Annotated in this window: 44 protein-coding genes, 1 tRNA gene and 3 pseudogenes (2 of these 48 cut by a window edge); 22 read left to right on the top strand and 26 right to left on the bottom strand. The window is 69.1% G+C overall.

Going from position 1 to position 57,671, the window contains the following annotated elements; translation table 11 throughout:
• Nucleotides 1-1,525: the 3' portion of a PA14 domain-containing protein gene (locus tag ACZ69M_RS14515; RefSeq protein ID WP_470049813.1), read on the top strand. It extends 428 nt beyond the left edge of the window; the window shows 1,525 of its 1,953 coding nt (coding positions 429-1,953); the start codon falls outside the window, past its left edge; it ends in the stop codon at nt 1,523-1,525.
• 58 nt (nt 1,526-1,583) lie between these two features.
• Here the strand turns inward: ACZ69M_RS14515 and ACZ69M_RS14520 are convergent, their stop codons facing one another.
• The 5 genes from ACZ69M_RS14520 to ACZ69M_RS14540 all read right to left on the bottom strand — a co-directional run bounded on the left by ACZ69M_RS14520 (nt 1,584) and on the right by ACZ69M_RS14540 (nt 6,931).
• Nucleotides 1,584-2,030 carry a heat shock protein transcriptional repressor HspR gene (locus ACZ69M_RS14520; RefSeq protein ID WP_054231331.1) on the bottom strand — a complete coding sequence of 149 codons (447 nt, stop codon included), beginning with the start codon at nt 2,028-2,030 and terminating at the stop codon, nt 1,584-1,586.
• A gap of 4 nt (nt 2,031-2,034) precedes the next feature.
• On the bottom strand, nt 2,035-3,219 hold the full coding sequence (dnaJ, locus tag ACZ69M_RS14525) for a molecular chaperone DnaJ (protein WP_054231330.1): 1,185 nt from the start codon (nt 3,217-3,219) through the stop codon (nt 2,035-2,037).
• A 33-nt stretch (nt 3,220-3,252) separates the two neighbouring features.
• The gene (grpE, locus tag ACZ69M_RS14530) at nt 3,253-3,921 is read right to left on the bottom strand and encodes a nucleotide exchange factor GrpE (RefSeq protein WP_470049816.1); all 669 of its coding nucleotides are present in this window, start codon (nt 3,919-3,921) and stop codon (nt 3,253-3,255) included.
• Entirely contained in the window at nt 3,918-5,768 is a 1,851-nt protein-coding gene (dnaK, locus tag ACZ69M_RS14535; protein ID WP_067374231.1) for a molecular chaperone DnaK, read from the bottom strand. Before dnaK ends, grpE begins: the two co-directional genes overlap by 4 nt.
• A gap of 95 nt (nt 5,769-5,863) precedes the next feature.
• On the bottom strand, nt 5,864-6,931 hold the full coding sequence (locus tag ACZ69M_RS14540) for an MraY family glycosyltransferase (protein ID WP_470049818.1): 1,068 nt from the start codon (nt 6,929-6,931) through the stop codon (nt 5,864-5,866).
• Between the two features lie 282 nt (nt 6,932-7,213).
• Between ACZ69M_RS14540 and ACZ69M_RS14545 the strand changes: the two genes are divergently transcribed.
• On the top strand, nt 7,214-9,481 hold the full coding sequence (locus ACZ69M_RS14545) for a (Fe-S)-binding protein (RefSeq protein WP_470049820.1): 2,268 nt from the start codon (nt 7,214-7,216) through the stop codon (nt 9,479-9,481).
• A gap of 84 nt (nt 9,482-9,565) precedes the next feature.
• Here the strand turns inward: ACZ69M_RS14545 and ACZ69M_RS14550 are convergent, their stop codons facing one another.
• Nucleotides 9,566-9,874, bottom strand: coding sequence for a hypothetical protein (locus ACZ69M_RS14550; protein WP_470049822.1), 309 nt, complete (start codon nt 9,872-9,874; stop codon nt 9,566-9,568).
• A complete protein-coding gene (locus ACZ69M_RS14555; protein WP_470049824.1) occupies nt 9,874-10,173 on the bottom strand; it encodes a hypothetical protein in 300 nt (99 codons plus the stop codon). The genes ACZ69M_RS14550 and ACZ69M_RS14555 overlap by 1 nt, the downstream gene beginning before the upstream one ends.
• Nucleotides 10,174-10,330: 157 nt before the next feature.
• Here ACZ69M_RS14555 and ACZ69M_RS14560 point away from each other — a divergent pair, with 157 nt between their 5' ends.
• The 3 genes from ACZ69M_RS14560 to ACZ69M_RS14570 all read left to right on the top strand — a co-directional run bounded on the left by ACZ69M_RS14560 (nt 10,331) and on the right by ACZ69M_RS14570 (nt 13,454).
• Entirely contained in the window at nt 10,331-10,591 is a 261-nt protein-coding gene (locus tag ACZ69M_RS14560) for a GntR family transcriptional regulator (RefSeq protein WP_470049826.1), read from the top strand.
• A 217-nt stretch (nt 10,592-10,808) separates the two neighbouring features.
• Nucleotides 10,809-12,332 carry an FG-GAP and VCBS repeat-containing protein gene (locus ACZ69M_RS14565; RefSeq protein ID WP_470049828.1) on the top strand — a complete coding sequence of 508 codons (1,524 nt, stop codon included), beginning with the start codon at nt 10,809-10,811 and terminating at the stop codon, nt 12,330-12,332.
• Nucleotides 12,333-12,440: 108 nt separating this feature from the next.
• Complete coding sequence (locus ACZ69M_RS14570) at nt 12,441-13,454, top strand: Yip1 family protein (protein WP_470049829.1); 1,014 nt, start codon at nt 12,441-12,443, stop codon at nt 13,452-13,454.
• A gap of 97 nt (nt 13,455-13,551) precedes the next feature.
• Here the strand turns inward: ACZ69M_RS14570 and ACZ69M_RS14575 are convergent, their stop codons facing one another.
• The 3 genes from ACZ69M_RS14575 to dcd form a co-directional block, all read right to left on the bottom strand.
• Nucleotides 13,552-14,013, bottom strand: a complete 462-nt coding sequence (locus ACZ69M_RS14575; protein ID WP_470049831.1) for a DUF7144 family membrane protein — start codon at nt 14,011-14,013, stop codon at nt 13,552-13,554.
• Nucleotides 14,014-14,175: 162 nt separating this feature from the next.
• Nucleotides 14,176-14,691, bottom strand: coding sequence for a phosphoribosyltransferase (locus ACZ69M_RS14580; RefSeq protein WP_470049833.1), 516 nt, complete (start codon nt 14,689-14,691; stop codon nt 14,176-14,178).
• Between the two features lie 23 nt (nt 14,692-14,714).
• Complete coding sequence (gene dcd / locus ACZ69M_RS14585) at nt 14,715-15,290, bottom strand: dCTP deaminase (RefSeq protein ID WP_054231394.1); 576 nt, start codon at nt 15,288-15,290, stop codon at nt 14,715-14,717.
• A 500-nt stretch (nt 15,291-15,790) separates the two neighbouring features.
• Between dcd and ACZ69M_RS14590 the strand changes: the two genes are divergently transcribed.
• Nucleotides 15,791-15,864, top strand: a tRNA-Gly gene (locus ACZ69M_RS14590).
• Between the two features lie 540 nt (nt 15,865-16,404).
• Here the strand turns inward: ACZ69M_RS14590 and ACZ69M_RS14595 are convergent.
• Nucleotides 16,405-16,755 carry an ImmA/IrrE family metallo-endopeptidase gene (locus tag ACZ69M_RS14595; protein WP_470049835.1) on the bottom strand — a complete coding sequence of 117 codons (351 nt, stop codon included), beginning with the start codon at nt 16,753-16,755 and terminating at the stop codon, nt 16,405-16,407.
• On the opposite strand from ACZ69M_RS14595, the pseudogene ACZ69M_RS14600 reads away from it, so the two are divergent.
• Nucleotides 16,714-17,298: pseudogene (locus ACZ69M_RS14600) on the top strand (mobilization protein); the annotation flags it as partial. The gene ACZ69M_RS14595 and the pseudogene ACZ69M_RS14600 overlap by 42 nt on opposite strands.
• A gap of 508 nt (nt 17,299-17,806) precedes the next feature.
• On the opposite strand, the gene ACZ69M_RS14605 reads toward ACZ69M_RS14600, so the two are convergent.
• Together ACZ69M_RS14605 and ACZ69M_RS14610 are read right to left on the bottom strand one after the other, a co-directional pair.
• On the bottom strand, nt 17,807-18,409 hold the full coding sequence (locus ACZ69M_RS14605; protein ID WP_470049837.1) for a hypothetical protein: 603 nt from the start codon (nt 18,407-18,409) through the stop codon (nt 17,807-17,809).
• On the bottom strand, nt 18,406-18,987 hold the full coding sequence (locus ACZ69M_RS14610) for an RNA polymerase sigma factor (protein ID WP_470049839.1): 582 nt from the start codon (nt 18,985-18,987) through the stop codon (nt 18,406-18,408). Before ACZ69M_RS14610 ends, ACZ69M_RS14605 begins: the two co-directional genes overlap by 4 nt.
• 614 nt (nt 18,988-19,601) lie before the next feature.
• Between ACZ69M_RS14610 and ACZ69M_RS14615 the strand changes: the two genes are divergently transcribed.
• The gene (locus tag ACZ69M_RS14615) at nt 19,602-21,527 is read left to right on the top strand and encodes a hypothetical protein (protein WP_470049841.1); all 1,926 of its coding nucleotides are present in this window, start codon (nt 19,602-19,604) and stop codon (nt 21,525-21,527) included.
• Between the two features lie 691 nt (nt 21,528-22,218).
• Here ACZ69M_RS14615 and ACZ69M_RS14620 read toward each other — a convergent pair.
• Complete coding sequence (locus ACZ69M_RS14620) at nt 22,219-23,592, bottom strand: phosphatase PAP2 family protein (protein WP_470049843.1); 1,374 nt, start codon at nt 23,590-23,592, stop codon at nt 22,219-22,221.
• Nucleotides 23,593-24,746: 1,154 nt separating this feature from the next.
• On the opposite strand from ACZ69M_RS14620, the gene ACZ69M_RS14625 reads away from it, so the two are divergent.
• The gene (locus ACZ69M_RS14625; protein WP_470049845.1) at nt 24,747-25,526 is read left to right on the top strand and encodes a hypothetical protein; all 780 of its coding nucleotides are present in this window, start codon (nt 24,747-24,749) and stop codon (nt 25,524-25,526) included.
• 411 nt (nt 25,527-25,937) lie between these two features.
• On the opposite strand, the gene ACZ69M_RS14630 is transcribed toward ACZ69M_RS14625, so the two are convergent.
• The 3 genes from ACZ69M_RS14630 to ACZ69M_RS14640 all read right to left on the bottom strand — a co-directional run bounded on the left by ACZ69M_RS14630 (nt 25,938) and on the right by ACZ69M_RS14640 (nt 27,848).
• A complete protein-coding gene (locus tag ACZ69M_RS14630) occupies nt 25,938-26,336 on the bottom strand; it encodes a PIN domain-containing protein (RefSeq protein WP_470049846.1) in 399 nt (132 codons plus the stop codon).
• Nucleotides 26,333-26,614, bottom strand: coding sequence for a hypothetical protein (locus ACZ69M_RS14635; RefSeq protein WP_470049848.1), 282 nt, complete (start codon nt 26,612-26,614; stop codon nt 26,333-26,335). Before ACZ69M_RS14635 ends, ACZ69M_RS14630 begins: the two co-directional genes overlap by 4 nt.
• Before the next feature lie 655 nt (nt 26,615-27,269).
• Entirely contained in the window at nt 27,270-27,848 is a 579-nt protein-coding gene (locus ACZ69M_RS14640) for a TetR/AcrR family transcriptional regulator (protein WP_470049849.1), read from the bottom strand.
• Between the two features lie 223 nt (nt 27,849-28,071).
• On the opposite strand from ACZ69M_RS14640, the gene ACZ69M_RS14645 reads away from it, so the two are divergent.
• From ACZ69M_RS14645 to ACZ69M_RS14665, 5 genes and pseudogenes are all read left to right on the top strand, one after another.
• A complete protein-coding gene (locus ACZ69M_RS14645) occupies nt 28,072-29,589 on the top strand; it encodes an MFS transporter (protein ID WP_470049851.1) in 1,518 nt (505 codons plus the stop codon).
• Between the two features lie 111 nt (nt 29,590-29,700).
• The gene (locus ACZ69M_RS14650) at nt 29,701-30,276 is read left to right on the top strand and encodes a carboxymuconolactone decarboxylase family protein (RefSeq protein ID WP_470049853.1); all 576 of its coding nucleotides are present in this window, start codon (nt 29,701-29,703) and stop codon (nt 30,274-30,276) included.
• Between the two features lie 726 nt (nt 30,277-31,002).
• On the top strand, nt 31,003-33,153 hold the full coding sequence (locus tag ACZ69M_RS14655; protein ID WP_470049855.1) for a protein kinase domain-containing protein: 2,151 nt from the start codon (nt 31,003-31,005) through the stop codon (nt 33,151-33,153).
• 407 nt (nt 33,154-33,560) lie between these two features.
• Nucleotides 33,561-34,334: a polysaccharide deacetylase family protein gene (locus ACZ69M_RS14660; protein ID WP_470049857.1), complete on the top strand. Its 774-nt coding sequence runs from the start codon at nt 33,561-33,563 to the stop codon at nt 34,332-34,334.
• Nucleotides 34,331-34,587, top strand: a pseudogene (locus ACZ69M_RS14665) (RNA polymerase subunit sigma-24); the annotation flags it as partial. The gene ACZ69M_RS14660 and the pseudogene ACZ69M_RS14665, both read left to right, overlap by 4 nt.
• A gap of 150 nt (nt 34,588-34,737) precedes the next feature.
• On the opposite strand, the gene ACZ69M_RS14670 reads toward ACZ69M_RS14665, so the two are convergent.
• Nucleotides 34,738-34,965, bottom strand: a complete 228-nt coding sequence (locus ACZ69M_RS14670) for a hypothetical protein (protein ID WP_470049859.1) — start codon at nt 34,963-34,965, stop codon at nt 34,738-34,740.
• A gap of 224 nt (nt 34,966-35,189) precedes the next feature.
• Complete coding sequence (locus ACZ69M_RS14675) at nt 35,190-36,173, bottom strand: aldo/keto reductase (protein ID WP_470049860.1); 984 nt, start codon at nt 36,171-36,173, stop codon at nt 35,190-35,192.
• 98 nt (nt 36,174-36,271) lie between these two features.
• On the opposite strand from ACZ69M_RS14675, the gene ACZ69M_RS14680 reads away from it, so the two are divergent.
• Together ACZ69M_RS14680 and ACZ69M_RS14685 are read left to right on the top strand one after the other, a co-directional pair.
• On the top strand, nt 36,272-36,895 hold the full coding sequence (locus ACZ69M_RS14680) for a TetR/AcrR family transcriptional regulator (RefSeq protein ID WP_470049861.1): 624 nt from the start codon (nt 36,272-36,274) through the stop codon (nt 36,893-36,895).
• Nucleotides 36,896-37,170: 275 nt separating this feature from the next.
• Nucleotides 37,171-40,305, top strand: a complete 3,135-nt coding sequence (locus tag ACZ69M_RS14685) for an FG-GAP repeat domain-containing protein (RefSeq protein ID WP_470049863.1) — start codon at nt 37,171-37,173, stop codon at nt 40,303-40,305.
• A gap of 194 nt (nt 40,306-40,499) precedes the next feature.
• Here the strand turns inward: ACZ69M_RS14685 and ACZ69M_RS14690 are convergent, their stop codons facing one another.
• Nucleotides 40,500-42,320: an OmpL47-type beta-barrel domain-containing protein gene (locus ACZ69M_RS14690; protein WP_470049865.1), complete on the bottom strand. Its 1,821-nt coding sequence runs from the start codon at nt 42,318-42,320 to the stop codon at nt 40,500-40,502.
• 469 nt (nt 42,321-42,789) lie between these two features.
• Nucleotides 42,790-43,332, bottom strand: a complete 543-nt coding sequence (locus ACZ69M_RS14695; protein WP_470049866.1) for a DUF4232 domain-containing protein — start codon at nt 43,330-43,332, stop codon at nt 42,790-42,792.
• A gap of 470 nt (nt 43,333-43,802) precedes the next feature.
• On the opposite strand from ACZ69M_RS14695, the pseudogene ACZ69M_RS14700 reads away from it, so the two are divergent.
• The 3 genes and pseudogenes from ACZ69M_RS14700 to ACZ69M_RS14710 form a co-directional block, all read left to right on the top strand.
• Nucleotides 43,803-44,065, top strand: a pseudogene (locus ACZ69M_RS14700) (zinc-binding dehydrogenase); the annotation flags it as partial.
• 49 nt (nt 44,066-44,114) lie between these two features.
• Nucleotides 44,115-44,351 carry a hypothetical protein gene (locus ACZ69M_RS14705; protein ID WP_470050189.1) on the top strand — a complete coding sequence of 79 codons (237 nt, stop codon included), beginning with the start codon at nt 44,115-44,117 and terminating at the stop codon, nt 44,349-44,351.
• Between the two features lie 257 nt (nt 44,352-44,608).
• Nucleotides 44,609-45,523 (top strand): TolB family protein, encoded by a 915-nt coding sequence (locus ACZ69M_RS14710; RefSeq protein ID WP_470049868.1) that lies wholly within the window; start codon nt 44,609-44,611, stop codon nt 45,521-45,523.
• Here ACZ69M_RS14710 and ACZ69M_RS14715 read toward each other — a convergent pair.
• Nucleotides 45,511-46,098: a hypothetical protein gene (locus tag ACZ69M_RS14715; RefSeq protein ID WP_470049870.1), complete on the bottom strand. Its 588-nt coding sequence runs from the start codon at nt 46,096-46,098 to the stop codon at nt 45,511-45,513. The two genes, ACZ69M_RS14710 and ACZ69M_RS14715, sit on opposite strands and share 13 nt — an antisense overlap.
• A 257-nt stretch (nt 46,099-46,355) precedes the next feature.
• Between ACZ69M_RS14715 and ACZ69M_RS14720 the strand changes: the two genes are divergently transcribed.
• Nucleotides 46,356-47,414 (top strand): zinc-dependent alcohol dehydrogenase family protein, encoded by a 1,059-nt coding sequence (locus ACZ69M_RS14720; protein WP_470049872.1) that lies wholly within the window; start codon nt 46,356-46,358, stop codon nt 47,412-47,414.
• A 19-nt stretch (nt 47,415-47,433) separates the two neighbouring features.
• Here ACZ69M_RS14720 and ACZ69M_RS14725 read toward each other — a convergent pair whose 3' ends face one another.
• Nucleotides 47,434-50,442, bottom strand: coding sequence for a hypothetical protein (locus ACZ69M_RS14725; RefSeq protein ID WP_470049874.1), 3,009 nt, complete (start codon nt 50,440-50,442; stop codon nt 47,434-47,436).
• A gap of 841 nt (nt 50,443-51,283) precedes the next feature.
• Between ACZ69M_RS14725 and ACZ69M_RS14730 the strand changes: the two genes are divergently transcribed.
• Nucleotides 51,284-52,282 (top strand): polyphosphate kinase 2 family protein, encoded by a 999-nt coding sequence (locus ACZ69M_RS14730; RefSeq protein ID WP_470049876.1) that lies wholly within the window; start codon nt 51,284-51,286, stop codon nt 52,280-52,282.
• The gene (locus tag ACZ69M_RS14735; protein ID WP_470049878.1) at nt 52,279-54,999 is read left to right on the top strand and encodes a cation-translocating P-type ATPase; all 2,721 of its coding nucleotides are present in this window, start codon (nt 52,279-52,281) and stop codon (nt 54,997-54,999) included. The genes ACZ69M_RS14730 and ACZ69M_RS14735 overlap by 4 nt, the downstream gene beginning before the upstream one ends.
• A 37-nt stretch (nt 55,000-55,036) precedes the next feature.
• On the opposite strand, the gene ACZ69M_RS14740 is transcribed toward ACZ69M_RS14735, so the two are convergent.
• The 3 genes from ACZ69M_RS14740 to ACZ69M_RS14750 all read right to left on the bottom strand — a co-directional run.
• Nucleotides 55,037-56,029, bottom strand: a complete 993-nt coding sequence (locus ACZ69M_RS14740) for an MASE1 domain-containing protein (RefSeq protein WP_470049880.1) — start codon at nt 56,027-56,029, stop codon at nt 55,037-55,039.
• Complete coding sequence (locus ACZ69M_RS14745; RefSeq protein WP_470049881.1) at nt 56,026-56,895, bottom strand: PP2C family protein-serine/threonine phosphatase; 870 nt, start codon at nt 56,893-56,895, stop codon at nt 56,026-56,028. Before ACZ69M_RS14745 ends, ACZ69M_RS14740 begins: the two co-directional genes overlap by 4 nt.
• Before the next feature lie 133 nt (nt 56,896-57,028).
• A protein-coding gene (locus ACZ69M_RS14750) for a serine hydrolase domain-containing protein (RefSeq protein ID WP_470049882.1) crosses the window boundary here: on the bottom strand, nt 57,029-57,671 show its end. Its footprint extends 653 nt past the window's final position; only the last 643 of its 1,296 coding nucleotides appear in the window; its start codon lies off the right edge, out of view; its stop codon occupies nt 57,029-57,031.

Here is a 57,671-nt window from a genome sequence, read left to right on the forward strand (position 1 = left end):
CCTCCGCGTCGACTACGCCAACTGGACAGGCGCCGCCAACGTCTCCTTCGCCTACACCCCCCGCACCACCGCCGCCGTCGACAAGGTCAAGCCCCTCACCCCCACGGGCACCTCCGTGGCGTACGACAAAGCCACCGGCAAGGCCAAACTGACCTGGGCGAAGAACAAGGAGATGGACCTCGCGGGGTATCGCGCCTACCGCCGCCTGAAGGGCGGCGCCACCTGGACGAGAGTGGGTACGACGACCGCCACCTCGTACACCGACACGACCGTGCCCGCGACCGGCGACACCTACTACTACGAGGTCCGCGCCTACGACAAGGCCGGCAACGAGTCGACGGGCACCGCCGACCAGGCCGTGACCACCGTCGACCGGACCCCGACCGCCGCGCCCGGCGGCCTGGGCGCCAAGGTGAGCACCGGCTCCGTGGCCCTCGGCTGGAACAAGGTCTCCGGTGCCGCCGCCTACCGCGTCTACCGGGCGAGCGCCCCGCAGGGCCCCTTCCAGCAGCTCGTGTCCTCCGTGCCGGACGTCTCCTACCGGGACACCTCGGCCGACATCCATCAGCGCCTGTACTACCGGGTCACGGCCCTGGACCCGGTCGGCAACGAGTCCGTCCCGTCCGCGACCGCCGACACCGGCGCCCCGGACACCCTCGCGCCCGGCCAGGTCACCGGTCTGACGGCGGAGGGCACCACGGCGGGCAACGCGCTGCGCTGGAACGCCCCTTCGGACGACGTCGAGCATTACGAGCTGTGGGCCGCGCCCGAGGGGCAGTCGGACCCGGACGGGCCGGACCTGGTCCTCGGCACCTCGTTCAACGACTTCCGGGCCCCCGCGGGCACCGCCGTCACGTACACGGTCCAGGCCGTCGACGCGTACGGGAACATCTCCTCGGTGTCCGAGGCTGTCACCGCGACCCGGCCCGCCCCCGGCGACGCGGCGGCGCCCACCGGCGTGACGGTCACCCCGCACGACAGCGGCACCGAACTCACCTGGGCGTACTCGACGGACGGGGCGGTGTACGGCACCCGCGTCTACCGCCGCACCGACGCCTCCGCCGCCTGGAACCGGGTCGGCTCGCCCCACTCGACCCTCTTCTCGGACACCGGGGCCCCGGCGGGCCGCGCGTCCTACTACGTGGTGGTGCTCGACGCGCAGGGCAGGGAGTCGGCGCCCTCCGACGTCGTCTCCGTGGACCGCGTCACCCCGGCGACGTCCACGGCGCCGCTGCCTCCGCTGCTCGCGCTCTCGGCGCCGTACACCGAGTGCACCGCCAACGACTGTGCGGGGCACGGTGGACCCGGCCAGGCGGTCACCGTGACGATGACCCGCCCCGCGGGCGACGACCGCGTCATCGGCGGGTACCAGTGGCGCGTCACCGGCGGCACGTACGCGCAGACCACGAACGGCAGCCTCACCTGGACACCGCCCACGAGCGGGATCTACATCGTCGAGGTGGCCACGGTGGACGTGTACGGGCGCGTCGGCCCGTCCACCCACCTGACGTTCAACGTCGCCTGAGGAACGCCGAAGGGGGTGGGGAGGTCGTCGACCTCCCCACCCCCTTCGGTACGTGCAACTAGTCCGACTGCCGCTTCGGCCGCCAGACCACCAGCGCGCTCGTCTGCTGGACCTCCTGGTACGGGACCAGGTCGCGGCGGTACGAGGCGTGCACCGCGGCCTCGCGCTGCTGCATCGCGGCAGCCGCGCCGTCCAGGGCCGATTCCAGTTCCGCGACGCGGGACTGGAGCGCGGCCACCTGGTTCTCCAGCTCGATGATGCGCTTGATGCCGGCCAGGTTGATGCCCTCGTCCTGGGACAGCGCCTGCACCGTGCGGAGCAGTTCGATGTCGCGGGCCGAGTAGCGCCGGCCACGGCCGGCGGTGCGGTCCGGGGAGACCAGGCCGAGGCGGTCGTACTGGCGCAGGGTCTGCGGGTGCAGGCCGGAGAGCTGGGCCGCCACCGAGATGACGTAGACCGGGGTCTCCTCGGTCAGTTCATAGGGGTTTCGACGACGACCGTCCATCTGCTCATGCTCCCTTCGCGGCCTGGAACAGCTCCGCCCGCGGGTCCTCGCCCGCGGTTGCCTCGCGATACGCCTCCAGGGCGTCGCGAGCCTTGCCCGACACGTCCGTGGGGACCGCGACCTCGACGGTGACGAGGAGGTCGCCGCGCGTACCGTCCTTGCGGACGGCACCCTTGCCGCGGGCCCGCATCGTGCGGCCGTTGGGCGTGCCCGGGGGCAGCTTCAGGGTGACCGGGGGGCCGCCCAGGGTCGGTACGCGCACCTCGCCGCCGAGTGCCGCCTCCGCGAAGGTGACGGGCACGGTGACGGTGAGGTTGTCGCCCTTGCGGCCGAAGACCGGGTGGGCGTCCACGTGGACCGTGACGTACAGATCGCCTGCCGGGCCGCCCCGTTCGCCGGGTGCGCCCTTGCCGCGCAGGCGGATGCGCTGGCTGTCGCTCACCCCCGCCGGGATGCGGACCTGCATCGTGCGCGAGGACTTGGCACGACCGCTGCCGTGGCAGATCTCGCAGGGGTTCTCCGCGATGAGACCGCGGCCCTTGCAGTCCGGGCAGGGGTCCGTGAGCGAGAAGCCGCCGCCGGAGCCCCGTGCGACCTGGCCGGTACCGACGCACGTCGGGCACACCCGCGGTGTGCCGTTCGCGTCGCCGGTGCCCGAACAGGCCTTGCAGGGCGCCTGGGACGTCATCCGCAGCGGGACCGTCGCGCCGTCCACCGCCTCGGTGAAGCTGAGCGTCACCTCGGTGTCGATGTCCTGGCCGCGCCGGGGCTGGGTCCGCGTACCCGTGCCCGCGCCGCCGCGGTTGAACAGGCCCCCGAAGACGTCTCCGATGCCGCCGCCGAAGCCGCCGGCACCCCCCGCTCCGCCCTGGGCGCCGCCTCCGAAGAGGTCGCCCAGGTCGAAGTTGAAGTTGCCGCCGCCCGCGCCGGGACCCGGACGGAAGCCGCCGTTGCCGAAGAGGGCGCGTGCCTCGTCGTACTCCTTGCGCTTCTTGGGGTCTCCGAGCACGTCGTTCGCCTCGGAGATCTCCTTGAAGCGCTCCTCGGCCTTGGCATTGCCCTTGTTGGCGTCCGGGTGGAACTCGCGGGCGAGCTTCCGGTACGCCTTCTTGATCTCTGCCTCGGTGGCGTCCTTGGGGACGCCGAGGACCTTGTAGAAGTCCTTCTCGATGAAGTCCTTGGTGCTCATCCTCGACGCCCCTCCTCTCTCATGCGTTCAACGTCAGCCCTCGTCCGGGCCACCGCTCTCCTTGTCGTCGGCCGCCTCGGCGGAATCCTGGGAGTCCGCCTTGCCGGTCTGCGCCCCCGGCTGGGGTTCGGCGACCGCCACCCGCGCGGGGCGGATGGTGCGCTCGCCGATGCGATACCCCGGCTGCAGAATCGCCACGCACGTCGTCTCCGTGACGTCCGGCGCGTACGAGTGCATGAGGGCCTCGTGGATCATCGGGTCGAAGGGCTCGCCCTCCTTGCCGAACTGCTGGAGGCCCATCTTCGCCGCGACGGTCTCCAGCGACTCGGCCACCGACTTGAAGCCGCCGACCAGTTCGCCGTGGTCCCGCGCGCGGGCGATGTTGTCGAGCACAGGCAGGAGTTCGGTCAGGAGGTTCGCGATGGCGATCTCCTTGACCGCGATCCGGTCGCGCTCGACCCGACGACGGTAGTTCTGGTACTCGGCCTGGAGCCGCTGGAGGTCCATCGTGCGCTCGCCGAGCGCCGTACGGACCTGGTCCAGCTGTGCGGTCAGACCGGCCATCTGTGCTGCTGATGCGTCCCCGGCCGGGGCCGCCGCCTCCTCCGTGGAGGGGGTGGCGGCCTGCGACTCGGCGTCGTCAGGGGTGGCGCCGGAGGGGACGTCAGGCTTCTCTTCGAAGCCCGGGGTCTCCTCCGTCACGCGGCACCGTCCTTACGGTCCTCGTCGACGATCTCGGCGTCGACGACGTCGTCATCGGCCTTGGCCTGCTCGGCGCCGGGGGCACCTTCGGCGCCACCGGCGGCCTGCGCGGCCTGGGCGTCGGCGTACATGGCCTGGCCGAGCTTCTGGGAGACCGCGGCGACCTTCTCCGTGGCGGTGCGGATCTCGGCGGTGTCCTCGCCCTTGAGCTTCTCCTTCAGCTCGGCGATGGAGGCCTCGACCTCGGTCTTGACGTCACCCGGGACCTTGTCCTCGTTGTCCTTGAGGAACTTCTCGGTCTGGTAGACGAGTTGCTCGCCCTGGTTGCGGGTCTCGGCGGCCTCGCGGCGCTTGTGGTCCTCGTCCGCGTACTGCTCGGCCTCCTGGCGCATCCGGTCGACCTCGTCCTTCGGCAGCGAGGAGCCGCCGGTGACGGTCATCTTCTGCTCCTTGCCCGTGCCCAGGTCCTTCGCGGTCACGTGCATGATGCCGTTGGCGTCGATGTCGAAGGCGACCTCGATCTGCGGGACACCGCGCGGGGCCGGCGGCAGACCGGTCAGCTCGAACATCCCGAGCTTCTTGTTGTACGCCGCGATCTCGCGCTCGCCCTGGTAGACCTGGATCTGGACGGACGGCTGGTTGTCCTCGGCGGTGGTGAAGATCTCGGACCGCTTGGTCGGGATCGTCGTGTTCCGCTCGATGAGCTTCGTCATGATGCCGCCCTTGGTCTCGATGCCGAGGGACAGCGGGGTGACGTCGAGGAGCAGGACGTCCTTGACCTCACCCTTGAGGACACCGGCCTGCAGGGCGGCGCCGATGGCGACGACCTCGTCCGGGTTGACGCCCTTGTTGGCGTCCTGGCCGCCGGTCAGCTCCTTGACGAGCTCGGCGACGGCGGGCATGCGGGTGGAGCCACCGACGAGAACGACGTGGTCGATCTCGGAGAGGTTGATGCCCGCGTCCTTGATGACGTTGTGGAACGGCGTCTTGCAGCGCTCCAGAAGGTCCGCGGTGAGCTGCTGGAACTGAGCGCGCGTGAGCTTCTCGTCCAGGTGCAGCGGGCCCTCGGCGGAGGCCGTGATGTAGGGCAGGTTGATCGAGGTCTCGGTGGACGAGGACAGCTCGATCTTCGCCTTCTCGGCGGCTTCGCGCAGACGCTGGAGCGCCATCTTGTCCTTGGCGAGGTCCACGCCGTGACCGGAGCGGAACTGCTGCACCAGGTAGTCGACGACGCGCTGGTCCCAGTCGTCACCACCGAGGTGGTTGTCGCCGTTGGTGGCCTTCACCTCGACGACGCCGTCACCGATCTCCAGGAGGGACACGTCGAAGGTGCCGCCACCGAGGTCGAAGACGAGGATCGTCTGGTCGTCCTTGTCCAGGCCGTACGCGAGGGCGGCGGCCGTGGGCTCGTTCACGATGCGCAGGACGTTCAGGCCCGCGATCTCGCCGGCCTCCTTCGTCGCCTGGCGCTCGGAGTCGTTGAAGTAGGCCGGGACGGTGATGACCGCGTCCGTGACCTTCTCGCCCAGGTAGGCCTCGGCGTCGCGCTTCAGCTTCTGCAGGATGAAGGCGCTCATCTGCTGCGGGTTGAAGTTCTTCCCGTCGAGCTCGATCTTCCAGTCCGTGCCCATGTGACGCTTCACGGAGCGGATGGTCCGGTCCACGTTCGTGACCGCCTGGCGCTTGGCCACCTCGCCGACGAGCACCTCACCGTTCTTGGCGAAGGCGACGACGGACGGCGTGGTCCTGGCGCCCTCTGCGTTGGTGATGACGGTGGGCTCGCCGCCTTCAAGAACGCTGACGACGGAGTTAGTCGTGCCCAGGTCGATGCCGACCGCACGTGCCATTTCAATTCCTCCAGCAATGACTTGAGTGGAACGGACTCAAGTGTGCACCACTCTCATTGCTGGGTCAACAGACATGAGTCGCAGGGGCTCAAGTCTTATCTCTTGCTTACACGCAGGTGTGCTTGTACACGTGGTTCCACCTGCGGCTTCTCGGTCGACCGACTCCCGGACGCGGGGGCGTGCCGTCCCCCATAGGTGGGGATCCGAAGCAGCGCGAGTACGCCCACACCGGCGCCGCCCGCCACCCACAACGCCGCCGTCGCGCTCACCCATCCCATGTCGATCAGCATTCCGACGAGTGCACCCGCGAAGCCGGTGACCCCCACGACGATCGCGGCGCCCCGAGGCGTGACGCCGAGGCGCCGCAGCCGGTGGACCAGATGATCGGGGGCGCCGCGCAGCAGCGGACGCCCGGCCCGTTGCCGCGACACCAGCACCAGTACGGCGTCGGCGGTCGCCACGGCCGTCAGCGCGAACGCGGCGCCCACGCTCGACCCGGCCGCCCGCCCTGCGTGGACCAGTACCGCCGCCGAGGTCAGCACGAACCCGACGAACAGCGCGCCGCAGCGCCCCGGCACGATCCGGGCCGGGGGCCAGTTGTGCATCAGGAACCCCGTCAGCGCGGCGGCCAGCACGCTCAGCAGCGCCGCGAGCCCGTCCATGACCTCGGCAGCCGCGCAGCCGCTCAGCGCGAAGGCGGTCGCCACCGCGACCGTCCCCATCACCCCGTCGGCGTGATCGAGCGAGGTGAAGGCATGGGTGGCGAGGGCGATCCAGCCGACGGCCGCCACCCCGACCACCGGGCCGAGCTCCCCGTAGGGCACGGTCAGCGCGGCGGCGCCGGTCACGACGGCCGCCTGGAGCGGAACCCGCACAAGAGCCGGCGGGGGCCACAGGTCGGCGACCAGCCCGAGGGCACCGACCGCGATCCCGGCGGCCAGCAGCCTCGCGGCCGCCGGCCCCAGTGGCGCCACGTCCGTCCAGTCCCCGACCCCGGCGACGAACGCCGTGACCGCCACCACCGCGACCCCGCCGAGCAGCGGCACCGCGCGCACCCGCCGGCGTTCCACCACGCCGAGGCGCAGGGCGAGGAGCCGCAGCAGGGCGGCGAGCACGGCGGCGAGGAGCAGGGCGGAGGTGGCGGCGACGATTCCGTACAGCACGCCGCCAATTTAGTGTTAAATGTCGCAAATACGCCGCAGATCACACGATCGGGTTTACGTGTCGGCCGGAGACCCCGGCAGCTGTCGGCCGGTGACGTGCGCAACTGCCGGTCGGTGACTTCGGCGACTCAGGTGGACCTCAGCGACGCAGATCACCGCACCGCTGGCTACAGTGCGGCGGAAGATATGGGTAGTCTCAGACGGACTGCATAAGTTACCGCTTAGTAATCGGCTGAAGGTCGGCCTTCAGCTCCCTCCCTCGCAGGCCCGAGGAGCCCCCGAATGCAACTCGCCGCGATCATTGTGTCGCTGGTACTCGCCGTGGTCGGCGTGGCGCTGTTCTCCCGCGCCATCGCGCAGATCTACCGGTTCGTACGGCTCGGCCAGGACGTCCCCGCGGGCACCCGCACCGACGACTGGGCCGCGCGCACCGTCACGGTGGTCCGGGAGTTCCTCGGCCACACCCGGATGAACCGGTGGGGGGTGGTCGGCGTCGCGCACTGGTTCGTGGCGGTCGGCTTCTTCTCCCTCGTCGCCACGCTGGTGAACGCCTTCGGGCAGCTCTTCCAGGCCGACTGGGCGCTGCCCATCATCGGGCACTGGCTGCCGTACGAGATCTTCGTCGAGTTCATCGGCCTGATGACGACCCTCGGCATCCTCACGCTCATCGTGATCCGCCAGCTGTCCCGGCCCGACCGGCCGGGCCGCAAGTCCCGCTTCGCCGGGTCCAACACCGGCCAGGCCTACTTCGTCGAGTCGGTCATCCTCATCATCGGCCTCGCGATCATGACCCTGCGCGGCCTGGAGGGTGCCCTCGCCGACGTGCACGGCTACGAGGCCGCGTACTTCGCCTCGTACCCGATCGTCGCCGCCTTCAAGGGGACGAGCGTCGGCACGCTCCAGAACCTGGTCTACCTCACCGCGATGATCAAGATCGGGACGTCCTTCATCTGGATGATCACGGTCTCCCTCAAGACGGACATGGGTGTCGCCTGGCACCGCTTCCTCGCCTTCCCGAACATCTGGTTCAAGCGGAACGCGAAGGGCGAGACCGCCCTCGGCGCGCTGCTGCCGATGACGAGTGACGGCAAGGCCATCGACTTCACCGACCCCGGCGAGGACGACGTCTTCGGTGTCAGCCAGGTCGAGCAGTTCTCCTGGAAGGGCCTGCTGGACTTCTCCACGTGCACCGAGTGCGGGCGGTGCCAGTCGCAGTGCCCCGCCTGGAACACGGGCAAGCCGCTCTCTCCCAAGCTCCTCATCATGTCGCTGCGCGACCACGCGCACGCCAAGGCGCCCTACCTGCTCGCGGGTGGCGGCAAGAGCATGGAGGGCGAGGAGAAGGCGTCGGCGGAGCAGCTGGCCGACGTGCCCGCCGCCGCGCTCGCCGAGGCCGAGCGGCCCCTGATCGGCACGTTCGAGGAGAACGGCGTCATCGACCCCGACGTGCTGTGGTCCTGCACCACGTGCGGCGCGTGCGTCGAGCAGTGCCCCGTCGACATCGAGCACATCGACCACATCGTCGACATGCGCCGCTACCAGGTGATGATCGAGAGCGCGTTCCCGTCCGAGGCGGGCACGATGCTCAAGAACCTGGAGAAGAAGGGCAACCCCTGGGGCCTGGCCAAGAAGCAGCGCCTCGAGTGGACGAAGGAAGTCGACTTCGAGATCCCGGTCGTCGGACGCGACATCGAGGACCTGTCCGAGGTCGAGTACCTGTACTGGGTCGGCTGCGCCGGCGCCCTGGAGGACCGCGCCAAGAAGACCACGAAGGCCTTCGCGGAACTCCTACACATGGCGGGCGTCAAGTTCGCCATCATGGGCGGCGACGAGAAGTGCACCGGCGACTCCGCCCGCCGCCTCGGCAACGAGCCCCTCTTCCAGGAGCTCGGCATGGAGAACGTCGCCGCGCTGAACATGGCCTTCGGCGAGGATGACGAGGACGAGTCGACGAAGAAGCCGAAGTCGGCGAAGAAGATCGTCGCCACCTGCCCGCACTGCCTCAACACGATCGGCAACGAGTACCCGCAGCTCGGCGGCGACTACGAGGTCATCCACCACACCCAGCTGCTCCAGCACCTCATCGACGAGGGCAAGCTGCTCCCGGTGACCCCCGTGGACGGCCTCATCACCTACCACGACCCCTGCTACCTGGGCCGCCACAACAAGATCTACACGCCCCCGCGCGAGATCATGTCGGCCGTTCCGGGCCTGCGCCAGCAGGAGATGCACCGGCACAAGGAGCGCGGTTTCTGCTGCGGTGCCGGTGGTGCGCGGATGTGGATCGAGGAGCGGATCGGCAAGCGCATCAACAACGAGCGCGTCGACGAAGCTCTTTCCCTCAACCCGGACATCGTGTCCACGGCCTGCCCGTTCTGCCTCGTGATGTTGACCGACTCGGTCAACGGCAAGAAGAACGACGGCCAAGCCAAGGAGTCCGTCCAGGTCGTGGACGTGGCTCAGCTTCTCCTCGACTCCGTCAGGACGCCGGTTGATCCGGCGGGGGCGGCGGAGGCGGAGAGCGAGCCGGAGCCCGAGCCGGTGAAGTAGCCGCGCCTTCCGAGGGCCGAGCCTTTCGAGAGAACGACACCCCATGTCCCCGGTTCACCCCGGGGACATGGGGTGTCGTCGTGTTCAGTTGAGGCGGTCGAGCCAGTTGAGCTGGTTCAGCCGTCGGCCGCGGCTCTCGGCGACGCGGAGTGCGTCATGGAGCGCCTCGGTCAGGCGCTCGGCGAGGAAACGAAGTTCGCCCTGCGGGGTGCCGGGAAGCATGTCACGGGCGTGCGTCAGGAGTTGCGTACCCATCCCGAGCTGAATGGACTCCGTGGCGTCGGCGAGGCGGGACACGGGTCCGCCGTGGCCGTCGGCGATCAGGTAGCAGGGCTTGCCTTCGGCCCCGGACCAGGGCAGCAGGCGTGGCTCTCGTCGCGATTCCGCTTCCATCAGGCGACCTCCAGCCCGTGGATCCAGTACGGACCGGGCGTGTCCAGCCCCAGGGTGGCCAGGACGAGTTCGCGCCGCCGCTCACGCTGCTCGTGGGCGGTCACATACGGCCGTACGGCCACGGTGGCGGTGCCGTCGAGGGGGACGTCCAGTCCGTATGGGCTGCGGTGGGCGGGGAGCGGGATCCTCGGTCGGGACGGACCGCCGCGTACCGAGCGGGGCGGGCAGACGCGGTGCGCTCCGCGCGGGATGAGCAGGAGGCTCACCCAGGCGGTGAGGCGGTGGATAAGGTCGGTCATGTCATCGGCTCCGTTCAGGGTTCAGCTGGTGGCCATGCCCCGGGACGGCTCCATCCGTCGCCGGGGTTCTTCGCTCACCCTACTGCGGTGTACTGCTGTATGAGCGGTTAACTGTGAATCGCACAGAGTACGGCCGTCTGCGCATGGTGGTGCGGTGATGGAATTTGTTGCCGATATCCCCCGCTGGCGCCAGGTGGCCGAGGTGATCCGCCGCCGTATCGAGGACGGGACCTACCCGCCGCGCACCCGTATCCCCTCAGTCGTGGAGATCACAGCGGAGTTCGGCATCGCCGCCGTGACCGCTCAGAAGGTGCACAAGGGCTTGCGCGCGGAAGGGCTCATCTACACGGAGCCGGGCCTCGGCTCATTCGTCACCGAGCAGCCCGCGAAGCCCGCGCACGACGTGGCGAGCGAGTGAGGGGCGAGGGAGGGCCATGACGTCCGACTCCGCCCCCAACATCATCGGCCCCGGAAAATAATCAAACTCACGTACAACCCTCACGCCCCTTTCAAGGTCTCCTGTTCGCCGACCAGCCCGCGAACCCCGGGACAACTCCCGGCAAACGCGGGCGGTCCGCACCCCATTGACTGGGAATGCCCGCCAGGCATCCCCGCATGCCGCAGGAGACCCCCGCATGCACAAGCAGTACCGGCAGTACCCGCAGCACCGTACGCACGCCAAGACGCATGCCATGCGACTCGCCCTCGCGACGGCCACCGCGGCCGCGCTGACGGGCGGTCTGCTCACCTTCTCCGCCGCGACGGCGACCGCCGCGGACTCCACGAAGGTCCCGCAGGCCGACTTCAACGGCGACGGAATCGGCGACGTGGCCTTCTCCGCCTCCGACGCCTACGTGAGCGGTCAGAAGACCGCCGGCCAGCTCGTCGTCCTCTACGGCACCCACAGCGGCGTGTCCGGCGCCAAGCGCTCCACGCTCAGCCAGAACACCGCCGGGGTCCCCGGCACCGCCGAGGCCGGGGACGCCTTCGGCGCCGACACGGCGTACGCGGACTTCAACGGCGACGGTTACGACGACCTCGCCGTGTCCTCTCCGCACGAGAAGTTCGGCAACGACACCGACGCCGGAGGCCTCGCCGTCCTCTGGGGCTCCCCGAGCGGCCTCACCGGCAAGGGTGTGGCCATCGCCGACCCGGCCGGGTCCTCGCACGACTACTGGGGCAAGACCCTCGCCGCGGGCGACTTCGACGGCGACGGCAAGGCCGACCTGGCCGTCGGCAACTCCTCCAGCACGATCTACGTCTATCGGGGCGGCATCACCTCCACCGGCGCGGCCGGCCTCGCCCGCACCACGATCAAGCCCCCGATCCAGTCCGGCGGCAACGCCCTCGGCCCGCGGAACCTCACCGCCGGTGACATCAACGGCGACGGCCGCACCGACCTGGTGGTCGACGGCTTCGAGACCAAGACCGACTACGGCTGGAACACGAACTACTACGTGCCCGGCACCGCGAGCGGCCTGAACGTCTCCGCCGCCAAGGCCCTCAAGCCCGGCATCATCACCGCCATCGGCGACATCAACAACGACGGCTTCGGCGACATCGTCAGCGGCGCGTACTGGGACAACAAGACCGAGGACGGCACGACCGTCCCGGACTCCGCGCTCGGCGGGAAGGTGAACATCACCTACGGCTCCGCGTCCGGCCCCGCCGCCACCACCGGAATCACCCAGAACTCCGGCAACGTGCCCGGCAGCTCGGAGAAGGCCGACAGCTTCGGCTACGAGCTGGACCTCGGCGACATCAACGGCGACGGCTACCAGGACCTGGTCGTCAGCGCCGCGTACGAGGACCTGAACGGTGTCGCGGACACCGGCATGGTCACCGTCCTGTACGGCTCCGCGCACGGCGTCAACACCTCCTCGGGCGCCCAGGCCTTCGCCCAGAGCACTCCGGGCGTCCCCGGCAACGACGAGAAGTCCGACCTCTTCGGCCTGGACACGAAGCTCGACGACGTCAACGGCGACGGCAAGGCCGACCTCCTCGTGGGCTCCTACGAGAACGGCGGCGACGGCAGCGTCACCTACCTGCCCTCCAACGGGTCCAAGATCACCACGACCGGCTCCCGCGCCATCTGGCCGGCCGACGCGGGCGTCTCGACGACGGGCACACCGGCGTTCGGCGCCAACTTCGCGGACTGAGTCCAGCCGCCCTTCAGCCGGGCCCGCACCCACGGGCCCGGCTTCCGCCCTCCCGCGAAACCCGGGGCCGTGCCCCGTAAGGGACGCCCGTGCTCCTCCCCTTAGGGGATGTCACAGCTCGGACCCAAACCCCCCTCCGATGGCCCGCACTCCGCACGTCACACTGCGGGACCAGGTACGTTCGATTACGTGGCTGGATTCAGGATCGGACGCGGCCGGGACGACCGAGCCCCGCAAGCGCGACCGCAACAACACCGACCGTCGTACGGACAGCAGGCTCCGCAGGGAGGCCAGCAGCCGTACGGCTACCCGCCCGCGCCCTCGCAGCAGCAGCCGTACGGGGGTCAGCAGTACGGCGGCGCGCAGCAGTACGGCGGCGGTCAGCAGGGCGGACAGCCCGGCTGGCCCCAGGCGAACGGCGGCGGCGAGCCCGAGTACTTCGGCGACGGTCACCCGCAGCAGGGCCCTGACCCGTACGCGGCGAACAGCCCTGGTCACACCCAGGCCTTCTCGGTCGGCGAGGACCCCTACACCCAGGGCGGGACCTACCGCGCCGGCCAGGCGGCGGCCCCGCCGATCGGCCCCCGTCTGCACTGGAAGGACCTGCTGAGGGGCATCGTCACGGCCCCCAACCAGACCTTCCTGCAGATGCGCGACTACACGATGTGGGCCCCGGCCCTGATCGTGACGTTCCTCTACGGCCTGCTGGCCGTCTTCGGCTTCGACGGCGCCCGCAAGGACGCCATCAACGCCACCCTCTCCAACGCCGTCCCGATCGTCCTGACGACGGCCGTGGCGATCGTCATCAGCACGTTCATCCTGGGCGTGGTCACCCACACCCTGGCCCGCCAGCTCGGCGGCGACGGTGCCTGGCAGCCCACGGTCGGCCTCTCCATGCTGATCATGTCCATCACCGACACCCCGCGCCTGATCGTCGCCATGTTCTTCGGCGGCGACGCGTCCTTCGTGCAGCTCCTCGGCTGGGCGACCTGGGTCGCGGCGGGCGCCCTGCTGACCCTCATGGTCAGCAGGTCCCACGACCTCCCGTGGCCGAAGGCACTGGCAGCGTCGGCGATCCAGCTGATCGCGATCCTGTCGATCATCAAGCTGGGCACGTTCTAGCGAGGACGCGCGGTACGCGGCGTACGGTCGAGTACGCACGAGAGGGCCCCCGGCACGGAACCACTGCCGGGGGCCTTCTGCATCCCTCCGTCCGGGTTCACCGACCGCCGCTGGTCCCGATCTGCATCCTCGTCAGCGCAAACAGGATCAGGAGGTCGAGCGTCATCACGAAGATGGACCACGCCGGGTAGTACGGAACGAACATGAACTGGGTGATCAGGCTGACCCCTGCCACCGCTGCGCCGGCCCCGCGACTCCAGCTCTGGTTTGTCAGAACCCCCAGGCCGGCAATGACGAGTGCCACTCCGATCACAAGGTGAATCCAGCCCCAAGCCGTCAGGTCGAACCGGTAGGCGTACCTGGACGCGGAGAACAAGGTGTCCTGTGCGATGCCGGATGCGCCCATAAGAATGCTGAGCGGCCCGCTGAGCATCATCGTGGCGCCAGCGAACATGGACGCACCGTTGATCATTTCGCTGCCGTCGGCTCCCCCGTGCCCCCGCCGTGTCCTGTTCGGCACCGTTGTCATGGCCGCAGCCTCCTTGTACAGCGCGGTCACCGACGCACACTGCCCGTGCGCAGTCAGCCACGCTCCCCTGACAGCATCACCGCAATCCTTCGGCCCCGCGACTGCAACCCGCGTCGCCCTCACCGCATTGCCGCAGGCGCCGCAAAGGCTTCTCCCCATGCCCCCATGCCCCCACCGTCAGGAAGAGGCAGATCAGAGCGCTTCACCAGACGGTGTGATCGGCTCGCCCGCCTTACGCACTACAGGCAAGACACTCCAGGGGAAGTTGATCCAGTCGTCGGTCCGCTTCCACACGTACTCGCACTTCACCAGCGAGTGGGACTTCTCGTAGATCACGGCGCTGCGGACCTCGGCGACGGTGTCGACGCAGAAGTCGTGCACGAGCTTGAGCGTCTTGCCGGTGTCGGCGACGTCGTCGGTGATCAGGATCTTCTTGTCGGAGAAGTCGATGGCGTTCGGGACGGGAGCGAGCATGACGGGCATGTCGAGCGTCGTGCCCACACCGGTGTAGAACTCCACGTTGACCAGGTGGATGTTCTTGCAGTCGAGGGCGTACGCCAGTCCGCCCGCGACGAAGACACCCCCGCGGGCGATGCTGAGCACTATGTCGGGCTGGTACCCGTCGTCGGCGATGGTCTGGGCGAGCTCACGGACCGCGACCCCGAACCGCTCGTAGGTGAGGTTCTCCCGCCCGTCGGGCACGCTCATGTCCGCGCTCTCCCCGCTCCCGCTCACACCTGGGTCCGATGGAAGTTGAGGAAGGACCGCGAGGCGGTCGGCCCGCGCTGGCCCTGGTAGCGGGAGCCGTACCGGTCGCTGCCGTACGGGAACTCGGCCGGCGAGCTCAGCCGGAACATGCACAACTGCCCGATCTTCATGCCCGGCCAGAGCTTGATCGGAAGCGTCGCGAGATTGGACAGCTCCAGGGTCACGTGCCCGGAGAAGCCGGGGTCGATGAACCCGGCGGTGGAGTGCGTGACGAGCCCCAGCCGGCCGAGCGAACTCTTGCCCTCCAGCCGCGAGGCGAGATCCACGGGAAGCGAGATCACCTCGTACGTGCTGGCGAGCACGAACTCCCCGGGGTGCAGGATGAACGGCTCGTCCCCTTCGGGCTCGACGAGCCGCGTCAGATCGGCCTGCTCGACGGAGGGGTCGATGTGTGGATAACGGTGATTCTCGAACACCCGGAAGTAGCGGTCGAGCCGCACGTCGATGCTCGAGGGCTGCACCATGGATTCGTCGTACGGGTCGATGCGCACCCGACCGGCGTCGATCTCGGCCCGGATGTCCTTGTCTGAGAGAAGCACGCCCCGAGGATACGCGGGGACTGTCAGCATTTCGCACAGTCCCCGCGACCCAGGTCCTACCGCTGGTCCTACTGCTTTGCCCTACCGCTTCTCGAGCGTGACCGGAACGACGCTCCGGAGCCGCGCACACCGCGGACACCGGACCAGCCGACCGGGGCCGAGTCGCTCGGCCTGCTGCATCGGGAACGAAGCGGTGCTGAACACGTGCCCCTCGGCACAACGGACGACGGTGCGCTCCATCAAGTCCTCAGAGTCCCTTCCCCAAGAGCCGCGTCTGACTGACGACGAAAGCCACATTACGGGATCAAAGGGATGGCCCTCCAAGCGGCACTCCGGTCCCGCCCGGACCCTCTTCCACCCCTTCACCGTACGCCCCAACTCCGGCCCCCCGCACCCCTGTCCACCCCCCGAAACGCACACCGGCCCCTCGGCTTCAGCGCCAGGGACCGGGCATGAGGTAGAGTGAGCGAGCATTCGACACCGGGTTACCGGCGTCTTACGCGGGTGTAGTTTAGTGGTAGAACATCAGCTTCCCAAGCTGAGAGTGCGAGTTCGATTCTCGTCACCCGCTCCACGATGAAACCCCAGGTCAGTGACCTGGGGTTTGTTTGTTGTCTAGTCCAATTCGGGGGCTTCGTGCCCTTCGCGTGCCCTAAGTTGGCATCGAACGTCCGTATCCAGGGTGCGCGGGTGCCACTCCGGATGCACGCGCCTTGGTTGTCTCGAATAGCGAGACGCATTTCCTGTGATCTGCGCCGTGTGCCGGGCAAACGGTGGCCAAGTCGCTTACGCAAAGGCCGGCTTGTGGGCCAAGGGGTAGCTCCGGGCGGCAGGCGCAGGCGCGCCGATCTCCAAGACGAAGCGGCTGGCCGAGGTGATCGAGGGGAGCGAACGCCAGCAGGTCGCGGTCTGCATGTTCGCCCGCGTGTTACACGTTCCAACCGCCGAAACCGAACAGTTCCTCGGCTGGCGGGGCCGCCGCAGGTGGGCTTCGGTGGTGCGCGCGATTCAGGCCGTCGGCCAGACCGGCCGCTCGTCTCCTGGCCTGCATTCGCGGGTCAGGAGACCGAAACCCCGGGATCCTTCTGATGGCGACATGTGTCGCACCATTTGTCTAGCGCCGGGTTTGCGCTGCCCGCTTCTGCAGGGTTCGCAGCGCGATCTTCCGGGCGCCTGACGCATTCATGCGCCAAGCGGCGAAGCGCGTGCTCACGTTGAACTGCTCTGCCACTTCTTCGTCGGACTTCTTTGACAGGGCTGCCGTGATCGCTGCCGACGTCGGGATCAGAAGTTCCCCCGACAGATCGCTAGCCTGACGCTCCTTGACGGCCATCTCGGGACCCAGCTCGCGGCAGCCGCCGTCGGAGAAGAGGATGCCCTCGAACTCGTACTCCAGGAGAAGATGCGACATCTCGTGGGCCACGTTCGACCGACGCCGCTGGCGTGTGCGAGCGCTGTTCTCCACGAGGAGGAGTTCTTCGACCGGCTGGCCGCCACCGGTGTCCTGATCCGTAAGCGGGGTGCGCCCTCCGGCGACCTGCTCGGCTACAAGGTCGCTCTCCCGGACAACCGTAACGGCGACAAGGAGCCGGTGTTCTTCGCGGGCTCTACCCTTGCCCCCGACCTGTCCCTGCCCCGCATCCGCGAACGCTGGTCCAGCGGCATCCTGACGCAGGGCACGGACACGTCCTCCGCCGAGGCACCGAGTGGGCCCGCGAAGGCGCGGCGCCGGACGGCCACGGCTGCCTGGCAGGCGGTGTTGGTCGTCGATCGCGGGGAGGACGCCCAGGTGGCTGCGCACATCGTCGCCGCAGGAGAGGTCCTGGACACGCTCGCCACGACCTCCGCCGCCCACACCCGCACCGAGCTACGCGAGGCCGCCTCCGCGTTCGAGCGGGCAACCCGCTCTCACATCAAGGCCGAACGCGGCCACGACCGCGCCCTGCGCCAGGCCGCCCGCGACGACGAGAACCACCACCGGCGCTGGTCCTCGGGCACCTCGGGCGCCGGATACCGCGCCATCATGCAGGCCGACGGCAACCTCGTCGTCTACGACAAGGACACCTGGGGTGTCTGGAGCTCCGTCACCTCCGGGCACGACGGCGCCTATCTGTGCTTCGGTACCGACGGCGACGTCAGCGTGGTCTACCAGGGCACCACCATCTGGTCCGCCGGCGCCCAGCACTGACCCATCGCTGGCCGTCATGTCCCGGCGCCGGCGGTCCCGGACCCGTTCGCGAGTGTCCGGGGTGACTCGTCCATCCCAGACATCGACACGGCCCCCTCGGCCACCGTGCCTGGCCCGGCCGTTCCTCCTCGGCCTCCGACTTGTCCCCCAGCCGGGCGGCAGACGGCTTCGGGGCGTGTGCGAAGGCCGCGGGTTCTACGGCGACCGGGCCGAAGGTGGTACAGGAGTCCCATTCGTAGTTGTCGAGGGTGCTTCAGACCAAGCAGCCACGGATGCCGAAGCCGTCCACCGCGCCCGTCGGTGGGCTCGTCCGTGCGGCTGCTTTGCGTTACTTCCCGAATGACTGGCGGTACTCGTCGACGGTCTCGTCCGTGGCCACGTTCGCGCCGCAGGCCGGGACGACGCCGTTCTCGGCGGCCACGATGTAGTGCTCACCCTGCGTGAACCTCAGGTTCTCCGGCTGGTCCGCATCGCTTTCGAGCACGACCGTCTCCGCGTCGCCGCCCTTCAACCAGTAGTCGACACGGAAGATGGCCGTGGATCCCTTGACGGACGTGGCCGTTCCCACGAAGAGGGTCGGGTACCCGCGCAGGGTGTCGATAGTGGGCACCACGCACTTCTGGCTGCCGAAGCCGCCGGTGGTGAGCGTCAGTGGGCCGGCCGAGGCCGAATGCCCGTTGTCGTTGTTCGCCATGACGCCTCCAGCGATGCCGCCGCCGAGCAGAAGCAGACCGGCGGCCGCCGCGAGTCCGAAGAGCTGACGGCGACTCCGTCGCGCGGCGGCCTTCGCCGGGGTCGTATTGCCGGTCCGAAGCGCGGTGTCGGTGGTCAAGATGTCCCCCACAAGTCGGTCGATGTCGGGCAGCGGAGCATGTGGGGTCAGCGCCGGGTCCGCGGACTTCAGCCGGGCCAGCAACTCGTCGTCATTCACTGACCGCTCCTTCCTTCATCCCTCTTGTGTCCGGACGGTTCGTCATGCTTTCGCCCCAGCTGTTGGGCGAGTTTCTTTTTCGCCCGATGCAGCCGGATGCTCACCGCGTTGGACGTCAGCCCGGTCGCCTCCGCGATCTGCCCCGGCGCCAGCCCCTCCCACGCCCACAGCCGCACCACCTCGCGGTCCAGCGCCCCAAGGGCGGCGAGCGCGGCGTGCAGATCGCTGTGGTTGTGGTCGGCGCCTCCGGCCGGCCGCTGCTCGTGCGTCCGGATCAGCCGCTCCACCAGCCGGAGCCGGCGCCCCTCGGCACGGCGGACGTTCGCCAGGCAGCCCCGCGCCACGCCGTAGCACCACGGCAGCACGTCATCGGGGTCGGGCAGGGAACCTGGCGCCGGCCCCAAGCCGGGGACGTCGTCAATACGGCGCCACAGCACCAGCATCGCCTCCGCCAGGATGTCGTCGACCATGTCGGCGCTCGTCCGTCGCAGCAGATACCGGTGCAACGGTTCCACCACCACGTGCGCCAGTCCTTCGAAGCGCGCCCGCTGCCTCTGGCGCGACTCCTCTTCCGTCATGGATTCCACAACCCGTCCTGTCCGGCCCCGGCCGGATCCTTTCAACGACTCGGCAGGGTCGCCTGCTCAGGACGTCGTCCATGGTCTGCTGCCAGTACGAGACGCGGATCGAGCTGACGATGTACACGCCCTTCGCGGGCAGCGAGGGGTAGGCGGCCCGGTTTTGATGACGGTGAGGAGGATGTAGATCGAGCAGGCCGCGTAAGCACGACAGCGTCCTCCTCGTAGCGGCGTACCCATAAGAGCGGACAACTACGGTCAACAGCGGCTCTCACGGTCCCGGACCCATGGCTGCTCAAATGACGTATGCCCAGGTCAGCAGCCATACGGCCGCGCAAGCGCCGTCGTTTCCTAAGCTGAGAGCGCGAGTTCGGTTCTCGTCAGCCGCTCCATATGAAACCCCCGAGTCGATGCCCCGGGGGTTCTTTGTTGTCCAGACCGGTGGGCAGGGCGCGCACCACAACCGCACGTTCAACATCCTGAGGCATTCTCGCGAAACTATTCCGTCGCGCAGGGGTCTCGGCAGCATAGTATGGCGTGTACATGTTATTCGGGCCACGTGCGCTGACGTGCCGCGCCGGGCCCGGATTTTCGCCTTTGGGGGGCTTCAACAGGTGAGACTGCATTCTGCCCTGCCTGCCGTCACAGCGGGCGCACTGCTCGCGGCCGTGCTGACACTGCCAGCGGCGACGGCTCAGGCATCGGACCTGGGCGACGCGCCGTCGCCCGGTCCATCGGCGACGGGGTCGTCCACGACCGTGGCCGACCCGACACCGTCCGATACGCCCACGCCGCTCAATACCCCAGCTCCTGCCGACACGCCGACGGACGGAGCGAGTCCGGCTCCGACGGATACACCGACCGACGGCCCTACGACCGACCCGACGAATACGCCCACGACGGACCCGACCGGGACCCCGGCGCCTACTGACACCCCCACCCCGGACCCCACGGACAGCACTCCGCCCCCGCACCAGGACTGGGTCAACAGTGTCGGCAACTACTGGCATGACGACTGGACGCTGGCGCTCCAGGCCGGCGGCCCCAATCCCGTGACGGGCATCACCGCGCACTTCCGCCTGCACGGGGCGCCCGCCGACGCCCCGGACGCCGCCTCGATCAGTGACTTCACCTGGGACCCGTACGGCTACGGACTGCGGATCTCCGGCAGCCGGGTAGAACTCCCTCAACTCGGCAGCTACGACGTCTCCGTGGACATCACCGAGTCCACCGGCATCAGCGAACACTTCGCCGACGTCGGTCAGTTCACATACGCCGCCAAGGTGCAGGTCGGCACGCCGACCGCGGACCGCACGGTTGTCGACTACGAACACCGCAACGTCAAGATCTCCGCGCCCGTCACCGTGACGGACCCCGCTACCGGCGCCCTGCTCGACCCCAGCGGTGTCGCGGTCACACTGAAGGACCCCGACGACCCGATCGGCGTGGGTGTCACCGGCGCCGTGGGGGCGGACGGCCGGCTGACCGTGCCCGTCACCGAAAAGGGCCCGGCGCAGTACCAGGTGTTCAGCGCGGACGGCAGCACCGCCGGCTACCCGTTCCACCTCGACACCACGGCCTCCTCGCAGACAGTCCTCAAGGTCGCCGCGTCGCCTGAGAAGACCCGTATCCGCATCCTCAGCGGATCCAACCTCTACCTGCCCAAGGGCGGCCACGGCACGATCAAGGGCATCCTCGAACGCAAGGTCGGCACCGCATGGGTGGGCACGCCGAAGCAGCGAATCTGGAGCTTCGGCAGCTCGGGGGGCGGCCCCACCGTAGCCACCGCCGCCGATGGCACCTTCCAGGTGACCGTGGCCTCCGCGGGTTCGTGGTACTTCTCCAACGACTGGGACTACGACCCCTACCTGCAGAGCACCGACACCTCCGCGACGCCGGTATACGTGCACATTCCCGCCCCGTCCAGCGTCACCCCGTTCCACGTCACCGAGAATGAATACGGTGAGGCATACATCGACGGCCACCTCGACATCGGGGGTAATTTCGGTGACAGCAAGCACACGGTGACGATCCAGTACTCCGCCGACGGCAAGACCTGGCACAACGTCGGCACCACCCGGATCGGCCGCAGCGGCCTCGCCGCGGACGAGTTCGCCTGCTACGCCACGTACCGCAACCAGGCCAACGGTCACTGGCGCGCGTACTTCCCCGGTACCCCGGACTTCTCGCCCTCCTACAGCCACGCGGTGAAGATCTACCGCACGGTCACTCGGGTCACCGGCGGCCGCCCGAACCACACCACCGTCCGCAAGAACTCGTACGTGTCCTTCGGCGGCCATGTGCAGGGTCGTAGCAGCACCGGCGTGTGGTCACCGATCCGGCACTCCTACGTCACCCTGGTCTTCCGTCCCTACAAGGGCAAGACCTGGTACTACGTTTCACGGGTCCGCACCGACTCGGCGGGCGCCTACCACCTGAGCGGCAAGGCCACCCGCGGTGGCACGTGGGCCGTCGTGTGGTTCACCCCGGACGGCAGCCACGTGGACTCCAGCGGGCCGCAGACGTACGTGCACGTGTAGACCCTCCCACAGGGCCTACGTTCTCAGGCAGCGTCCACGCTGACGCCGGGGTTCCGCTCGCGCGGAGTCCCGGCGTCAGCCGCTCCACCTGACCGGGCCGGATGACGCCGGCTGGGCGGCCGTGCGAGGCAGCGGCAACGCCACGACGGTCTTGCCCGGTTCGTGTCACCCACCGCCCGCATGGACAGGTACAGGCCGGCGAGGAAGCCCATGAGGGCGCTGGCAGCAGGGCGAGTGGCCGTGGCCGACGGTCAGCAGAATCCCGTGTGGGCCGCGCAGCAGGTCGAACAGCCGGATATCGCGTCCGGTCGCGGAGTCGCCGCAGACGGCGTCCGGGGCACGGTCGCCAGGGAGGACGCGGATGTCGCCGGCCTGCGGCAGGACGGAGCGAGCAGGAGCGGGCGGAGCGAGCCGCGTTCGCCGGTCAAGGCCGCGATGTCCCATGGCTGTTGCAGGCAATGCCGGCGGCGGACGACTTCTCCTTCTCCTCTTGCTGCCAGGTCCACCTGAACCGCCGGTCGCACGGCCGCCTCGCGCTGGTCGGCAACGCGGGATACTACGCCGCGCCCACCAACGGCACGGGCACCGGCAGCCCGTGCCACCCGCGGCACAGTGAAGGTCTTCGCCTGCACACGTTCAGCATCCCGTCCCATCCGGGCAGCGCTCAGCACGCAACCTGAGGCAACATGATTCAAATTAGCTCGGGTTGTGGTTCCGGTTGCCGCGCTGGTGCGGGCTTCGGTTCCCACAGTTTGGTGGTCCGTACGTAGCCGTAGACCACTGAGGTCATCGCCAGCATGAGAAATGGTCCGGACACCCACGGATGCTCGGCCATCTCCAACGGCAGATAGCGATAGGACATCAAGAGCGCGGCGAAGACCGTCGCACCGTAAGCGACCGGCCTGATCCCTGATCGATCCCAGCCACGGTCGAGCGAGCGCAGAGCTGCCTCGATCGTGAGCGTGAACACCACGCCGGCAATGAGATCCGCACCGTAGTGGTAGCCGAAGCCCAGCGTTGCGCCGAGCGTGGCAATCAGCCACAAGGTGCCTCCGAATCGCAGAATCCGTGGGCCCTTCCGGGAGTGAATGAAAATCGCTGTTGCCCACGCTGTGTGCAGGCTGGGCATGCAGTTCCGCGGGGTGATCTCGTCGAATGGCATGTGGTGCGGGGTATCGATCGGCGGCGGCGTTTCCGGCCACAGGTCGGCCACCGCCCAGTGCTCGCTGGGCGGCGTTTGCGACCACAGGCTGACCGTCGTCCAGTGCTCGACGCCGGTCCCGTAGGCGAAGACCGGTCCGACCACCGGAAAGATCATGTAGAAGGCCGGCCCGAGGAGGCCGATCACCAGAAAGGTGCGCAACAGATGATGGCCCGGGAAGCGACGCTCGACCGCCACGTTACGCAGTTGGTACAGCGCGACGACGACCGCGGCCAACGCGAGTTGACCGTAAACGATGTGGAGCATGTTGAAGCCGGTCGGGCCGGTGGCCGTGACGATCCGGCCCACCAGCCACGACGGGTTGCCCAGCGCGTGATCGGCGGTTGCCACGTACTGGTCGAGCACCGCTGGGCGGGTCTTGGCGGTGACGAACAGCCAGGTATCGCCGATCGTGCGGCCGACCACGAGCAGCAGGCCCAGCCCGACGCCCTTCAGCAGCAGGGCACGTTCCCGGCCGGTGCGACGCGTGACAGCGATGACCGCGCAGCCCAGAAGCACCCACAACGCGCCGGTGCCGACGGGGTCGCAGTCGGTCGTCTTGGCGCCGACCGCCCACCGGACCACCAAGAAGGCGACGTCGATACCGATCGCGGCACCAGCCGCGATGAACCGTTGCCGCCAGGTGAGCACCACCATCATCAACGCCATACCGGCATACAACAAGAAGCCCGATTTGGGGGCGAATACCGCATCTCGCACCTCGTTGGTGATCGGCCCGGGCAGGCCGTAGCGACGTGCGACGATCTCCAGCGCAATGTGGAATCCGAGGACCGCGACACCCGCTACGGCCCAGAGTCTCGCCCGCGGTTGACGCCACACGGAGAACGCGATTCTGCAGTTCATTCGCGAAGAAGACCGCGATGCTATATATCTCAATTCTTGGCCTATTTGCTAAATTTCAGTCAAAGGTCAGGATGGGTTTCGCTAGTCACCTTCCGGTCGGGGTCACTTTCTACCTCACGAAGAACAGCCCGCCCGACGGGGGAAGACGGAAACTTCACCGTCCGGGTTCCGGTCTCGTTCCCGGGGTGGCACGGGACGCGTCGCCCGATCGTTCGCTTCGGCCCGGCGAGGCGAACACTGATCGAGGTTGACGTCCCGCCGTTGGCGCATCCCTCCAGCCTCGGCGAGCACGTCGACCCGTGGGCCCATGGCGACTCGACGCCCGGCCGCCTTCTCCCTGTCAATCGACTTGATGCGGCATGGACTGCACTGGATCCGGGCTCGTGCCGGACCGCAGGCCCGTCGTCGCCCTGCGCATCACCCACCGGCCCCTGGACCAGTTCGCCGGGGGGCTGCGCCCTCATACGGCCACGCCGAGCGGCCGGGCCTCGCCGTGGGGGTGCGGAGAGAACGGACACGCGTATCCGTGTGCAGTCGCGACGGACCCACTCGGCCGACCCGCGAGTCGGGGCCGCCCCAGGCTCTGCCGGGACCGCACGGACACCCTGGCCTCCCCTACGCGGCGTCGTGCCCACAGCGTGCCCATAAGACCGGTAAGCGACGGTCAATAACGGTGCGATCCTGCGCCCCGGCCGCCACATCACAGCGCATATGCCCAGGTCAGGAGCCATCCGGCCCCCCAAGCGCCGTCGCTTCCCAAGCTGAGAGTGCGAGTTCGATTCTCGTCACCCGCTCCATGACAAACCCCCAGGTCGATGTCCCGGGGGTTGTTTGTTGCCCAGACCGGTGCAGGGTGCGCGCACCACAACCGCTTGGCCGGCTTCCTGTGCACTCCTCCTCGTGGTGCGCGGCGTTGTCGTCATGTTTCTTCGCACGCTCCGCCCGCACCATCCCGTCCAGCCCGGCTGCCTTGAAGCCATCGGGGTCCCTCCCTGAACCGGGCCAGAGCGATGCCGTGGTGATCAAATCGTTGCCGCACCGCGTACAACCGCGAACAGCCCTGCCCTGTCCCACAGTTAGCCGCTGGGGATGAGCCTCTGGCCGGTGCGCCCACGCGCTCGGTCCAGACTGCAAGGGGAAGGACGGGCTCGAAAATGGGGAAGACGATGTGGAGCGCGGTGGTGGCCGGTGGAGCGGCAATCGTGTTCACAGGGGTGGCTGCGGTGCCGGCCGGGGCGGCGGAGGGCGGGGTCTCCTTCAGCCGGGTCACGGTGAACGGCGGGAAGCCGATCGTGATCGGGGTCAAGGAGGAAGTCGAGGTGCGGGCCGCCTTCCGGATGACGACCAAGCTCAAGTTCGACTTCGGGCCGAAGGTGTTCCCCTACCGAGGGAAGCTCGACTCGGGGGACAGGCTGTACAGCTCCGTCATCACCAGCGACTGCGAGGTCGTGGACAAGGCGAAGGGGATCTGCGACTTCGACGAGTGGCTGTACATCGACCCGCGGCACGTCGACTTCGGGAACGAGGACGCCGGCACCTGGAAAACTGCCGCTCAGGTCTTTCTCGCCGGTGACGCCCAGGACACCGACGACCTGAACCTCCCGTTGCAGGTCAAGCGGGCCACACGCGTCACCGTCAACGCCTCGCCGGAGCCGGTCGCGGCAGGGAAGACGATCACCGTGACCGGACGGGTCACACGGGCGAACTGGGACACCCACACGTACCAGGGGTACGCGGGCCGCACGGTGAGCCTGCAGTTCAAGGCGGCGGGCGCTTCCTCGTACACGACGGTCAAGAAGGTGACGTCGAGTAGTACGGGGGCGCTCAGGACCACGGTGAAGGCCACCGGGTCGGGGACGTGGCGGTGGACGTACTACGGGAACTCCACCTCTGGGGCGAAGTCGTCGACCGGGGATTACGTCGCCGTGCGGTAGGCGACGTGCACGGACCGTCTCCCCTCGCGGAAGCGTCACCGTAGTGCGTGGCGCAGGACCCTGAGAGCGCTACTTGGGCAGGCTGGCCACACAGCGCTCTCACTCACAGGAGCTCTGACCAGGCGTGCCAGAACCGTGCCAGGTTGTGCGGCGAACACCGGGCGTGCGGGAAGTCTGTGCACGCGAGCGACCTCGATCGACCACCCAGGTCAGGAGCTGCGGGCGGTGGGTCGGCATCCCGGTAAGGCTCGAGACCCAGAGCATCGGGAAGTTCACCGGGTCCAGTGCGCGGAGGATGTGTTCGATTCTCGTCGCTTGCGCCGGATTGAGACCTCGGGGCAGCTGCCTGGGGTTTCTTGGCCGCTCCAGCTGGGGCGGCATTTCCTCCGTACGCCCTGACGGCGCCTCGGCTCAGACCTTCTCCGAACTCACGCGTGGGTGCTCGGCAGTGAGCAGGGCGATGTCTTCCGCATCGGAAGTCAGGATCGTCACGCGGCCGGGATGCTGCAGGGCGGTCGCGCACAGCATGGCGTCGATGGCGTACTTGTGGCCGTGCAGCCTCGCTGCACGCAGCAAAGCGGCGGCGGATTGCGCGACGGCCTGGGTCACCGGCTCGACACTGAGGCGGGACAGGGTCCACTTCAGTGCGGCTTCGTTGATCTTTGGGTGGATCACCTCGACCAGTACCGCTGCCGAGGTGATCACGGGCAGGTCCGCGTCGCGAGCCGCCGTCAGCCACTCGTGGATTTCCCGATCACGCTGTACGGCCTTTGCCAGGCCCTCGCTGTCCAGGACCAGGGCACCGCTCACGCGGCCGCTCCGGCATCTGAAGCGCGACCGGTCAGCCGGGCACGCTTCGCCGCCACGGCCTCCGGGTCGGCCGGGCCGTGCACCCTGTCGAAGTCCGCGATCAGCTCGTCCAGGTTGTCCCGCTCGATCTGCCGCTGGGCCGCCTTCTCCAGGTACGCCGATACGCCCCGCTTGCCGACCCGCTCACGGATCGCCTGCAGAGTTCCGGCGGTCAGTGTGACGGAGATGCCGCTGGTGGGGCCGTCGCCGGGCAGGAAGTCAACGTCGTCATCAGCCACACCCTCAGTATGCCATTAAAAATGGCATACTGAGGGGCAAATACGCCACAAGGCTCTCACCAGATGGCGGAGCAAACCGGTGACGGAGCTTCGCGGGTGCTGTGCAGCCGCAACGTCCCCTCGGCAGCCGGCCCCCGCACCGGGCGGACCGCGCCCGGTTGTCCCCTCGGTGGCGCCGGTCTCCCCCTTCTGGGACTCCGTGCCCTCCGCGTGCCCGTGAGAGCGGAAAACCACGGTCAACAGCGGTGCAATCCGACGCACGCGACCACTCCAAGATTCCGTGTATCCGTGCTGGTCAGAGGCATGGAGCCGGTGCAAGCGCCGTCGCTTCCCAAGCTGAGAGTGCGAGCTCGATTCTCGTCACCCGCTCCAGTGGAAACCCCAGGTCATGGGCCTGGGGTTCTTTGTCGCCTGAAGCAGTGGTTCGCACGTTGCTTGCGTGCCATCCCGCCGGAAGCCGTCCACGAGGGTGCGGGACCGCTGCGGTTGATCACGCCGGCGGTGTCTGCCAGTGCACGGCCCACCGCTACCACCCAGGGACGTGGGGAGCCCCTGCCTGCCTTCCGGGCGGATCCTTCGGGCTACGGGCTCTTCCCGCCACCCGCTTCTCCGGCGGCGTGCCCACCACCGTCGCGCCCACACCGCCGGTGAGGTTTCAGGGTGCCGAACCGGCCCACTGCGGGTCGAGGAGGCCGCAGGCGATGTCCAGGGCCGCGTCCATGACGTCCCGGCCACCGCTCTCGTCTTCCTCCCCCGCCAGGTGCAATGCGGAGATGGCCAGCTTGACCCTGAGTGCCGCGACAGGGCCGTCCGCCCCGATGAGTACGCCCGGACCCGCCAGCAGGTCGAACAGGGCGATGACCTGGGCCTGGACCTCGGCGGCGAGCGGCTGTTCACGCAGCGCGGGCTCGTTCACCTGGATGAGGCGCGCCGCGGCCGTGACTCCGTCGACGGTCAACTCGCCGTATCTGCGGAGCAGTTCACGCTGGGTTTCGGGACCCGAGGGCTGCTGCTTGCCCCACTCGATCAAGTCAGCGACCGCGCCGGAGAAGTCCGACAGGACGGCCGCGAGGATCTCCTCCTTGGACTTGTAGTGGTAGTAGAGGGCGGCCTTGGTGATGTTCAGCCCCTCCGCGATCATCCGCAACGAGGTGCCCTCGTAGCCGTACTCGGCGAAGAGTCGCAACGCCACGCGCTGGGCGCGCTGACGGGTGTCGGTACGGCGTCCGGCCATGGATGTCCTCTTTCCCTGCGTGGCCTTCAACCCTACGGCCGGTCCCGTCACGTCCGGCCGATCCGGCCCCGCCCTCCATCGCTTGCCGATCGGCAGGCAATGGGGTTATGTTACTCGCATCCCATTGCTTTACCTGTCGGCAAGTAAAGCAATGGGGTGATGCAGTCCGGCATGGCGCGCTCGACCCACGATCCCGACTCCCCGTGCGAGAGGTCTCACCGCGATGACGACCACGGACAACGAACCGGCCGGCGCTGCGGCACCGGGCGCGGCCCCGTTACCGGAACGCCGCTGGTGGGGGCTGGCAACCATCGCCCTCTCGCAGCTGATGATCATCCTGGACACGAACATCGTGACGATCGCGCTACCCACGGCCCAGAGCGATCTCGACCTGTCCGACGCCAACCGCCAGTGGGTGGTGACGGCCTACACCCTGGCCTTCGGCGGCCTGCTGCTTCTCGGCGGCCGTATCGCCGACCGCCTGGGCCGCAAACACACCCTGCTGATGGGCGTCCTGGGCTTCGCCGTCGTCTCCGGAATCGGCGGCATGGCCCAGTCCGGCTGGATGCTGATCGCGGCCCGGGCCGGCCAGGGACTCTTCGCCGCCCTGCTGGCCCCCTCCACCCTGGCACTGCTCGTGACAATGTTCCCCGAGCAAGCCGAACGAGGTAGGGCCATCGGCATCTACGCAGCGGTACTCACCGCGGGCGGCGGCCTCGGACTCGTCGTCGGCGGCCTCCTCACCAGCACTCTGGACTGGCGCTGGTGTATGTACGTCAACATTCCGATCGCCCTGATCGCCACCGTGGGCGCCCTCCTCACCCTGCCCGATCCGCCCGGCCGGGCGGAGGCGCGCATGGACGTCTTCGGCACGATCACCGGCTGCGGTGGCATCGCCTCCCTGGTCTACGGCTTCTCCGAGGCCGGTGAGCGCGGCTGGCACGCCGACCGGGTCTTCGTGTCGCTGGCTCTGGCGGGCATTCTGCTGATCGTCTTCGTGATCCTGCAGGCCAGGCGGAGCACCCCGCTGCTGCCCCTGCGCATCCTGACGGACCGCAACCGGGGCATGGCCTTCGGTACCGTCGCGCTGGCCACGCTCGGGCTGTTCGGCGTCTTCCTCTTCCTCACCTACCAACTCCAGACCGTCATGGGCTACTCCGCGGTCAAGACGGGCGTCGCCCTGCTACCGCTGGTCGCGATGAACGTCCTCGGAGCCACCCAACTCGCCGGCCGTCTGCTGCCCAAGGTCCCGCCCCGGACTCTCATCGTGCCCGGCCTCCTGGCTGCGGCAGCCTCGCTGGCCCTCCTCACCCGGCTCACTCCGGACAGCTCCTACCTCAAGGTGATCGTCCCTGCCGAGATGCTGCTCGGACTGGGCATCGGCACCCTGTTCGGGCCCACCGTGTCGGTCGCCACCAGCGGCGTCGACCAGCACGACGCGGGCGTGGCCTCCGCGACGGTCAACACCGCCCAGCAGGTCGGCGCCTCGATCGGCACCGCGCTGCTGAACACCATCGCCGCGGGCGCCAGCGGCACCTACCTCGACAAACACAGGGGCGGCACCGACCTGTTACGCGAGGCCACCGTGCACGGCTACGCCGTGGCCGCCTCCTGGGCGCTCGGCATCATGCTGGCCACCGCGGCGCTCGTGACCGTAGTGATCAACGCCGATCCGCGCGGAATCGCCCCGCGGAGCCGACCGAGCAACGAGAAGGCGGCTGCCGGCACCCGTACCGGCTAGCCCGCGAACCCGGCCGTCACACCCGCGAGCCCGACGGTCCCCGCATGCCGCACGACCAGCACACGGCCGTACACACCTACGTGCATACGCACACACAAGGAGGACGACATCATGGCGCTTCGCATCCCGAAGGCCGAGCTCCCCAGCGAGCTCAAGGAAAACATGGTCAAACAGCTCGGCGCCGTACCCGAGAACGTCGAGGTGCTGTGGCACAGCCCCGAAGTCACCCAGGACAACCTGGAGTTCGGCGGCAAAGTGGGCGCGTGGAGCGCGGCCGACGCGAGCCTCAAGTCGTTCGCGCACATGGCCGTCGCGTCGCAGGTCGGCTGCAGCTGGTGCCTCGACATCGGCTACTTCCAGGCGCAGAACGAGAATCTGGACCTGACCAAGGCGAGCCAGGTCCCACGCTGGCGGATGTCGGATGTGTTCTCGCCGCTTGAGCGGGATGTGATGGAGTACGCCGAGGCCATGACGAACACGCCGCCCACTGTCACCGACGAGCTCTACGCGGGCCTGCTCGACCGGCTCGGCTCCACGGCGATGATCGAGCTCACCGCGTACATCGCCTACGTCAACCTGGCGACCAGGGCCAACGTGGCGAACGGGGTCACATCACAAGGCTTCTCCGACGCCTGCGAGATCCCGCTGGCCACGCGCCCTGGCGGCACAAGTCCGTTCACCGAGTGAACGGCCAGGATGTTCACTCGGTGAACGCTCCGGGCCACGAAGTCGGACGGCATCAGGACATGTCGCCTTGGGCCCCATTGCACTCTCTGTCCACCACCAGCGTTCTCGCGATGCGGCGCCGGCCCTCGGCAACACCAACCCAATCACGGCTGCAACGCCTTGGTTTGGCCGACGGGCAATGCAGGACGCCGCACAACGGTGTTCGGGCCAGGGAACGGCCGCAAGAAGGTCGCGGGCACCATCCGTGCCCAAAGCGTGCCCATAGGACCGGTGGACCACGGTCAACAGCGGTACGACCCCGCCTCGCCGGACACCACGACAGAGCGCATACCGTCAGGTCAGAAGCTATTCGGCCGCGCAAGCGCCGTCGCTTCCCAAGCTGAGAGTGCGAGTTCGATGCTCGTCACCCGCTCCATGAAGAAGGCCCGGGTCATCGACCCGGGCCTTCTTTGCAGTCTGGGCTGATCAGTGGACTCGTACCCTTCGTGCGTCATTTGCGACGGTTGGTGGGCGGCCCGCGTACCCGATGCTACAAAAGCAGAGGGGAACGTGCACGGCGCACATCGGGCACGGCCAGGAGTTGAGCCCTCATCTGGACGGATGACCCATCGCACGGTTCAGGGGCACGGGGGCACCGGTGCGTGACAGGCGCGGCTCCGTTTGCGGGACGGCAGGCCCTACTCTGATCCCCGTGAGGCAGGCAGGCGCTGGGAAGGATGATCGGCGATGACGCCCCTGAGCACCGGGGACCCGGAGTCCATAGGCGGGTACACCCTTCTCGGTCGGCTCGGGGCGGGCGGCATGGGAGTCGTCTATCTGGGAGTCTCCTCCTCGGGACGGCAGGTCGCGGTCAAGCTCGTGCGCGGGCCGTACGCCCAGGAGGAGGAGTTCCGTACGCGCTTCCGGCAGGAGATCGAGGCAGCGCGCAGAGTGAGCGGCGCCTTCACCGCGCCTGTCGTGGACGCCGACCCGGACGCCGACCGGCCGTGGATGGCGACGCTCTACGTGCCGGGGCTCAACCTTGCCGAAGTCGTGGAGAAGGACGGCCCGCTGAACCAGCGGGAACTGCGCGCGCTGGGGCTGGGGCTCACCGAGGCGTTGCGCGACATCCAGCGGGCGGGTCTGGTGCACCGGGACCTCAAACCGCGCAACGTCCTGATGACCGAGGACGGGCCGCGCGTCATCGACTTCGGCATATCGCGCGCTTCTGGCCACCAGAGCCTCACCACGACCGGGCGGATGATCGGCACTCCGCCCTTCATGTCGCCGGAACAACTGGCCTCTCCCCGGGACGTCACCCCGGCCTCGGACGTGTTCTCGCTGGGGTCGCTGCTGGTGTTCGCGGCCGTCGGGACAGGACCGTTCGACGCCGACAGCCCGTATATAACCGGCTATCAGGTGGTGCACGGGACCCCGGACCTCGCCGGGGTGCCCGACGCGTTCCTGGGCATTGTCGAGCGCTGCCTGGACAAGGACCCGGCCGCACGGCCGGAACTGACGGACATACACCGCATGCTCCAGGCGCTGCCGGAATCCGACGCCACCGGGTCCCAGGAGACCGGGCAGTCCGCGAAGCCCCGGCGCTTCCCCACTTCTCGGAGCGCGGCCACCACCTCCGTGGACGCCGCGACCGGCATCGGTACCGGCAAGCGACGCCGAGCCCGGATGCTGCTCACCGGCCTCGGCGCGGTGCTGGCCGTCACGGGGCTGTGTATCGGGGTGGGTGTCTTCGTGTCCGGATCGGACACCGCCACCGCCACGGCCACGGCCACGGCCACCGCCCGTGCCGCGTCGCTGCCCGACGGTTGGCGGCCGTGGCAGACGAAGCTGCGGTACGACGTGAAGGGTGTCCCTCTCGACTACGACAGCCCTGGGTGCCTGGCGGAGGGAAGCGCCCTGTTCTGCGGCGGTACGGGTTTCACGGCTGCCAGGATCGACGCGGCCTCCGGCCGCACCCTGTGGCGGACCGGCACCCGCCCTCAGGGGGCGCAGCCGATCGGCGTGCGCGACGGGCTGGTCTACATGTACGAGGAACCGGACGACAGGACCAGGCGCGTGGTGGCCCTCGACGCCGGTACCGGGCACCGGCGGTGGCAACGCGACACCAACCCGTCCGAGGATGCGGTCCTGTACGACGGCGGACTGCTGACGATGTCTCCCGACTACTCGTCGTTCGTGGCCTACGGGCCTTCCGGCAAGGAACTGTGGCGCGCGCCCTCGCTGGACGAGTACTGCACTCCGTCGGCGCTGGGAGGCGTCCCCTACGCCCTGTGCTCGAAGGGCAACGAGCCCGGCCAGGCCCCGGTCGAGCTGATGAAGCTCGGACCCGGCAGCCTGACCGAAACCGCCACACTGCCCAAGAAGGCGGAAGCCCTCGGCGCTGTCGGCGGGCAACCCCTGTTCCTCGCCCCCCAGACCGCGAAGGACGTGTACGAAGCCGGGTACGAACGGCCGTACAACGCGCTGCTGCGGGTGGCGTCGGAAACCGGGCAGGTCAGACGGATACCGCTGGTACATCCGCTGACCGGCGCGGCCACCCTTGTGGACGGCGTCGTCTACTTCGTCCGGTCCGACGGGTCGGTCACCGCGGTGTCGGCGGACAGCGGCAAACAACTCTGGCAGAAGATGACGGACATGGAGAGCCTGTCCGCGCCCGCGGTGTCGGCGACGTACAAGCGGGTCTATTTCTCCAACCGCTTCGGCCGTCTGCTGGCACTGGACAGCCGCACCGGAGCGGAGGTCTGGCGCACCTCCGCACTGGACAGCCCCGGGGACAAAGTGCAGAGCTACCCGCCGCGAGTGCTGCTCGTCAAGGACGCGATCGTGGCGATGGCCGGCGACACGGCCTTCTCCCGGAGCCCGGACGGGCCCACCTGACCGGCCGAGGCCGATGTGTCGGGGACATCCCGCACCCGCAGATGTCCCACCGCGGCGGAGCCGTCCGGCGCCCGCGCAGCGTCTCCATGTGGGTGCGTGCCCAAAGCGTGCCCATAGGACCGGACAACCACGGTAGACAGCGGCGCGAAACCAACCCTTCAAAGCCGGCGCACAGAGTGCACGAAGATCGGGCACGTGGCGACACGGGCGCCGGGCAGCAGCCGGATCGGCGGGATCGGGCCGAGCGGCTCGGTTTCGCCCCCCCGCTCGCTCGGTTGTCCGGGAACCACTCCGGGATTGTCCTTGATCGGTAACGGACGCATCTCGTGGCCGCCGTTCCTCGTCCTGCCAGATGGTCGCGAGGCGACCGAGGAATCGGCGAGGAACTGCGGGAAAGCGGGACGGACATGGCGCAGCACGGCGGCGGGCAGGGCTGGTACGGCAAGGTACTCGGCGCGGCGATCGGGGTGGCGCTGCTCGCCGCCGGTGCCTCGATATGGACCGCGCAGGCCGAGGCCGTGGGCGGTCCGTCGCCGAAGGCGACCGCGTCGGCCACGCCGGGCAGTGACGTCAAAGCGGTCGCGGTGACCATCGCGCATGCCTCGGACAAGGGGGCGCACGGCGTCAACATCACCATCGACGACGGCCCCGACCCCGTATGGACCCCTCAAGTGCTCGACGTGCTGCGGGAGTACGGGGTGAAGGCCACGTTCTGCATGGTGGGGACGCAGGCCCAGGCCCACCCGGACCTCGTGAAGAAGGTGGTCGCTGCCGGGCACCGGCTGTGCGACCACTCGGTGTCGCACGACACCACCATGGACAAGAAGTCCCAGGCCTACCAGTCACAGCAGATCCTCGGCGCCGAACGCATGATCACCAAGGCGTCCGGGGGCATACGCCCGATGTACTACCGGGCGCCCGGCGGGGCCTTCACCCCGTACAGCCGCACGCTCGCCGCCTCCCGTGGCATGCGCCCGCTGGGCTGGAACGTGGACAGCAAGGACTTCGAGCGGCCGGGTACGGACGCCATCGTCGCCACCGTCGAGCGGGAGTTGCCGGGCGGGCCGACACTCCTCTTCCACGACGCGGGAGGCGATCGCGCCCAGACCGTCGAGGCCCTGCGCCGGATCCTCCCCCGACTCAAGGAGCAGGGCTACTCCTTCGGCTTCCCGGTGCGCTGAGCCCCAGCCCTGGTCGATACCGGCGTACGTCGCCGTGAAGGGCGTTGCGCCGCGCCGCCGGTGTGTGGACGAGCAGATCGTCGCCGAGGTGACGCGGGAGACGTATCTGGCGGTTTGGCGTGCGGCGGGTGTGTTCGCGGGGGCCCCGGTGGGCGCGACGGCCACAGGTCGGCTGTGGACGATCGCGGCACACCGCCTCGCCGACGCCTTCCGGCGCGGAGCCCACCACGCCGAGCCGCCCTCGGCCGCCGCTCCCGCCGATGTCCGCCTGGCTCTCGTTCTCGTTCTTCGCCCCGCCCGCCACGAGTACACCCAGGCGGGTGGCGACCTGGCTGTGCTGCCGCCCGGCACACCGGCGGGCACCTGGACCGGCCCTGCTCCTCCTGGCCGCCGGTACCGCGGCCTACGCCCGCGGGAAGGGAACGTGGTCCTCGGTGTCGCCCATCTCGTACAGATCCTGAAGGACCTCGTCCTCCCCGGCCCCGGACGCCCATGACACCTCGGTGCCGGGCCGGGGAACGAACACCGTGAGGAAGTCGTCGACCACCAGCACCGGGTACGCCTCCGCCAGAGAGCGGAAGTCCGAGGGCAGCGCCGTCCCGAGGACCGCCTCAAGGGCGGCCCAGTCCACGTCGCGCCCCCAGGCACACGCCACCGTGTCATCGACGCAAGCGCGGCCTCCAGCTCTTCGACCCTCAGCATGCCGTCTGCCAATCCGTGCTGTTCTGGACCACGGTGGTGGCGAACCATACTTCCGAACTGGGCATCCCAGCGCTTGCCGTTGACCGCCATCCGCGTACCCGGTCTTCAAACGGTGCCGAAGAGCGCCGGCGCCTTCGACCTCCGGAGCGGCGGTCAGATCCAGGTGGGCACGTGCCCCTCGGCATAGCGGGCGCCGAAGCCGCCATGGGGCAGGATCTCGGCGATGGCGGCCAGGTCGGCCTCGGTCAGGGTGACGTCGGCGGCGGCGGTGTTCTCCTCCATGCGCCGGGGGCTGCGGGTGCCGGGGATGGGCACGACGTGCTCGCCGCGGGTGAGCAGCCAGGCCAGGGCCAGTTGGGAGACGGTGATGCCCTTGTTCGCGGCCAGGCCGGCGAGCCGGCTGACGGCCTCGACGTTCTTCTCGAAGTTGCCCGGAGCCCAGCGCGGGTCGGAGTTGCGCATGTCCGTGGCGTCGTATTCTCCGGCGGGCTTGGCGGTGCCGGTGATGAAGCCGCGGCCCAGCGGAGAGTAGGCGACGAAGCCGATGCCGAGTTCGTCGAGGACAGGGAAGAGCTGCTCGACGTCCCGCTCGAACAGGGAGTACTCGGTCTGCAGGACGGAGACCGGCTGCACCGCGTGCGCGCGACGGATGGTCTCCGGGCCGGCCTCGCTCAGGCCGAAGTACTTCACCTTGCCCGCGTCGATGAGTTCCCTGACGGTGCCGGCGACGTCCTCGATGGGCACGTCCGGGTCGACGCGGTGCTGGTAGAGGACGTCGACGTGGTCGGTGCCGAGGTAACGCAGGCTGTTGTCGGTGACCTTGCGGATGTTGTCGGGGCGGCTGTCGAGGCCGAATCCCTCGGACGGGTTGGACAGGTCGAAGCCGAACTTGGTGGCAAGGACCACCTCGTCGCGGAAGTCCTTGACCGCCTTGCCGACCAGGATCTCGTTGGAGCCGGTGCCCAAGCCGTAGAGCTCGGCGGTGTCGAAGAAGGTGACGCCCAGGTCGTGGGCGCGCCGGATGGCTGCGACGCCTTCCTGCTCGTCGCCGGGGCCGTAGGCCATGGTCAGGCCCATCGAGCCGTAGCCGATCGCCGAGACCTCCAGGCCCTGGCCACCGAGTGTCCTGTGCTGCATGACGCGCTCCTCAGGTCAAACCAAAATGTTTGCTTTGACCGTACGCCCTGCGGGTGGCCCTTGCCAAACAAATCTTTTTGGTTAGGTAGGCTTACGACATGACCTCTTCGACCGGCGCAGACTCGACCCGTGACCGCATCGTCGCCGCGGCCCGGACCGAGTTCGCCCGGTACGGGATCGCCGGCGCACGGATCACGCGCATCGCCAAGGCCGCGAAGACCAGCTCGGAACGCCTCTACGCGTACTTCCGCAGCAAGGAAGCCCTCTACGGGTTCGTCGCCGAACAGGAGATGGCCGCGGTGGCCGAGGCGACTCGCCTGGACCCCACCGACCTGCCCGAATACGCCGGGCGCGTGCACGACTACTTCATCCGCCACCCCGACCGCTTCCGGCTCATGAGCTGGGGCCGACTGGAACTCGCCGGCGACGACGCCGACGCCGCCACCCAGGAAACCGTCCGCCGGAAGGTCGAGCAGCTCCGCAGGGCCCAGGAAGCCGGCCACCTGGATCCCGCCTGGGAGCCCATCGACATCCTCGTCTTCGTCAACCAGATCGCCACGGCCTGGGCCGGCCAGCTCGATCTCCTGGACGCGGCGGCCGACCAGGTCCGCGACCCTTCGCCGGCGGCCCGGCGTGCCGCCGTCGTCGCGGCCGTCCGGCGCCTCTTTCCCGCCACCACGGGCAACGTCAGGGCCGACACCCCGGGCAATGGGAGCGCGTAGCCGCCCAGCGGAGACCTTCCGGGGACCGCTCGCTTCCCAAGCCGAGCGTGCGAGTTCGATTCTCTTCACCCGCTCCAGACAGAAACCCCAGGTCGGTGGCCTGGGGTTTGTTGTTGCCGGCGTGATCAAGCCGCTGCCTGCCTGTGCCGGGCGGCCTGCCCACCCCCTCTCATCCGCGCGAGCGTCCCCTTGCCGTCAGCACCCCTCGGTAAGAGTCAGGTAAGATCCGGCCACTTGTGCGAGGGCACGGACCCTCGTAGGGGAGGGAACATCACGTGGGCAGACACGCCCTGAGACGGGGCGGTCTGGCCGCCGCCGTCTCCTCACTCGCGGTCGCCGTCGTGGCCGCGTCCGTCGTCGTCCTGTCGGAGGGCGGCGACTCCGCGGAAGCGGCCGAGGCCGAGACCGGCACCACCGCAATCACACTGGCCGCCCCCAGCTCCACCACACCACGCACCGACCGCCCGTACGTCGCGGGCGACACCGGCTTCCTGCACCGGCAGACCGGCAGGACCGGACTGCTGTGGACCGACTACGCGACCGGCAAGACCGTGACCGTGGAGAACACCGCAGGCGTCTACACCCCGGGCACCGGCTGTACGAACATCGGCTCCGCGTGCCGTGCCGCCTGGTACGGCTCGGACAGCGACCTGGTCGCGCTGCCGACCACGGCCAACGACGCGTACGCCACCCTGTGGGACCCGGCGACGGCCACCGCCAAGAAGGTGAGCTGGAACAGCTCCATCCAGTACGGCCAGGGCTACTACCGGGCCCTCGCGGGCGACACGATCGTCACCACCAACTCCCTGATCGACAAGCCCGACGGCGTCGACGGCGAGTGGCGCACCCGCAAGGTCACCGGTGACGCGACGAACGTCGGCAGCGAGGGCGTGCTCGCCGCGGACCCCGCCGGTGTGTTCGTGTCGGAGAGCACCTTCGGCACGCTCCACTACATCGACATCGCGTCGGCCGTGAACACCACCGTGTTCACCGACGCCACCTACGCCTCGCACTACGTGATGAGCGAGGACCGCATCGGCTGGTACCAGGCCGGCACCGCCGAGCTGCACCTGAAGTCCCGCACCGACCTCACCGCCGCCGAGCAGGTCGTCACACTGCCCGCCAACCCGGGCGCGCTCGACGGCGACCCGGTCCTGGTCGGCGACTGGCTGCTGCTGCCGCTGTCCTCCAGCTCGCTCGGCTCCCGGCTGCTCGCGGTCGATGTCGAGGATCCCTCGGTACAGCAGACGCTGCTGGCGAGCGCCGGCGAGTACGCGCTGACGGCGGGTGACGGCAGTGCGCTGGTCACCGGCGGCACCGACGCCACCGACTGGTGGGTGCGGCGGGTGAGCCAGGCCGAGGACGGCACGCTGAAGTCGGCGAAGGTCCAGCAGTCCCCGGCGGTGGAGAACGCCAAGACGGGCATCGCGCTCAGCCGCGGCAGCCTGCGGGTCGCCGAGGACGATCCGAAGGCGACCGCGGACACCACCTCCGTGCGCACCCTCACCACCGACGGCTCCGCCACCCTGACGGCGTCCGAGGCCACCGCGAGCGGCTCGGTCTACGAGGCCCTCTGCCCGTACGAGGGCACCACGTGCTCGGCGCTGTGGGGGAACCTCGACGGCCGGGACGTCTACCTCGACTCGAACGGCGGCACCGACGAGGGCGAGGGCCTCGGCGACGACCGGCTGGCGGAGATCGGCGGTCACGATCTGGACTTCGGCGGCCAGGGCGGCCGCATCGTCGACGTCTCCGACAACTACGCCGTGTTCAACTCCGGCGGCAGCGCCCCGGCGCAGTACGTCGGCGAGTTCGGCCAGGGCCAGAAGCTGAAGCGGTCCGTGCGCGCCGCCGCCCTCAACGGCTCCACCCTGTGGAGCGCCAGTACCGTCGGCAAGCTGACCTCGTACAGCATCCCGCAGGACAAGACGCTGACCACCGTGACCGTCCCGGGCCTGGCCTGCGTGCCGAGCGAACTCCAGGCGGCGGGACGCTGGGTGTACTGGGCCTGCGGGACGGACTCGGCGGGCGTGTACGACACCAAGGCCGGTACGTCGAAGGCGGTCACCCCCGGCGACGTGCTGCTCGGCGACGGCTTCACCGTCCGTCACGATCATGGCGCGGGCACGCTCGTCCTCACCGAGGCGGCCGGCGGCACCACCCGCACGATCGCCTCCGGCCTGGCCGACAAGGGCCTGACCGTGGACCGCCGTTATCGCTGGACGGTCGACGAGTACACCGGTCTGGTCGCCTGGTTCGACGACTACGAGCGCACCCACGTCACCACCACGGGCATCGCCCCGTCCGCCGTGACGGCCTTCGAGACGTCGGTCGGCGACTATGTGGCCCCGGGGGTGTCCTTCCAGGGCGCCTGGGTGCTGTCCCGTCCGGTCACCTCCTGGTCGCTCACCTTCACCTCGGTCCAGAGCGGCGCGAACGGCAAGGTCACCCACACTCTCACCGGCGGCGCGACCCCGGGCCGGGTGACGGCGGCCTGGAACGGCAAGACGGCGAGCGGGAGTTACTTCCTCAACGGCCACTTCACCTGGACCCTGAAGGCGACCGGCCTCGGCACCGCCACGGCGAACACGGTGACCAGCGGCAAGGGCTACCTGCAGCGCGGAGCCGCGGTGCGCCGCGACTTCGTCAGCCCCGAGGGCCCGGACGGCCGCGGCGACCTGCTCACCCTGAACTCCTCGGGCGGACTGACCTTCCACAGCGGCACGGGGACGGGCAAGTTCGGCGACAAGTACACGGGCACCGGCTGGCCCACGACCATCATGGCGATCCCCTTCGGCGACCTCAGCGGCGACCGCTGCAACGACGTCCTCGTCCGCTACAGCAGCGGCGCGCTGCGGCTGTACAAGCCGGGCTGCGGGGCGGCGGTCAAGCCGTCGACGTCGTACACGACCCTCGCGACCAGCGGCTGGACGCAGTACAACGCCCTCACCTCGCCCGGCGACGTGAGCGGTGACGGACGCCCGGACCTGATCGCGAGGAACTCGTCCACCGGAGCGGTCTACCTCTACAAGGGGACGAGCGCCGGCAAGTTCGCCTCCCGGGTCAAGCTCTACGACAACTGGAAGGGCTACAAGAAGATCATCGGCACCGGTGACATCACCGGCGACGGCAAGGCCGATCTCCTGGCCCAGGACACGTCCAACAACGTCTACCGCTACAACGGCAAGGGCGACGGCACGTTCGCGGCCCGCGTCAAGGTGCTGTCGAACTGGGGCGGCTCGTACAACGCGGTCGTCGGGGTCGGCGACATCACGGACGACGGCAGGCCGGACCTGGTCTCCCGCGACACCAGCGGCAAGGTGTGGCGCAACAGCGGTGACGGAAAGGGCTCGTTCGGCCCGCGCACGCAGATCGCGAGCGGCTGGAGCGGCTACAAGTTCCTTTCGTAGGCGCTGAGTTCGGTACTCCAAGGCGCCCGGTGACTTGATGTCACCGGGCGCCTTCGCATGTCCCGCCTCATGCCGGGGCGCAGTTGATGCTCCCCGGCTGGGGGAGCCGGGCCAAGGGATTCGGCCGGCGAAGACCGAACGGCCCGCCGGGTGAACCGGGGGGCCGTCACGGTGTTCGGGTCAGAAGTCCGGGTTCAGAGCCGGGAGTCCCCGTCCCGGTGCGAGTCGCGCTTGATACGGATGCTGAGGGACTTCGCGCGCTCATGGTTCTGCGCGTGGTCGATCGAGCGGAACAGCAGTCGGTGCTTGCCGTCGCCGCGCACCTTGATCCGTGAGGTGTAGTGCTTCCAGCTCGTGCCGTCGAGGTTGTACTCGGTCCTGGCCACACCGGACAGGTCGTCCGTGGCGGTGAGGGTGACGGTGACGTTCGAGTGGTGAACGCCGTGCCGGTCGGGGGGCGGGGTCGTCTTGGCCTCGGTGACCGGGGGCGTGGTGTCCAGCGGTTCGTTCATCGCCTCGTCGGCCGGGGTCATCTCGTTCTCCACGGTCGGCGCCGGCATGGCGCCCGAGGCGTTGGAACCGCCGATGGAGCCGACGCGCAGCAGGAGGTTGCTCCAGTCGTCCCAGCCGGTGAGCCGAGTGTGCTGTCCGTCGCCGTTGATGTCGTAGCTGACCGGCAATCGGCTGATCTCGCCGTCGCAGTTCCAGTCGACCTGCTTGTCCGACGAGGGAACGGTGACGTAGGCGCCGCCCCCTCCCGGGTTCGCGCAGTAGTGCTTCAGGTCGTAGTTCCCGCTGCTGGCCGGATAGGACCTTTCGTCGAGGCTGCTCTCGTCGAGTGCGGTGTTCTGACGCGAGAGATCCATGCTTCCCGTGGTGGTCCCGGAGGTGAGGCCCATCTGGTACGCGTAGTTCATGACGCTGAAGTACTGCGGCTTGTGGTTGACGTTGCTGTTCCCGCCGTGCTCCAGGTTGAGGTTGTGGCCCAACTCGTGCATGAACGTGCCGGCCTGCTCGGAGACGGTGCCCACCTGCTTGTCGAAGCTGCCCAGGCTGACGATGAGGTCACTCCCCGGGGTGGGGGCGATGCCGCTGGAGACGCTGTCGGGCTGCAGGTTGTGTGCCGAGATGGCGTAGTGGAAGATCGGCACCCGCCCGGTGCTCTTGAAGCCGCCGGCCTCCGTCTTGATCTTGTTGAACGCATCCCACTGGTAGCGACCGTTGACCGAGGTTCCCAGGTTCTTCGTCTCCGGGAGTTTCCGGGCCGTGCTCAGATCTCCCCACTTCTTGTCGTCCGCGAAGTCGAGGATGCTGTCCGGCCCCGCGTCCACGTGCAGGTTGATGCCGGTGCTGGGCGAGTGGCGGTGGTACGGCGAGTTCGCGAAGGCGTCGACCACCCGTTTGATCGCGTCGGGCGAGAGGGCGTGGCTGTGTTCCTTGTCCGCCATCCAGTCGACCTGGACGAAGATGTCCGGCTTGTCGACGCCGGCCCCCATCGCCGGCAGGTCGATGAACTTCCGGCCGGGCGCGGGTCGGGTGTGGGCGCTGCCGTCGGTCGGGTTGATGTAGATGCCGTTCTGCTTCCAGCTGTCGGGGATCCCGTCGCAGGTCCTGGAGTTGCAGTCGAAGGTGAAGTCGACGGTCGGATCGAAGCCCTGACCGCCGCTGCGACTGATCACGTAGCCGGACGGCGCCGACTCGGTGTAGCCGGCCGAACCGAGCAGGGGGGCGTCCCACCCGATGTTCACCTGCCCGGACTCCCGGTAGATGTTGAAAGCCACGGTCCCCACGTTGCCGCGAGGGTCGTTGCACGCGTCGAGAGTCCAGGTGACGGTGGTGCCCGCGGTGATGCTGTCCGGCAGGGCGGCGGGGCATCCGTTGTAGCGGAACGGGCCCAGGGTCAGATCGCGGTCGCTGTTGTTGGTGAACCTCACGGTCAACAGGGAACCCGAGCGCAGCGCGGCAGCGGCCGGCGTGGCGGCTGCCGCCAGGGTGACCAGTACCAAGGTCAGCATGCCCAGGATCGTGAGCCTGCCGGGGTGAGACAGACGTGTACTGGCGACCCGTCTCCCGACAGCACCGACATGACGCTGTGTGTTCATAGTGGCACGGTAGATAACGCTCAGTGTCTGCCTCGCGTGACGCGACGGGTTGTCACTCCGCTGGCCGTCCGTGTGTTGCCGGTCTCCCGAGAGACCGCGTACGCCTCCCCGCCTTGGAGGTCGTCCCACTCGGCGAGTCCGCGGTGGGAGCGGATGGGCGGGGTGCCTCGCACAAGGGGTTCGAGGGCTTGGCTCCCGATGCCCTGACGACCTCCACGCCGTACACCACGCTGGGAACGTCGGGCTGGAACCAGTACGGTTTCCCAGCCATGCGGCCGAGGGCAGACGTGGCCACCGCACCGCCCGAAGGCTTCGACTCGTTCCGGGAGTCCTGCGGTGGCCACCAGCGACGCTGAAGGGAGCTCAGAGGCTGCCCAGTTGGTTACAGCCCGACCGGGTTGAGGTAGGTGGCCGGGTGGGTGGCGCCGTCCTGCTTGAGGATCTGGCCGCCGAACGGCCACTTCAGGGTGAAGTGCGTCGTCTCGTTCGGCGGGGTGACCAGGAACTTCGCCGGAACGAACTTCTCCTTCTGCGGCGTGGACCCGGCCACCGGGAGCAGGGTGATGCTGAAGTCCACCGTGTCCCCCTGCTCCAGGGTGATCTTCTCGGGCCTCTTGGACGAGCGCGCCAGCGACCAGGTGCCGTCGGTCTTCTGAGCACCGACCATGTCGACACCGGCGAAGCCGGACAGGGTGCAGGTGTGCTTGCTCTGGTTGGTGAACCAGATGTACGCCTGGGTCTGCTTCGTGGTCTGCCCCATCTCCGGCTTCGCGTCATCCCCCGTGGCGAAGCCGGCCTTCAGGTCGGCGGTGTGGCAGCGGGCCGGTGCGGCCTTCGCGGAGGCGGCCGAGGCCGGGATGGCGGCAGCGGCAGTGCCGGCGACGACGATCGCTGCAAGGGCCACGGCGGTCAGCTTGCTCTTCATGAAGTTTCGGGTTCCCCTCTGATACGAATCGGCTCTCATACGAACCGGCGAACCGGCGCGCGAGGTCAGTGCGCGCCTGCACACCTGAAGATGTGCGAAGCCCGGGGGAGGTTCGGTGTATTGGGAGAACCCTCATGAACGATCGAGGTCAATGCCCGTTCCGCCGCGCCGAAATTGCCCTGAAGGGCAGGCCCGAAGACTCGGCCGTGGCGAAAATTCCCCGGTGTGGCTGTGCCCGGTGTCGAACTGTGCTCGCTGACCGCCCAGCCGTCGGCCGACGGCGCTCGTCGCTGTCGGCGCCGGGCGTCCGGACGCCTCGGGGCCGCGCACCGTCGCCACCCGCAGTCGCCTGTATCCGGGCAGCGGACACCTCATGGGCTGGGACATCGGCACCGACGGTTTCCACCTGGTGCTGTCCCGGGAGATCCCGCACCTCACCAAGCGGTACGTGGTCGAGGACGTCGCGGCCTTCCTCGCGGACCCTCAAGCGCGGCGTTCCCTCTACCCGGTGTACTTCGGCGAGTTCGACGACGAGGAGAACGCGGAGCTGGGTGTCACGGTGACGGCCGTCCAGGTCCGTTCGAACGGCGCACAGCTCGCCGGGATCGGGCGCCTGCTCGCGCACGGCACGATCCGCGTCGCGATCGACAGCACCTTCCCGCTCGAGGACGCCCGGGCGGCGCACGAGCGAGCTGCCCGGGGGCTCCTCCGGGGCAAGATCGTGCTGACGGTCGTACGAGCGCGAAGGCCGCCCCCGGCTCGCTTCGATCCGTCCGGGGGAGGTGGCCCTCGATCCGGCGGAGCAGTTCGTGCGGGACGCGATGGGCGCGGAGACCGACCGGCGACGGCACAACCTGGTCAGCGTGGTCCTCCACCGTGCGGACGCCGACACGGCGCTGGTGCACGCCTACGTGGCGGGTCGCCGAGTTGTTCCTCGGCACGGACAACAACGCCTGGTAGCGGTCGGCGATGCGGACCGGGGAGCCGATACCGCCCCCGTGACGATGGCCGGGCTGTGAATCCACCTGGTCGCAAGCCCGCCGCGGTACGCGCACCGACGAGACCGACCGGATGCTCACCCAGCCGCTGACTTCATCTCATCTGCCCGCTATTGCACAGCTGTGACAGTGAGCGCACAGCTCCAGCACCCTCTGCGGGAAGACTCCTCTCATCGCGAAGGGCGGCAAGCCGAGCGGACCGGTTCAGGTCCTGGGGACGGCGGGCGGTTCCCGCGAACTCTCGTCGCAGCGTCATTCACTTCCCTGGGGGAACCTCGATGTCCGCTCGTAACCGTCGCAGCACCGCAGCCGTCATCACCGCGGGTGCCGCCGCACTGCTCACCCTGTGCGGCACGGCCGAAGCCGCGTCCGCCCGGACGGTCACCGTGCCCAGGGGTCTGACCATCAGCGACGGCACCCGCCACGTCGTCGTCAACGGCAAGTCGATCGACTTCGGCACCGTCGTCCGTGACCTGGCCTGGAACCCCAGCGGCAGCAAGGCCGCCTTCATCGACGGCCACGGCAACCTCGTCGTCTCCAACCCCGACGGCAGCCACCGCGTCACCGTCGCCGCCAACCCGGGCGGGCAGACCTGGTCCCACCCCACCTGGCAGGTCGCCGCGGCCGACAGGACGAACCAGATCCCCGCGAAGAACAACCTCATCTTCGCCGCCAAGATCCACGGCAAGACCGTTCTGGAAGGCGTCAAGGCCACCAGCAACCACGGCAGGCCGGCCAGGATCAGCCTGAACGGTTACGCGGGAGACGGCGCCGTCCCGCAGACCGACAACGCCTGGCCCAACGTCGGCGGGGCCTACGGCACGGCCGTCTACGAGAACACCCACACCGGCGAGGTCTACATCCGCGACGACTACCTGCGTCAGCAGGGCGGCGCGCTGACCAAGGGCTCCGAGCCCGCGCTCTCCCCCGACAACGAGGAGGTCGTCTTCGTCCGCTCCGTCCACGGACACGACCACCTCTTCGTCGAGGACTTCGGCGGCAGCACCAACGTCGTCAAGGACATCACCCCCGGCGCCACCACCAACTACACCGAGCCCACCTGGTCGCCCAACGGCAAGACCATCGCCTTCCGCGCCCCCACCGGCACGTACACCGTCACCAAGACCGCGCACGGCTTCGGCAAGCCCGTCAAGGTCTCCCAGCACACCGGCCTGCCCGCCTACCGCGGCTGACCGCCACCCAACCTGCCGCCGGAGCGGGCGAGTTCGGCCCGTAGCTCCGCCAGGTGCTCGTCGGCCGTGTCATGCGGCAGGTACTCGACCACATCGAGAAAACGGAACAGGACCTGGGACGGGGTGACGGCGAACTCGTAGTCGCCGAACCCCACCACGGCACCCAGCTCCCCCCGAACAGCGCCCCGGACGACATGCGCGGTCATGTCGTCCGGGGTTTGTGCTGTCAGCCCCCGGCGCGCGTTGGGGCGAGCCAGATACGGGCAGACCATCGAGGCGTAGAGCATGCAGGCGCGGTGCCCCGGACCTTCCAGCGTCGCCGCCATGTTGCGGTACGGCCGCCCGGCGGCAAGCGCCTCGCGGATCGCGGAACTCTCCGCGGCGCCGACCACCCGCCACACCGGACCCTTGGGCATCAGGGTGTTGCAGACGGAACACAGCCGCTGTCGCGCGCACTCGGCGCTGCGCCCGTAGTCGGTGATCGCGAACTGGGGCTCGTCGCCCTCCCACGGGGTGATGGCGGGTACGGGATAGCCACGGCTGTCACGAGGTCGGGCCTCGACGGTCGCCGGCATGGGAACGGAATCGAATCGCACACCTCATGGTGAACCAAACGCCCGCGCCACCGCGACGGTTGTCGGCCATGAACCGGCCCAGTACCGGCCCGGTGTCCTCCTCGCTCCTTCGCCTGCGGCTGTACGCACCGGCGACCAGATGGAGCCGTCGGGGGCTGGATTGCAGAGCCTGCCAGTGGCGCTTAGCGTGATGTGGGGGACCCCAGGGGCTCTCGGGTGCGGTGCGTACGGACGAAAGGTCGCTCATGCCACAATCCATGCGCGCGCTCGTAGCCCGAACGGTCGGTGAACCGGCCGATGTCCTGCGGCTGGAATCCCGTCCTGTTCCCACGCCGGAAGCCGGTCAGGCGTTGATCCGCGTGAAGGCGACTCCGATTCACGCCAGTGATCTGCACGTGCTGCGTGGCCGCTACGGTTTCTCCCCCGAGTTCCCCACTGTCGGGGGTCACATGGAATGCGTGGGCCGTGTCGAGGCCCTGGGCCCGGATACCGGGGGGCTGAAGATCGGCGAGCGCGTGGTGGCCGTTGCTGTCCCGGCGGTACCCGGGCCGCGTATGGCCGGCACTTGGCAGGAATACCTTGTCGCCGATACACGAAGGCTCCTGCCTGTCCCCGAGCATCTGAGCGACTCCAGCGCCTGTCAGCTCGCCGTCAACCCGTTGACCGCGTTGCTCCTGGTGACGCGCGAACTCGACGTACAGCCGGGCGCATGGCTGTTGCAGACGGCCGCGGGCTCCACCGTCGGCCGGCTCGTCATTCAGCTGGCCAGGCATCTGGGTGTGCGCACGATCAATGTCGTGCGGCGGCGCGATGCCGTCGAGGAGATCAAGGCGTTCGGCGGTGACGAGGTCATCTGCACCGAGGACGAGGACCTGTTGCAGCGTGTGGCCGAGATCGCGGGACCGGCCGGTGTGCGCAAGGCCGTCGACTGTGTCGCGGGCCATGTGGGTGCCCAGGTGTCCCAGGCATTGGCTCCGGGCGGAGAGGTCGTGGTCTACGGCGCGCTCTCCACCCATCGGCAGACCGACCCGGCGGCCCTGACGATCCCGCTGTCGGCACGCTCGGTCATCTACGAGACCAAAGCAGTCCGCGGCTTCTGGCTGAACCGCTGGTTCGGCACCACTTCACCCGCGGATGCGCTGCGCGCGCTGTCCGAGGTCCGCGGTCTCGTCGCGGATGAAGTGCTGAGCATCCCCGAAGGCGAGCCGTTCCCGCTCGAACGCTTCACTGAAGCCATCTCGTTCGCCGAAGCACCCGCACATGGCGCCAAACCGCTCTTCGTCTTCGAGGACGGCCGGGGCGAAGACGACAGGTAGGTCTTGGCCGGCGGCCGGGTCAGCGGGTGACCATCACGGCGTCCAGGGCGACGGTGGATCGTCCGGGTGTGCTGCCGGAGAGGATCCGCAACTGCACCTTGTGGGTCGTGATCGTGGTGCCGAGTGTGCGGGTGAACACCACTTGCCGGTAAGCGGTCTTCGCGGCGTAGGTGTTCACCGTACCGACCGTCTTTCCGTCCACCACGACCGCGAAGCGCCCGCCGTTCGACTTCCGGGTCGCCACTATGCGCAGTTGGGTGCCGTCCGCCGAGAAGGACACGTACGCCCCCTTGGCGGCGGAGGTACGTTCGGTGCCCGACCAGGCAGCGGATGCCGCCACCGACTTCCAGCTTCCGGTGTAGCGCAGTGCCGCCGCACGGTCGTCGACCGGGATGCCGGTGGTCGCCGCCTTGCTCCAGGCGCCGATCTGGCCGGCGTCGTCGTGCGCGCGGACGTAGAAGCGGTAGGTGAGTCCGGCCACCGGCTTCACGGGACTGCCCGCCTTGCCGAAGACCGCGGAGGTGGCCGTGGTACCGGTGCGCCAGGTCTGGAGCGGCCCGAGCTTCCAGACACCCGCGCTGTCACGGGTGGCGACGCGCCAGCCGATGTCGTACGACTTCACGCCCGCGGTCTTCGCCGACCAGGTGACCGGCACGGACGCGGTGGTCGCCGCGCCGCTCGCGACGGCCGGCGCGGTGACGGTGGCGGCAGGGACGGCCCGGCGCAGGGTCACCTTGCCGGTGGCGTCGGCCGCCGCCCGGCCGGTGACCGTGTCACGCAGGGTCAGCGTCCAGGTGTACGCGCCCTCGGTGGCCGCTCCGCCCGTCTGTGTCGTTCCGTTCCACACCGGTGCGACCCTGCCGCCGGAGGCGGTACCGGTCAGGGAACGCACCTGCGTGGTGCCGGACTTGAGGGTGAGCGTCCAGCTCACCGGCCGGTTGTAGGTCCAGGTGGGGGCCCAGGTGTCGGCCGAGCCGTCGCCGTTGGGGCTGAAGCCGGCCGGGGCGGCGGCCGGGGCAGCGGTGGGAACGCCCGCCCAGGTCACGTGGGTGACACCGGCGTCGTCCATCCAGGCTGCCCAGGGTGCGTCGCGGTCGACCGCCCAGCGTTCGGCGGCGGCGGAGTCGGCCTTGCCCGGGAGGGTGAACAGGGGCTGGGCCGTGGCCGAAGTCCCGCTCAGCGGCTGGGCGTTCAGCGTGAGGGCGCCGCCGTCCGAGGACTTGGTGAACGTGTAGAGGACGTCCGCGCCGAGGATCGGCGTGTGGACGGAGGCGTCCACGGTGGTGCCGGCCGAGCTCCCCTCCTTGAGCAGCAGGCCGGTGGTGGAGGCGGCCCCGCAGGTGGTCAGCAGGATCCGGGAGGCGCGCACCTGGAGTCCGCCGGGAAGGCAGTTCACGGTGGCGACGGTGGTGGCGGTGCCGGTGACCAGGTCGGTGCGGCGGATCGACCAGGTGGACGTGGTGCCGTTGCGCACCGAGGAGTACACGGCGCCGCCGTTCAGCGCGGAGCCGGAAGGCACTCGCTGCATGTGCCCGTCCGCGAAGGTGTGGAGGAGAAGAGTGCCGTCGGCCGCGGTCGTCTTGTCCGACATCAGGACCCGCTCACCGTCGAAGTCCACGACGGACACCGCCGAGACGTCGTTGTAGTCCAGGGTGGTGCCGACCGCTTTGCCGTCCTCGTACACCTGGAAGTGGCTCGGCTCGTAGGCACCGCCCTGCTCGACCAGGACCCGTCCCCCGGCTGCGGCCAGGGTCTGGTGCACCAGGCCGCCGGAGTAGGCCAGGACCCGGGCCGGCGTGCTCGCCGAGGCCCCGGCCGGGCCGGCCGACAGGCGCGAGCGGAGCAGGACGCCCTGCCGCCGGGAGGAGTCGTCGGCCGTGTAGAGCGCGCCGCCGGACAACGCCAGCGCGTCCAGCCTGGCGGGGCCGGCGGGGATCGTGGTGGCGTCGCCCGCGGCGGTGGAGACCCGGCCGTCGGCGAGCGTCTGGATCGCGGCGTCCACGTCGGGCCGGTACAGCGTCACGCGCATCTTGCCGTCGTCGCCGACCGCGAGGTCGGTGAAGGTCCCGCCGAGGTCCTTCACCGGCGTGGATCCGTCCCTGGACATCGCGAACAGCTCGTTCGATCCGTCCGCCGCGCTCCACTGGTACCAGGCGAGGGTGTCATCGCTGATCCAGCGCGCCCCGCTGACGGGCAGGGTGACCGTGGACGGGCCGTCCCCGGGTGCCGACCGCCGCCACTCGGTCAGGGTCGCTCCGTCGATGACCCCGACATGGCCGGGGGTGAACTCCAGGCCCTGCGGCAGCTCGTCGGTCGTGGGCTCGGCCACGGTGACCGTCGCGCCGGTGGCGAAGTCGACGTACACGATCTCGTGGCCCCAGCCGGGCGCGGTCCGCCGGAGCACCAGGGCGCCCTGTGCGTCCGAGGCGAGGACTTCGTACTGCTCGTCGTCGGACAGCAGCGTCCGGTCCGCACCGCCGGGAATGCGCAGCACCAGGCGCACCCGGTAGGCGGAAGCGTCGTCGTAGCTCTGCTGGACGAGGATGCCGTTGCCGGCCTGCCCGCGGTAGCGCTCGTCCCCTACGGCTCCCGAACTGTCGTAGGCGACCGGAAGAACGTCCTCGTCACCGGAGTCGAGGTGGCGCAGGGTGACATGGTCGGCGAGCGCACCGTTCGGGTTGGCGGAGGTGGCCACGGCCACCACTCCGTCCTGGACGGACACCGCGTCGACGTTCACCGTTTCGCCGTCGTCCGCGAGCCGGCCGAGGTCCTGAGGGGTGCCTCCGGAGAGGGCGAGCCAGCCGTGTGCCGACGTGTCGGCGGAGGTCTTCTGACGCCAGACGACCGCTGAGCCGGAACCGGACATGTCGTCAGCGGTGGGCACGGAGGTCGTCCGCGCGGCCAGCGTGGCCGCCACGTCCGTCGCGGGCACGGCAACGGCCGAGACAGGGGTGACGGCCTGCGCCACGGCGAGCGCCGTGAGGGCGGCTACCGGGACAGCGAGGAAGCGGCGTCTGTGCGAAGGCATGGCAGCCCGATCTCTACTCAAACATCAAGGCGGGGATTCTCACACACAGGTCCGCCCTGCCCAGCGGCGGGATCTTGTTTCGCACCGAACGAGGGCTTCGGGGCGTCGGGCGGAGCCCGCGGCGCATGCGACCTCGCCGGCGCCCGCGCGACGAACTCATTCTGGTCTGGGGTTTGTTCGGGTACGAGTCGGCCTGGAGGCGGTGGCGTTCCACCGGCGGTAGCAGCTGTGGTGGCGTCGAGGCCGCTCGTGAGTCGGCGACGCCGCCCATGTCCGAGACCGGCTGGACGTACGGGGAAGCCTCGTCATGACCTGTTCGAACCCGCGGGCATGGCTCGCCGGATGCGCCGTGGCGGCGGTGACGGCAAGGCCTCCAAAGATCTCTCGTCGCCTGCTGCGAGTGGGGCGCGGGCGGCAACGGGGTCGTCCGGGAAGAAGCTCACCGAGCAGGCTCTGGCGGCCCTGGGCGCCGTTCACAGCGGGAGGACGGTCGAGGCCGGTTCCGAGCGGGTGATCGACGGCATCCACACCGAGCCGAGTCTGAGCGAGGGCAAGACCTACCGGACTGATGGGGAGTGGCCTGGAGGTCGAAGCCCATGTCGACTTCGGACTTGTAGAAGGACCGTCGGCGTGAGGGGCGCGGTGGTGGTCGCCGTGCGCGGCGCGTAGCGGTGGTCACGCGCGGGTCCCGACGCCTCCCCCACGGCTTCCCGCCCCGCTCTCAGGGGGCGATCTTGTCCGGGCGAGCAGACAATGAGCGCGAGGGAAGCCGGAACCCGGTGGCGCGGCTGAGGGCCGCCTGCCCCTCGGTCGAACGCCCGTCCCGGAGGGTGCTCAGGTGATGTCGGACGAGAGAGCCGAACGCATAGCGGATTTCATCGGGCCACTGATCGGGCCACTACGGGTGGAACCGGGGTCGAAGGTACGCCTGGCCCGGGACTTCGATCCTCGCTACAAGGCCGGCCTGCAGAAGCGGGACGCGATCGAGCTGCTGCGGACCGGAGTGTCGTTGCTGGCCGAGTACCAGGAGCGGCTGGCCGCCCAGGACACGTACGGCGTACTGCTCTGCCTCCAGGCACTCGACGCCGGAGGCAAGGACGGGACGATCCGCCACGTGATGAGCGGCGTCAATCCCCAGGGCGTACGGGTCAGCAGCTTCAAGGTGCCCTCCGCCGAGGAACTCGACCACGACTACCTGTGGCGTTACGCCCAGCGGCTGCCCACGCGCGGCGAGATCGCCATCTTCAACCGCTCGCACTACGAGGAGGTTCTCGTCGTGCGAGTCCACCCCGAGAACCTGGTCCGGCAGAAGCTGCCGGGCGACACACTCGGGCCGGGCGTATGGGACCGGCGCTACCGGGAGATCAACGACTGGGAGCGCTACCTCACGGACAACGGGTTCAAGGTGGTGAAGATCTTCCTGAACCTTTCCAAGGAGGAGCAGCGCACCCGCTTCCTGAAGCGGATCGACCTGCCGGAGAAGAACTGGAAGTTCTCCGCGGCCGACGTCCGGGAGCGGCGCCGGTGGGACGACTACCAGCACGCGTTCTCCGAAATGCTGTCGGCCACGAGTACGAAGTGGGCACCGTGGTACGTCGTGCCGGCGGACCGGAAGTGGTTCGCGCGGATCTGCGCGGCGGCGGTCCTCACACACACCCTGATGGACATCGATCCTCAGTACCCCGAGGTGGGCGAAGAGGCGCGGAGCGAGCTGCTCGTCACCAGGCGGGAGTTGGAGCAGGAAGCCCCGGCCGGGGCCCCGGCCGATCCGTACGCCGCCCGGCATCCGTCGTCCGCTCAAACCACCGACCGCGGCCACGGATCGGAGGCAGAACGATGACGGTGCGCCCGGATTCCGTGGGAGAACAGCCTCGGGCTTCGGGGGACGGCTGGTGCACGCACGCTCCCGAGGAGGTCTTAGCGGCGTTCGGCGTCGATCCCGCGGTCGGTCTCTCCGCGGGGCAGGCCGCGCAGCTCCTGAGCGCGAACGGCCCGAACTCGCTGCCCGAGGAGAGGCGGATTCCGGCCTGGCACCGGTTCCTGAGGCAGTACCGCAGTTACATGCAGATCGTCCTCGTGGCGGCGGCGGTCGTCTCACTGCTCATCGAGCAGTGGACCACCGGGATCCTGCTGATCGTCCTGACCCTGCTGAACGCGGTCGTGGGCCTGCGTCAGGAGGGCAAGGCCGAGAGCGCGATGAACGCGCTGCAGTCGATGATGAAGGCCACGGCGCGGGTGCGCAGGGACGGGACCGAGTCCGAGATCCCCTCCGAACAACTGGTCGTCGGCGACATCGTGCTCATCGCCGCCGGGGACCAGGTGGCGGCGGACGGACGCGTCATCGAGGCCAGTGCCCTGCAGATCGACGAGTCGGCGCTCACCGGGGAGAGCGTTCCCGCCTCGAAGGACACCCGCACGCTGCCGGGCCTGGGACCGGCACCCGGCGACCAGACGAACATGGCGTTCATGAACACCCCGGTCACCCACGGCAGCGGTGTACTCGTCGTGACCGCGACCGGCGCCGGAACCGAAGTCGGCAAGATCTCCGGGATGCTGTCGGCCACCGAGAAGGAGGTACCGCCGCTCACCAAGGAGCTCGACGCCCTGACCCTGTGGATCACGGGGGCGGCGGGCCTGACCATGATCGTGATGTTCGCCCTGGGACGGCAACGGGACCAGGCCTGGGACGTTCTGTTCGTCAGCGCGGTCTCGCTGGCCATCGCCGCCATCCCCGAGGCCCTGCCGACCGTGACCCAGGCGATCCTGTCCGTCGGCAGCCTCAACCTGGCGAAGTGGAACGCCATCGTCAAGGAACTGCCGTCGGTCGAGACCCTGGCGTTCACGTCGGCGATCAACTCGGACAAGACCGGCACTTTGACGATGAACCAGATGACCGCCGTCGAAGTCGTCAGTCCCACCGACCGGTACACGGTCTCGGGCACGGGCTACGGACTCGAGGGGAAGATCCACCATGCCGCGGGGTCCGCCCCGGGCATCGAGGACGCGATCCTGCCGTATGTGGTGGCCAGCGACGCGAAGCTGGTGGAGGGCAAGGTGGTGGGTGATCCCACCGAGGGCGCGCTGCTGGTACTCGGGCACAAGGCCGGGCTGGACATCGACGCCACCAGGGAGAGGCTTCCCCGGCTCGCCACGCTGCCGTTCGACCCGGGCTACAAGCTGATGGCCACCTTCCACTCGGCCGTCGACGCCTCCGGGCGGCAGGTCGTCCGATGCTTCGTGAAAGGCGCGGTCCCGGCGGTGGTGGCGCGGGCCGCCACCGCGCTCGCGGCGGGCAGGACCATTCCGTGGGACGCCGAACTGGCCGCACGTGCCGAGGAGCAGACCGAACGGATGGGCGGCGAGGGTCGCCGGGTGATGGCCGCGGCCACCCGTGACCTGGACCCGGCCGGCTTCGATCCGGACGGCGACCTGCTCGCGTACGTCACCGAGCTGCGGATGACGAGTCTCGTCGGCATGGTCGATCCGCCCCGCGAGGACGCCAAGGCCGCCATCGCCGGCGCCCGGGCGGGGCACATCCGGGTCCGCATGGTGACCGGTGACGACGTCACCACCGGTGCGGCGATCGCGCGGCAGCTCGGCATTCCCGGCGAGGCGGTCCTCGGCTCCGATTTCGCCGCCATGAGTGAGGACGAGCAACTCGCCCGTATCGACGGCATCGGTGTGGTGGGGCGCGTCGCGCCGGAGCACAAGGTGCTGCTCGCCGACACGCTCAAGAAGAAGGGCGATGTCGTGGCGATGACCGGGGACGGCGTCAACGACGCGCCCGCCATCAAGGCCGCCGACATCGGCATCGCCATGGGCAGCGGCACGGATGTGGCGAAGAACGCCGGACGCATGATCCTCTCCGACGACAGGTTCGCCACCATCGTCTACGCCGTGGAGCAGGGCAGGAGAATCTACGACAACCTCACCAAGTACATCCGATTCGTCCTGCTCCTGCTGGTCACCTTCGTCCTGACCTTCCTCGGCGCCACCGTCTTCAACATCGCCGCCGGTGAACCCTTCACCCCGCCGCAGGTGCTGTGGATCCACTTCGTGGTCAACGCCTCCTTCGGCTTCGCGCTCGGCTTCGACCGGGAGAGCCCCGGGCTCATGCGACGCAGGCCGCGCCCCCGAGGGGAGTCGGTGCTCACCCCGCCCGTACTGGTCACGGTGGGAATCGGCGGACTGGCGATCACCGTCGTGCTGCTCGGACTGATCAAGCTCGGTCAGGCCCACTTCGACAGCGTCGAGATCGGCCGGTCGATCGCGTTCACCGCCTTCGCCCTCTGTCTGATCGTGGCCGCGTTCGAGTGCCGCAGCGAGACGGATTCGGTGCTGACGACGTCCACCTTCGACAGCAAGCAGATGAACTGGGTGGCACTGGCCCAGTTCGCCCTCGCGGTGCTGGTGACCCAGCTGGACGGCTTCCGCCGCATCCTCGGGACGACGCAGATCGACGCACGGCAGTTCGGCTGGGCGCTGCTGGCCGCCGTCGCGCTCCTGCTCCTGTGGGAGCTGGGCAAGCTCCTGGCCCGTCGGTCGAGGGGCACCTGACGCGTCGCGCCGGGGGGCGGCGGCGACGAGGGCGGTGCTACTTCTGATGGTCCCGTCCCTCCGGGCGGGAGGGCGGCCACTTGTCGAGCGTCTCGTCCGGCGCGAGCCGGGACAGGGCCTCCGCCAGGCGCCCGCAGGCCTCTTCGATCTCCCGGAGGGTGCGCCTCTGCTCGGTGACGACCGCCGAAAGCAGCAGGGCCGTCAGTGACACGGTGCCGTTGAAGGCCTGCAGGATGACCATCTTGGCGAGGAGGTCGTGACCGACGAACGGCCCCGCCCCGGCGGCACCCGCGTCGATCGCGATCACGGAAGCGATCAGCGCACAGGGCGCGGCGCCGGCCAGCTGGAAACGGAAGGCGGCCCAGATCAGGAAGGGGACGACGAGAAAGAGAAGGGCGATCGTGCTGTGCGTGGCCAGCACGCTGACCGCGGCCGTGCCGCCGAGCAGGGCGATCGCCTCGACCCAGCGCAGGACAGGTGCGCCGCGTGGCCATCGGACGGTGCGCGCGGCCAGCAGCAACGGCGCGATGACCAGGACCCCCATCGCGTCGCCCGTCCACCACACCGACCAGGTCGGCCAGAAAGCACGGGCCGGCAGCGCGCCGGAGGCCACCAGGGCTCCCGTACCGACCGTCGCGCTGATCACCATCCCGCTCAGGGCCCCGAGGAAGACCAGCGCCAGCGCGTCCTGCAGCCGGTCGAGTGCGATACGGAATCCCACACGCCGCAGGAGGAGGTAGGCGCAGACCGGGGCGAGGGTGTTGCCGGCCGCGATGGCGAGCACGGGGAGGATCGACGGCCCGAGCAGCACGTTCACCACGAACGCTCCGAGAGCGATTCCCGGCCACATGCGAAGGCCCCAGAGCATCAGGACGACGACGGCGACGCCGGTGGGCGGCCAGAGCGGCGTGACCTGCCCTCGTACCAGTTGCTGCTCCAGCCCGATCTTGGCACTGACGTAGTAGGCGGCCGCGACGGCAACCAGCTGCAGGCCTTTGACGGTGTACCGCCGGAGCCGCTCGCCGCTCATCTTTCGCCCTGCCGCTGTTCCTGGGGCCCTCCGGAACACCGCTCGTCCCGGAGCCCTCCGTAACGGAGGACAAGGACCGCGGCGTCGTCGCTGTGGCCGGTGAGGTCAGCCACCTTGATCACTCGCGCGGCCAGCTCGTCGGGGTCGGTGTGACAGGCGCCGTTGACCAGGCCGGCCACCTGGTCGAGGCCTTGCTCGATCGGATAGCTGGGGCCTTCCACCACGCCGTCGGTGAGCAGCACGAAGGCGCCCACGCCGGTGAGCGGTCGGCGGGTCGACGGGTAGCTCTCGCCGGCCTGGATGCCCAACGGCAGACCGCCGTCGTTCAGGACGATGTCGCAGCAGCCGTCCGCCATGGCCCAGACGGCGGGGATGTGCCCGGCGCGGGCGTCGGCGAGTTCGCTCGTGACCGGGTCGAATCGCAGGAACGAACAGGTCACGAACAGCCCGTAGTCCATGGTGACGAGCAGGTCGTTGGTGCGCCGGAGCACCTCCGCCGGGTCCGTGGTGGCGGTGGCGACGGCGCGCAGGCAGGTGCGCACCTGCCCCATGAGAGCCGCGGCCTCCACATCGTGGCCCTGTACGTCTCCGATCACGAATCCCACCGAGCCGTCCGGCATGAGGAAGCCGTCGTACCAGTCGCCACCTATGTCCAGGCCGTCCCGTGCAGGTGCGTACCGCCCCGCCACGTGGAGGTATGGCAGGACCGGCAACTCGGCGGCGAGGACCTGGCGCTGCAGCGCGGCAGCCAGTTCCACGCGGGCCTGCTGGACCTTGATCCGGTCCAGTATCCGGCCGGTGAGATCACCGAGCGTGTTCAGCAGCTCTGCGGTCCCACTGGACGAATCGGTGCGGCGGCGAGGCATGGCATCACACTTCAGTTTTTTCCGCATTTGCGCCGTAAGTCACGGTTTCACGGTACCCCTGTTACAGGCAGCGCATCCTGCTGGCGCACACCGCGCAGCCACTGCTACGACCAGCCAAAACGGAGCACTGCGGTCAGCTCACGGTGTCCTTCACCGAGGGGCTGTACGCGGCGGCGGAGGTGGCCGGGACCACGGTGCCGAAGGAGGCGGCGGCGATCTGCTGGACGTAGCGGATCTCGGTGCCGTCGAGGTTGGTCGGGTTCACGGAGTAGATGATCTTGCGGGAGAGGTCGCGGGTGGCGAACACGCCGCTGGTCCAACCGGGGCGGGAACCGGTCTTGCCCCAGACCACGACACCGTTGGAGGCCTTCACCCTCATGATGCCCATGGTCATGCAGGCACGCCCTGCGTCGGCCTCGGTGCGGCACTGGCTGCTGTGGAAGCTGGGGACGTCGGGGACGGTGAAGAGCTCGGCCTGCTGGGCCGACGGGAGGAAGCGGCCACGGAAGAGAGCGGTCATGAAACGGTCGAGGTCGGCGGGGGTGGAGATCATGCCGCCCTCGGCCCAGGGCCAGGGACTCTGTTCGGTGACGTCCACCGGGTGCGTGGTGCCGTCCGGGGACGTGACCGTCAGGTAGCCGTGGGAGTGCGGGCCGGGCAGGCGGGGGTCGTCGGCGTCGGGGACGTAGGTGTCGCGCAGTCCGAGGGGCCGGGTGATCCGGGATCGCACCTCGTGGGCGAAGGTGTGCCCGGTGATCTTCTCGACGAGCAGGCCG

This window comes from Streptomyces sp. NPDC107454 (assembly GCF_055582885.1).

What these genes read in the sequence shown, in the direction of transcription:
- ACZ69M_RS14580 (WP_470049833.1), bottom strand. Translation starts at nt 14,691, where the DNA reads ATGAGCGTGCCCGACGGGCGGGAGAACCTCACCTACGAGCGGTTCGGG.
- ACZ69M_RS14745 (WP_470049881.1), bottom strand. Translation starts at nt 56,895, where the DNA reads ATGCCTCGCCGCCGCACCGATTCGTCCAGTGGGACCGCAGAGCTGCTG.
- ACZ69M_RS14735 (WP_470049878.1), top strand. Translation starts at nt 52,279, where the DNA reads ATGACGGTGCGCCCGGATTCCGTGGGAGAACAGCCTCGGGCTTCGGGG.
- ACZ69M_RS14675 (WP_470049860.1), bottom strand. Translation starts at nt 36,173, where the DNA reads ATGCAGCACAGGACACTCGGTGGCCAGGGCCTGGAGGTCTCGGCGATC.
- ACZ69M_RS14720 (WP_470049872.1), top strand. Translation starts at nt 46,356, where the DNA reads ATGCGCGCGCTCGTAGCCCGAACGGTCGGTGAACCGGCCGATGTCCTG.
- ACZ69M_RS14710 (WP_470049868.1), top strand. Translation starts at nt 44,609, where the DNA reads ATGTCCGCTCGTAACCGTCGCAGCACCGCAGCCGTCATCACCGCGGGT.
- ACZ69M_RS14645 (WP_470049851.1), top strand. Translation starts at nt 28,072, where the DNA reads ATGACGACCACGGACAACGAACCGGCCGGCGCTGCGGCACCGGGCGCG.
- ACZ69M_RS14655 (WP_470049855.1), top strand. Translation starts at nt 31,003, where the DNA reads ATGACGCCCCTGAGCACCGGGGACCCGGAGTCCATAGGCGGGTACACC.
- ACZ69M_RS14570 (WP_470049829.1), top strand. Translation starts at nt 12,441, where the DNA reads ATGTCACAGCTCGGACCCAAACCCCCCTCCGATGGCCCGCACTCCGCA.
- ACZ69M_RS14690 (WP_470049865.1), bottom strand. Translation starts at nt 42,320, where the DNA reads ATGCTGACCTTGGTACTGGTCACCCTGGCGGCAGCCGCCACGCCGGCC.
- dnaK (WP_067374231.1), bottom strand. Translation starts at nt 5,768, where the DNA reads ATGGCACGTGCGGTCGGCATCGACCTGGGCACGACTAACTCCGTCGTC.
- ACZ69M_RS14715 (WP_470049870.1), bottom strand. Translation starts at nt 46,098, where the DNA reads ATGCCGGCGACCGTCGAGGCCCGACCTCGTGACAGCCGTGGCTATCCC.
- ACZ69M_RS14695 (WP_470049866.1), bottom strand. Translation starts at nt 43,332, where the DNA reads ATGAAGAGCAAGCTGACCGCCGTGGCCCTTGCAGCGATCGTCGTCGCC.
- ACZ69M_RS14610 (WP_470049839.1), bottom strand. Translation starts at nt 18,987, where the DNA reads ATGACGGAAGAGGAGTCGCGCCAGAGGCAGCGGGCGCGCTTCGAAGGA.
- ACZ69M_RS14650 (WP_470049853.1), top strand. Translation starts at nt 29,701, where the DNA reads ATGGCGCTTCGCATCCCGAAGGCCGAGCTCCCCAGCGAGCTCAAGGAA.
- ACZ69M_RS14620 (WP_470049843.1), bottom strand. Translation starts at nt 23,592, where the DNA reads ATGAACTGCAGAATCGCGTTCTCCGTGTGGCGTCAACCGCGGGCGAGA.
- ACZ69M_RS14725 (WP_470049874.1), bottom strand. Translation starts at nt 50,442, where the DNA reads ATGCCTTCGCACAGACGCCGCTTCCTCGCTGTCCCGGTAGCCGCCCTC.
- ACZ69M_RS14550 (WP_470049822.1), bottom strand. Translation starts at nt 9,874, where the DNA reads ATGGAAGCGGAATCGCGACGAGAGCCACGCCTGCTGCCCTGGTCCGGG.
- ACZ69M_RS14730 (WP_470049876.1), top strand. Translation starts at nt 51,284, where the DNA reads ATGTCGGACGAGAGAGCCGAACGCATAGCGGATTTCATCGGGCCACTG.
- ACZ69M_RS14740 (WP_470049880.1), bottom strand. Translation starts at nt 56,029, where the DNA reads ATGAGCGGCGAGCGGCTCCGGCGGTACACCGTCAAAGGCCTGCAGCTG.
- ACZ69M_RS14625 (WP_470049845.1), top strand. Translation starts at nt 24,747, where the DNA reads ATGGGGAAGACGATGTGGAGCGCGGTGGTGGCCGGTGGAGCGGCAATC.
- dnaJ (WP_054231330.1), bottom strand. Translation starts at nt 3,219, where the DNA reads ATGAGCACCAAGGACTTCATCGAGAAGGACTTCTACAAGGTCCTCGGC.
- ACZ69M_RS14680 (WP_470049861.1), top strand. Translation starts at nt 36,272, where the DNA reads ATGACCTCTTCGACCGGCGCAGACTCGACCCGTGACCGCATCGTCGCC.
- ACZ69M_RS14560 (WP_470049826.1), top strand. Translation starts at nt 10,331, where the DNA reads ATGGAATTTGTTGCCGATATCCCCCGCTGGCGCCAGGTGGCCGAGGTG.
- ACZ69M_RS14545 (WP_470049820.1), top strand. Translation starts at nt 7,214, where the DNA reads ATGCAACTCGCCGCGATCATTGTGTCGCTGGTACTCGCCGTGGTCGGC.
- ACZ69M_RS14660 (WP_470049857.1), top strand. Translation starts at nt 33,561, where the DNA reads ATGGCGCAGCACGGCGGCGGGCAGGGCTGGTACGGCAAGGTACTCGGC.
- ACZ69M_RS14520 (WP_054231331.1), bottom strand. Translation starts at nt 2,030, where the DNA reads ATGGACGGTCGTCGTCGAAACCCCTATGAACTGACCGAGGAGACCCCG.
- ACZ69M_RS14565 (WP_470049828.1), top strand. Translation starts at nt 10,809, where the DNA reads ATGCACAAGCAGTACCGGCAGTACCCGCAGCACCGTACGCACGCCAAG.
- ACZ69M_RS14555 (WP_470049824.1), bottom strand. Translation starts at nt 10,173, where the DNA reads ATGACCGACCTTATCCACCGCCTCACCGCCTGGGTGAGCCTCCTGCTC.
- ACZ69M_RS14640 (WP_470049849.1), bottom strand. Translation starts at nt 27,848, where the DNA reads ATGGCCGGACGCCGTACCGACACCCGTCAGCGCGCCCAGCGCGTGGCG.